Source organism: Edaphobacter paludis, assembly GCF_039993895.1.
Lineage (GTDB): Bacteria > Acidobacteriota > Terriglobia > Terriglobales > Acidobacteriaceae > Edaphobacter > Edaphobacter paludis.
On record NZ_CP121194.1, the window covers coordinates 2,644,892 to 2,702,562 of the forward strand.

The 57,671-nt window shown below is 56.3% G+C and carries 45 protein-coding genes (1 of these 45 cut by a window edge); 27 read left to right on the plus strand and 18 right to left on the minus strand.

Going from position 1 to position 57,671, the window contains the following annotated elements:
• Positions 1-168: 168 nt before the first annotated feature.
• On the minus strand, positions 169-405 hold the full coding sequence (locus P4G45_RS17055) for a helix-turn-helix domain-containing protein (protein ID WP_373695285.1): 237 nt from the start codon (positions 403-405) through the stop codon (positions 169-171).
• 380 nt (positions 406-785) lie between these two features.
• Between P4G45_RS17055 and P4G45_RS10990 the strand changes: the two genes are divergently transcribed.
• Positions 786-4,226 (plus strand): DNA methyltransferase, encoded by a 3,441-nt coding sequence (locus tag P4G45_RS10990; RefSeq protein WP_348266523.1) that lies wholly within the window; start codon positions 786-788, stop codon positions 4,224-4,226.
• Positions 4,227-4,568: 342 nt separating this feature from the next.
• Here P4G45_RS10990 and P4G45_RS10995 read toward each other — a convergent pair whose 3' ends face one another.
• The 3 genes from P4G45_RS10995 to P4G45_RS11005 all read right to left on the minus strand — a co-directional run bounded on the left by P4G45_RS10995 (position 4,569) and on the right by P4G45_RS11005 (position 7,816).
• Positions 4,569-4,763: a hypothetical protein gene (locus tag P4G45_RS10995; protein WP_348266524.1), complete on the minus strand. Its 195-nt coding sequence runs from the start codon at positions 4,761-4,763 to the stop codon at positions 4,569-4,571.
• Between the two features lie 191 nt (positions 4,764-4,954).
• Positions 4,955-6,481 (minus strand): GMC oxidoreductase, encoded by a 1,527-nt coding sequence (locus tag P4G45_RS11000; protein WP_373694105.1) that lies wholly within the window; start codon positions 6,479-6,481, stop codon positions 4,955-4,957.
• 213 nt (positions 6,482-6,694) lie between these two features.
• A complete protein-coding gene (locus P4G45_RS11005) occupies positions 6,695-7,816 on the minus strand; it encodes a sigma-54 dependent transcriptional regulator (RefSeq protein WP_348266526.1) in 1,122 nt (373 codons plus the stop codon).
• A gap of 819 nt (positions 7,817-8,635) precedes the next feature.
• On the opposite strand from P4G45_RS11005, the gene lhgO reads away from it, so the two are divergent.
• Together lhgO and P4G45_RS11015 are read left to right on the plus strand one after the other, a co-directional pair.
• Entirely contained in the window at positions 8,636-9,844 is a 1,209-nt protein-coding gene (gene lhgO / locus P4G45_RS11010) for an L-2-hydroxyglutarate oxidase (protein WP_348266527.1), read from the plus strand.
• Between the two features lie 249 nt (positions 9,845-10,093).
• Positions 10,094-11,191, plus strand: a complete 1,098-nt coding sequence (locus P4G45_RS11015; RefSeq protein WP_348266528.1) for a choice-of-anchor D domain-containing protein — start codon at positions 10,094-10,096, stop codon at positions 11,189-11,191.
• 73 nt (positions 11,192-11,264) lie between these two features.
• Here P4G45_RS11015 and P4G45_RS11020 read toward each other — a convergent pair whose 3' ends face one another.
• The 7 genes from P4G45_RS11020 to P4G45_RS11050 all read right to left on the minus strand — a co-directional run bounded on the left by P4G45_RS11020 (position 11,265) and on the right by P4G45_RS11050 (position 17,353).
• Entirely contained in the window at positions 11,265-12,425 is a 1,161-nt protein-coding gene (locus P4G45_RS11020) for a DegT/DnrJ/EryC1/StrS family aminotransferase (protein ID WP_348266529.1), read from the minus strand.
• The gene (locus tag P4G45_RS11025; protein ID WP_348266530.1) at positions 12,422-13,411 is read right to left on the minus strand and encodes an NAD-dependent epimerase/dehydratase family protein; all 990 of its coding nucleotides are present in this window, start codon (positions 13,409-13,411) and stop codon (positions 12,422-12,424) included. The genes P4G45_RS11020 and P4G45_RS11025 overlap by 4 nt, the downstream gene beginning before the upstream one ends.
• Complete coding sequence (locus P4G45_RS11030; RefSeq protein ID WP_348266531.1) at positions 13,408-14,199, minus strand: acyltransferase; 792 nt, start codon at positions 14,197-14,199, stop codon at positions 13,408-13,410. Before P4G45_RS11030 ends, P4G45_RS11025 begins: the two co-directional genes overlap by 4 nt.
• Entirely contained in the window at positions 14,189-15,295 is a 1,107-nt protein-coding gene (locus P4G45_RS11035) for a DegT/DnrJ/EryC1/StrS family aminotransferase (RefSeq protein ID WP_348266532.1), read from the minus strand. Before P4G45_RS11035 ends, P4G45_RS11030 begins: the two co-directional genes overlap by 11 nt.
• Positions 15,292-15,855, minus strand: coding sequence for an acyltransferase (locus P4G45_RS11040; RefSeq protein ID WP_348266533.1), 564 nt, complete (start codon positions 15,853-15,855; stop codon positions 15,292-15,294). Before P4G45_RS11040 ends, P4G45_RS11035 begins: the two co-directional genes overlap by 4 nt.
• The gene (locus P4G45_RS11045) at positions 15,852-16,895 is read right to left on the minus strand and encodes a Gfo/Idh/MocA family oxidoreductase (protein WP_348266534.1); all 1,044 of its coding nucleotides are present in this window, start codon (positions 16,893-16,895) and stop codon (positions 15,852-15,854) included. The genes P4G45_RS11040 and P4G45_RS11045 overlap by 4 nt, the downstream gene beginning before the upstream one ends.
• Before the next feature lie 290 nt (positions 16,896-17,185).
• A complete protein-coding gene (locus P4G45_RS11050) occupies positions 17,186-17,353 on the minus strand; it encodes a hypothetical protein (protein WP_348266535.1) in 168 nt (55 codons plus the stop codon).
• A 37-nt stretch (positions 17,354-17,390) separates the two neighbouring features.
• On the opposite strand from P4G45_RS11050, the gene P4G45_RS11055 reads away from it, so the two are divergent.
• The 21 genes from P4G45_RS11055 to P4G45_RS11155 all read left to right on the plus strand — a co-directional run bounded on the left by P4G45_RS11055 (position 17,391) and on the right by P4G45_RS11155 (position 43,767).
• The gene (locus P4G45_RS11055) at positions 17,391-18,044 is read left to right on the plus strand and encodes a polysaccharide biosynthesis/export family protein (protein WP_348266536.1); all 654 of its coding nucleotides are present in this window, start codon (positions 17,391-17,393) and stop codon (positions 18,042-18,044) included.
• A gap of 7 nt (positions 18,045-18,051) precedes the next feature.
• Positions 18,052-19,374 (plus strand): hypothetical protein, encoded by a 1,323-nt coding sequence (locus tag P4G45_RS11060; RefSeq protein ID WP_348266537.1) that lies wholly within the window; start codon positions 18,052-18,054, stop codon positions 19,372-19,374.
• A 47-nt stretch (positions 19,375-19,421) separates the two neighbouring features.
• Positions 19,422-20,957, plus strand: a complete 1,536-nt coding sequence (locus tag P4G45_RS11065) for a GNVR domain-containing protein (protein ID WP_348266538.1) — start codon at positions 19,422-19,424, stop codon at positions 20,955-20,957.
• Positions 20,954-21,718 (plus strand): CpsD/CapB family tyrosine-protein kinase, encoded by a 765-nt coding sequence (locus P4G45_RS11070; protein ID WP_348266539.1) that lies wholly within the window; start codon positions 20,954-20,956, stop codon positions 21,716-21,718. Before P4G45_RS11065 ends, P4G45_RS11070 begins: the two co-directional genes overlap by 4 nt.
• 574 nt (positions 21,719-22,292) lie before the next feature.
• On the plus strand, positions 22,293-22,871 hold the full coding sequence (locus tag P4G45_RS11075; RefSeq protein WP_348266540.1) for a UpxY family transcription antiterminator: 579 nt from the start codon (positions 22,293-22,295) through the stop codon (positions 22,869-22,871).
• 123 nt (positions 22,872-22,994) lie between these two features.
• The gene (locus P4G45_RS11080; RefSeq protein ID WP_348266541.1) at positions 22,995-24,146 is read left to right on the plus strand and encodes a sugar transferase; all 1,152 of its coding nucleotides are present in this window, start codon (positions 22,995-22,997) and stop codon (positions 24,144-24,146) included.
• Positions 24,147-24,256: 110 nt separating this feature from the next.
• Positions 24,257-25,846 (plus strand): O-antigen translocase, encoded by a 1,590-nt coding sequence (locus P4G45_RS11085; protein WP_348266542.1) that lies wholly within the window; start codon positions 24,257-24,259, stop codon positions 25,844-25,846.
• Positions 25,843-26,877: a glycosyltransferase family 2 protein gene (locus P4G45_RS11090; RefSeq protein WP_348266543.1), complete on the plus strand. Its 1,035-nt coding sequence runs from the start codon at positions 25,843-25,845 to the stop codon at positions 26,875-26,877. Before P4G45_RS11085 ends, P4G45_RS11090 begins: the two co-directional genes overlap by 4 nt.
• A gap of 66 nt (positions 26,878-26,943) precedes the next feature.
• The gene (locus P4G45_RS11095; protein WP_348266544.1) at positions 26,944-28,368 is read left to right on the plus strand and encodes an O-antigen ligase family protein; all 1,425 of its coding nucleotides are present in this window, start codon (positions 26,944-26,946) and stop codon (positions 28,366-28,368) included.
• Positions 28,349-29,620 carry a glycosyltransferase family 4 protein gene (locus tag P4G45_RS11100; RefSeq protein WP_348266545.1) on the plus strand — a complete coding sequence of 424 codons (1,272 nt, stop codon included), beginning with the start codon at positions 28,349-28,351 and terminating at the stop codon, positions 29,618-29,620. Before P4G45_RS11095 ends, P4G45_RS11100 begins: the two co-directional genes overlap by 20 nt.
• A gap of 12 nt (positions 29,621-29,632) precedes the next feature.
• Positions 29,633-30,496 (plus strand): glycosyltransferase family 2 protein, encoded by an 864-nt coding sequence (locus tag P4G45_RS11105; protein ID WP_348266546.1) that lies wholly within the window; start codon positions 29,633-29,635, stop codon positions 30,494-30,496.
• 43 nt (positions 30,497-30,539) lie between these two features.
• Positions 30,540-31,583 carry a GNAT family N-acetyltransferase gene (locus P4G45_RS11110; RefSeq protein ID WP_348266547.1) on the plus strand — a complete coding sequence of 348 codons (1,044 nt, stop codon included), beginning with the start codon at positions 30,540-30,542 and terminating at the stop codon, positions 31,581-31,583.
• Positions 31,584-31,620: 37 nt separating this feature from the next.
• Positions 31,621-32,955, plus strand: coding sequence for a hypothetical protein (locus tag P4G45_RS11115; RefSeq protein ID WP_348266548.1), 1,335 nt, complete (start codon positions 31,621-31,623; stop codon positions 32,953-32,955).
• Between the two features lie 49 nt (positions 32,956-33,004).
• Positions 33,005-34,993, plus strand: a complete 1,989-nt coding sequence (locus P4G45_RS11120; protein ID WP_348266549.1) for a hypothetical protein — start codon at positions 33,005-33,007, stop codon at positions 34,991-34,993.
• 113 nt (positions 34,994-35,106) lie between these two features.
• Positions 35,107-36,498, plus strand: coding sequence for a hypothetical protein (locus tag P4G45_RS11125; protein ID WP_348266550.1), 1,392 nt, complete (start codon positions 35,107-35,109; stop codon positions 36,496-36,498).
• Between the two features lie 181 nt (positions 36,499-36,679).
• Complete coding sequence (locus tag P4G45_RS11130; protein WP_348266551.1) at positions 36,680-37,489, plus strand: polysaccharide deacetylase family protein; 810 nt, start codon at positions 36,680-36,682, stop codon at positions 37,487-37,489.
• A gap of 55 nt (positions 37,490-37,544) precedes the next feature.
• Positions 37,545-38,663, plus strand: coding sequence for a glycosyltransferase family A protein (locus P4G45_RS11135; protein WP_348266552.1), 1,119 nt, complete (start codon positions 37,545-37,547; stop codon positions 38,661-38,663).
• Positions 38,664-38,691: 28 nt separating this feature from the next.
• On the plus strand, positions 38,692-39,753 hold the full coding sequence (locus P4G45_RS11140) for a glycosyltransferase (protein ID WP_348266553.1): 1,062 nt from the start codon (positions 38,692-38,694) through the stop codon (positions 39,751-39,753).
• Positions 39,754-39,827: 74 nt separating this feature from the next.
• Positions 39,828-41,099, plus strand: coding sequence for a glycosyltransferase family 1 protein (locus P4G45_RS11145; protein WP_348266554.1), 1,272 nt, complete (start codon positions 39,828-39,830; stop codon positions 41,097-41,099).
• Positions 41,100-41,254: 155 nt separating this feature from the next.
• Entirely contained in the window at positions 41,255-42,508 is a 1,254-nt protein-coding gene (locus tag P4G45_RS11150; RefSeq protein WP_348266555.1) for an ABC transporter permease, read from the plus strand.
• A complete protein-coding gene (locus tag P4G45_RS11155) occupies positions 42,490-43,767 on the plus strand; it encodes an ABC transporter permease (RefSeq protein WP_348266556.1) in 1,278 nt (425 codons plus the stop codon). The genes P4G45_RS11150 and P4G45_RS11155 overlap by 19 nt, the downstream gene beginning before the upstream one ends.
• Positions 43,768-43,770: 3 nt before the next feature.
• On the opposite strand, the gene P4G45_RS11160 is transcribed toward P4G45_RS11155, so the two are convergent.
• The 3 genes from P4G45_RS11160 to P4G45_RS11170 all read right to left on the minus strand — a co-directional run bounded on the left by P4G45_RS11160 (position 43,771) and on the right by P4G45_RS11170 (position 48,224).
• Positions 43,771-44,034 carry a hypothetical protein gene (locus tag P4G45_RS11160; RefSeq protein ID WP_348266557.1) on the minus strand — a complete coding sequence of 88 codons (264 nt, stop codon included), beginning with the start codon at positions 44,032-44,034 and terminating at the stop codon, positions 43,771-43,773.
• 579 nt (positions 44,035-44,613) lie between these two features.
• Entirely contained in the window at positions 44,614-46,344 is a 1,731-nt protein-coding gene (locus tag P4G45_RS11165; protein ID WP_348266558.1) for a carboxypeptidase-like regulatory domain-containing protein, read from the minus strand.
• Positions 46,345-46,490: 146 nt separating this feature from the next.
• Entirely contained in the window at positions 46,491-48,224 is a 1,734-nt protein-coding gene (locus tag P4G45_RS11170) for a GWxTD domain-containing protein (RefSeq protein WP_348266559.1), read from the minus strand.
• Between the two features lie 292 nt (positions 48,225-48,516).
• On the opposite strand from P4G45_RS11170, the gene P4G45_RS11175 reads away from it, so the two are divergent.
• The 3 genes from P4G45_RS11175 to P4G45_RS11185 all read left to right on the plus strand — a co-directional run bounded on the left by P4G45_RS11175 (position 48,517) and on the right by P4G45_RS11185 (position 53,627).
• The gene (locus tag P4G45_RS11175) at positions 48,517-49,914 is read left to right on the plus strand and encodes an efflux RND transporter periplasmic adaptor subunit (RefSeq protein WP_348266560.1); all 1,398 of its coding nucleotides are present in this window, start codon (positions 48,517-48,519) and stop codon (positions 49,912-49,914) included.
• A gap of 106 nt (positions 49,915-50,020) precedes the next feature.
• Positions 50,021-50,779 (plus strand): ABC transporter ATP-binding protein, encoded by a 759-nt coding sequence (locus P4G45_RS11180; RefSeq protein ID WP_348266561.1) that lies wholly within the window; start codon positions 50,021-50,023, stop codon positions 50,777-50,779.
• Between the two features lie 73 nt (positions 50,780-50,852).
• Entirely contained in the window at positions 50,853-53,627 is a 2,775-nt protein-coding gene (locus P4G45_RS11185; protein ID WP_348266562.1) for a hypothetical protein, read from the plus strand.
• Between the two features lie 53 nt (positions 53,628-53,680).
• On the opposite strand, the gene P4G45_RS11190 is transcribed toward P4G45_RS11185, so the two are convergent.
• The 4 genes from P4G45_RS11190 to accC form a co-directional block, all read right to left on the minus strand.
• Complete coding sequence (locus P4G45_RS11190) at positions 53,681-55,291, minus strand: amino acid permease (protein ID WP_348266563.1); 1,611 nt, start codon at positions 55,289-55,291, stop codon at positions 53,681-53,683.
• Between the two features lie 18 nt (positions 55,292-55,309).
• A complete protein-coding gene (locus P4G45_RS11195; protein WP_348269251.1) occupies positions 55,310-56,815 on the minus strand; it encodes an amino acid permease in 1,506 nt (501 codons plus the stop codon).
• A gap of 72 nt (positions 56,816-56,887) precedes the next feature.
• Positions 56,888-57,514 (minus strand): thiamine phosphate synthase, encoded by a 627-nt coding sequence (thiE, locus tag P4G45_RS11200; RefSeq protein WP_348266564.1) that lies wholly within the window; start codon positions 57,512-57,514, stop codon positions 56,888-56,890.
• Positions 57,515-57,516: 2 nt separating this feature from the next.
• Positions 57,517-57,671, minus strand: the 3' end of a protein-coding gene (gene accC / locus P4G45_RS11205) for an acetyl-CoA carboxylase biotin carboxylase subunit (protein WP_348266565.1). It continues 1,210 nt past the right edge of the window; only the last 155 of its 1,365 coding nucleotides appear in the window; the start codon falls outside the window, past its right edge; it ends in the stop codon at positions 57,517-57,519.

Here is a 57,671-nt window from a genome sequence, read left to right on the forward strand (position 1 = left end):
CGCATTCGAGGTGGATGATGGGGCGGCGGTAGGGACTGAGTGAGACTCGCGAGGCGGCCCGCATATCTCCGCACTGCACGCATAAGAGGCGGTCCCCCCGTCTAACCGAAGTCTGCGGATTTCTATAGACGGGTTTTCTCTTGGCGGATAGCGAGGACCTGCGAGCAGTCATTGAACCCTCGATTCAACGATGAAGGTTTCCAGCGCCTCTTTAGGGATGCGAAGCACGCGGTATCGCCGTTTGAAACGAGATTCACCGCTCCCTAGGTCCACGACCCCGGGGCGTTTCTCGAACCACCTGATGATTGAATCTGGACTAACTTTTAGGATTGATGCGACCTCTTGCGAGGTCAGGTATTCAGTTGAAATTGGCTGCAATGCAGTTCTTTCACTTCGCCCGCGCAATGTTGACTTCGGGCTTCGGCAGACGGCTACAACACGTCTGATTTCGTAGCGACCGAATTGCGTCGCGTACGCTCACTTTCCAAGCTCAATGCGGAAGCACACTATCTTACCGCCGTCATCTGCTTGGAGCAGGGGTCAGGCAAAACCCGACTTCATAAGCCTACCACGAGTGCGTCTGAAAATCAAGTGTAAGCCGCTACATCCCAAGGACATGCACTTGTAACAGAAGCTCTTGGGAATTTCGATTTTCAGCCTCAAACCTCGTTCCCATCCTCGGCTTGCGTCAAGTTGTGCCCTCATTCGGACCGAATGCGAATTTCGGTTTTAGGGAACCATTTCACACATCGTTGGCCGACCTCGAACGTCGTACCATATTCTGAATGCCCAAAGAGAAGCAGGACTTTATATCTCGCTGGCAGCAGTCAGAGGCAGCCGAGCGTTCCAATTACGCACTCTTCCTTTCAGAACTCTGCGACTTTCTCGATGTACCTCGGCCTGAGCCATCCCAAGGCATCGAGGACTTCAACACGTATGTCATCGATAAGACCGTCGAAGTGCAGAATCTCGATGGCACGGTGTCCCGTGGCTTCATCGACCTCTACAAAAAGAATCACTTCGTTCTTGAAGCTAAGCAGGGCAGCAACCCGCTGAAACTTCAAGTAGATGACGAAAACAACCTGATTCTTTCCTCGCCCTCACCTCGCCCCCAGCGCCGCAGAGGCACAGCACTACGCGGCACACACGGCTGGGACGAAGCCATGCGCCGTGCCTACTATCAGGCGGAGGACTACGCCAAAGCATTGCCTGAGTGGCCTCCATTTCTTGTCACAGTTGACGTAGGACACTCGATAGAGCTTTATGCCGACTTTTCCCTAACGGGCAAAGCCTATCTTCCCTTTCCCGATCCGCGTACCTATCGCATCCTTCTCAACGATCTGACCGTGCCTGAAGTTCGCGAACGTCTCCGGGCTCTCTGGCTCGATCCACACTCGCTCGACCCATCCCGCCGCACCGCTGAGGTCACGCGAGGCATCGCAGCAAAGCTAGCCAACCTCGCTCGCAATTTGGAGCAGAAGTACCCCGCAAAGGATGTTGCCGAGTTCCTTACCCGCTGCATCTTTACCTCATTTGCTGAGAATGTCGAACTCATTCCTAAAGACTGTTGGCTAAATCTCCTCAGGGACATCCGTGACCGCGAGAATGTAAAGTTCTTTCCGCAGATGGCATCATCGCTTTGGGAGACCATGAACACGGGCGGATTCTCACCGATCCTTCAAAGCGAACTCAAACAGTTCAATGGCGGTCTCTTTCAATGCACCAACGCCCTTCCGCTCACCCGAGATCAACTGGGGTTGCTCATTGAAGCCGCCGATTCAGATTGGCGCAATGTAGAGCCTGCTATTTTTGGAACGCTGCTCGAACGCGCTCTCGATAAGAAAGAGCGTTCATCTCTTGGCGCACACTACACGCCACGCGCGTACGTCGAACGCCTCGTCATTCCAACGATTGTCGAACCGCTCCGTGAGGATTGGAATAATACCGTAGCGGCTATCGCTGATCTCGTCCACACTGACGATGTTGCCGAGGCTGTGCAGGTCGCTCGGGAGTTTCATCGGAAACTGTGCGACACCTATGTCCTCGATCCTGCCTGCGGTTCAGGTAACTTTCTGTACGTCGCCCTCGAACATATGAAGCGCCTTGAAGGTGAGGTGCTGGAAACGCTCGCTTCGCTCGGCCAGCCGCAGGAACTCTACACCGTCAATCCACACCAACTGCTCGGTATCGAACTCAACCCACGCGCCGCCGTCGTCGCAGATCTCGTCCTTTGGATCGGCTATCTACAGTGGCACCTGCGCACTCGCAGTTCCGAGCAGATACCCATTCCGGTCATCAGCAACTTCCACAACATCACGCACCAAGACGCATTAATAATTTACGGCCAGAAAGTTCCGGCAGTTGATTTAGAAGGTAACGAGGTGAAGGAATGGGACGGCGTAACTACAACCATGCATCCCGTCACCGGCTGGGAAGTTCCTGACGAAACCGCCCGCCGAACGATCTATCACTACCATGGCGCGAAGCAGTCGCTTTGGCCCTCTGCGGACTTCGTAATCGGTAATCCTCCATTCATCGGCGGCAAGGACATGCGTCAAGAACTCCCCGGCGGCTATACTGACACCCTTCGGCAGGTCTACCAAGACGTTCCTGATTCGGCTGACTTCGTCATGTTCTGGTGGCAACATGCCGCCGAACTCGCACGCTCGGGTAAAGTTCGTCGCTTCGGCTTCATCACCACGAATTCCTTAACACAAGTCTTCAATCGCAGGGTCGTTGCACAGAACCTAAGTGCTGCCAAAAACCCGCTCTCGCTGATTTTCGCCATCCCCGATCATCCGTGGCTGAAGGCCCTGACGTCAGACGAAGAAACAATCAGTAAGGCCGCAGCCGTGCGTATCGCGATGACTGTCGCCGAACGCGGCGAGCACGAAGGACACCTCTATCATGTCATCAGCGAGGGCGATACAGGGACCGAAGGAACTGCCGTTGAACTCTCTGACAGTGTCGGCAAGATCTTGGCCGATCTGCGCATCGGTGCTGACGTTTCCGGAGCTGCCGCGCTGCAATCGAATGAAGGGCTTAGTTGCCCGGGGGTCAAACTTCACGGAGCGGGTTTCATCGTTTCTCCTGAAGAGGCGGAGACGCTCGGCCTTCGCCGGATTCCAGGCTTAGAACAGCACATCCGTCCTTACCTCAATGGTCGAGACCTCACAGGAACTTCACGAAACAAACTTGTGATCGACCTTTTCGGCCTCTCCGCAGCAGAGGTCCAAGAACGCTTTCCGGAGGTCTACCAATGGGTATACGACCGCGTGAAGCCAGAACGGGATGAGAATCGGCGCGCCACTTATAGCGAGAACTGGTGGACGTTTGGCGAACCTCGTGCCAACTTCCGGCCAGCCCTCAAGGGCTTGTCTCGCTACATCGCTACCGTCGAAACTGCCAAGCACCGGGTATTTGTCTTCGTCGATGCATCCGTTCTTCCAGACAATCGCCTCGTGAATTTTGCCTTTAGCGACGGATTTGACCTCGGAGTATTGTCAAGCTCGATCCACGTCGCATGGACGCTAGCAGCGGGTGGCACTTTAGAAGATCGTCCCATTTATACAAAGAGCCGCTGTTTTGATCCATTCCCATTCCCCGATTGTAAAGACGTTCAAAAGCGTGTCATCCGTGACCTCGCGGACCGCCTTGACGCCCACCGCAAGCGGCAGCAGGAACTGCATCCTTCGCTGACTCTTACAGAGATATACAACGTGCTTCAAAAGCTGCGCAGTAACGAAGACTTGACCGAGCAGGATCATCACATTTACGACGCCGGTCTGGTTGGCACGCTCCGCGAACTCCATGAGAATCTCGACCTGGCCGTCTTCGACGCGTACGGCTGGTCCTACAACCTCACCACCGAGCGAATCCTCGAACACGTCGTTGCCCTTAACGCCGCACGTCACGCGGAGGAAGCCTCCGGGCTGATCCGCTGGCTACGTCCCGAGTATCAAGCTCCCAGCTACATCCCCAAAACCGCTACCCTCGAAGGTTTTATCGAGGAAGTCCCGACTACCCGCCGCAAACAGCCATGGCCGTCCGCCATCCCTGACCAATTCCGCATAGTCAAGGACGCCATGCGTTCGGAAAGCCCTCAAACGCCACAACAGATTGCAGCTAATTTCCGTCCTGCACCCCGCACGCGAGTCGCCGAAATTCTCGCCACCTTGACGGCACTCGGGCAAGCGCGGGAATCGTCAGGCCGGTATTCAGTGTGAGCGTCACAATTTGCCTTACTTTTGCCTTATAAACCTGCCCACGGAGCGTTTCGTTCGTTTTTATTGCATTTGAAATGAGATATTTATCGTATTATCAATTGCTAACTTCGGTTCGATCCCGACCCGCGCCTCCAAAATTCAGCAATTTAGAAGCCCTCCAGACCGGAGGGCTTTTTGCTCTGTAGCGAGAATTTGAGCGCATGCGCAATCGTGGGGAGGCCCGCCGAAGTGTTTACCAACGGGCAGTGGTGTTCAGTGCTCCCAGGTAAGACGGAAGAGGGCCGCGAGTTGTCGCGGCCCTCTTCATACGTTGATGGGGACAGAAGCTATCGAAACGGTGCGTTAGTGGAGCACCTGAGCTGCAGGAGTGGGCGTGCGGGGGCACCCAAGCCAGTCTTCTTCTATATCAAGAAGCATCATGGCATAGGCAATGACAGCGGCGGGATCCTGTTGGTGGCCGAGATCGATCTGGCGCTGGATGCGTTGCGTGGTGGAGATATCAAGATTGAGATTGCTGGGAAGGGTATCGTTTCTCACTAGGCTGTCCTCTGAAGTTTTGGTTAGTGCCATCGAGCCGGTTGGCACGTCTCGCATGTCTTGATACGATGCCAGTTGCGTGAATGGGGGTGCCTGGGATAACGAAATAAATTTCTCGATACCGGGTAGTAAGTTCCCAGAGGCGGGGCATTTCTTCCTAAATATCCACTTATTTATTTTATTTGAAGTTTTCAGGCTTCCGGATTCACCGAGATGACACTATTCCCGCTGACCTGAAGCCTATCCGCCAACCGCAAAGCGAGCGCCATCATGGTGAATGTAGGATTGGAGCTCCCGCCGGTCGGAAAGACGCTACAGCTTACGACGTAGAGATTCTCGAGGCCATGGACCCTCAGTGAGCTGTCAACGACGCTGGTCGCCGGATCCGCTCCCATCCTGGTGCCTCCCATCATGTGGAAGGTGTCTAAGCGATTGCCGGTATTCCAGAAGTCACTGCCCGCTGTAATCTGCGGTTTCCAGCTTATGGTTGCGAGATTATTTTCGCGGAAGAGCAATTCCAGTTCTTGGGCATAGGCACGAATGCTTTGAAGCTCATCTCCTGAGATTCGCCAATCCAGAATCGCTTTGCGGATCCCGAGTGCGTCCGTTTCCTCAGCCAGGCGTATACGGCTCTCGCAGTCGGGCCTCTGCTCGACATCGATGTCGAGTACGAGACGCGCCAGTCCCGAGACGTATCTTCGGTTATGAGCTTTCGCCGCGATGGTAAACTTCAGGACCTCCGCAGATGCGGCAGGCATAGCAAGCATGTCACGCTGAAGCTCCCGGTTGAGCCTCCCATGTTGGAGTCCGTGCAGCACCCTTCGGATCAGATCTGGCCCGGAGCCCGGTGGCTCTTCTATCGAGAATTGCCCTGCTACAGAGAGGAGACCCCTCTCAGCCCGCAGCTCAGCGGTCGCCTCGAGCTTGGCCCTGTACGAAGTGCCGCCTCTCACAAATGGAGCAAAAGCCCGGAGGACGCGTCCTCGGTCCTCGGGAGCGATATCAGCGGCCTGGACTCCAACATGATCGTGGAAGTAGCGTCCCACCTGTCCGCGACAGTTTCCCACACCCATGGGACAGATGCCGGTAGAAGCCAGCAGCAGACGCGATGCCTCGATCGTGCCGGTGCAAATAACGAACTGGCTGGCAATGAACTTATAGGTCATTCCGGTGTAGTTGGTGGCGGTCACGGAGAGAGCGGCATCTCCGTTGACGGTCAAGTCAATGGAGAGGACGTTAGCGTGGGTAAAGACGGTGACCTTCGTGGAAGCGAGGCACTCCTTTCCCAGGGTCTTCGAAAGATTTCTCTTCGCAAAGGGAGCGCATGTCGAAAAGCGAAGCCTCACCCGGGATGACTTAAAGGGAGCTTCACGATTGAATTCCTTCAGCAATCCGTCTGAGAATGGCGAAATCAGAACTCCCATCGCCTTCTGCACCTCGTCGTAATACGGCTGAAGCTCTGCCAGTTCGAGCGGCCAGCTTGGAAGGCCGAGTCGACTGTCAGGATGAAGGACATCATCCGTATAGGGCAGCAACTGACCTCCCCAGCGAGTCGAGGACCCTCCAAAAGTGCGGAAGCGACCGTCCGTGGCACCGGTGTGACGACAGCCCACCATCTCAGCGCAGTAGAGTTTTTGGCTTCGCTCTTCGAGCTCGAGGCCGCCCGCCTCCAGCAGATGAACGTGCCTGCCATTCTGACGCAAGCGGGCCGCGAGCATAATGCCTGCGACACCGCCGCCTATTACACAGATATCCGATCGGAATGTGGACTGCAGATCTGGTGTCTCTAAGTCGATATGCACGGAGAACACTCAAACACATTACAAGGACGACTGCAATAAGTAGTTAATTGCATACAAAGAGTTACAGATTTTCACGTTGCAACAAGCTTGCATACCGCATAGATCGACAGGTTCTAGCCTTCCGCTAACTTATGCGCTCAGCCCATGTTGTTTAATTTTGTACAGGAGTGTGCGATAGCTGATATTTAGGTTGGTTGCCGCCCTCCTACGATTCCATCCTGAAGCGGAGAGTGCATTCTGGAGCATCCTCACCTCTATCTCATTCTTTACCACGCTTACCGCATCCTTCATGCCCAACGCGGCAGCGGTCTTCTTTATCTCCGGTTCAAGAATGATCTCCTCCTTGGAGTGGGTAGCGCTATCTAACCGGGTTTTCGTCCGCAAGTAACTGTATGCCGTCTTCTCATCTCTCAAGATAAGCGTGCGAGTGACGAAGTTCCGCAGTTCACGAAGATTTCCGGGCCAGTCATAGTCCTGGGCGGCTTCTACAATCCGGTCAGCGAAGATTACCGGCTGACCTAGCTCCATCGCTCCTCTGCGAAACAACTCTTGCATTAACGGCGATATCTCCTCGCGGCGATCTCGGAGTGGAGGAACTGTAATCGTAAGGGTATTAAGTCGATAGTAGAGATCTTCGCGGAAGCGCTTACAAGCAATTGCTTCCTCCATATTGATGTTCGTGGCAGCAAGTACCCGCACATCGACGTGGGAGGCAGACCGTGCGCCGAGACGACAGAAGGAACCGTCCTGAAGAACGTGAAGGAGCTTGGCCTGCATCTGCGGGCTCATCTCGCCGATCTCATCCAGTAGCAAAGTTCCTTTATCTGCTAGCTCGAACATGCCTGGTTTTGACTTCGTTGCCCCGGTAAAGGCCCCAGCTTCGTAGCCGAAAAGTTCACTCTCCAGAAGTTCGTTCGGAAGGGCAGCACAGTTGATATTGAGCAGGCTTTTGTCAGTGCGAGCATGATATTTGTGCAGTAGCATCGCTACGTTTTCTTTGCCAACACCGCTTTCTCCCAAAATAAGAACCGGAATGTTCACTGGGGCAAGAATTCGAATATCACGGTAGAGCTGCATCATGACCGGGGAGGCAGCAAGGAAAAAGCGGTTGTTGTCCAGTTCTTCGAGATGGTATTCCGGGGAGCGCACCTGCTCGGCCGCGGATGCAGGCGAAGAAGTCAAAGCGTCGATCCGAGACTTCTTCTTCAACCTGTCGATATCGAAAGGTCCAAAAGGCATCGCAAATATCATGGAGACATTCCATCGGAGCGCATAGTCATTCCATGACAGATCTCCTGCATCCACGACAAGACCGATGTTCTCGCTCTTGACCTTCTGCAGAATCGACTGCGGCATGAAGCTATCTTCCGGCTTCTTCCGCGAAGGATCGACAAGCAGAAAGTCCGCTTCCAGTCCCCCCTCAAAGAGCTGCAGCGCTTTCTGCGGGGATGGCACACAAATGGCTTTGTACCCGTCGGCACTAAACGCATTGAAGATGGAATTACAAATATGGGCATCTTCGCTGATGCCTAAAACCAGGACTCTGTCAGTCATTGACGTACCTCAGCAGAGAGAAGCGTTCGGACGAAGCTCTGGCGGAGGCGTGAGCGCAAGCCCGGGGTGCTCAAGACGAGCTACCCGTCGGTTCGCTTATACCTACGACTTAGCCAAGCTGATTTACAGGAGCCCACAATATTTTTTCTACGATGCCAAAAGACCAGCAGCTAATTGGATAATTCCGGCAATTGGAGCGGAAATCTTGTTTCAATTATGAAACTTAAATGAGCCTCGGAGTGGATTGAATGTATCTTCCTCCCCAATCTCAAGTCAAATACAAAATTAGGAAGTTATATTCCCACTTACTTGCACAATTTAGTCACATCAGGGCAATCAGGAATACCTCGTGTTCGACTCATTGACAGCATCTCTATTGAGCAAAACATCTATATTGCTTCGCGATTCTTTTGCATGTAATGTTGTCGCGCTGGTTGAACAACCGCTGGTTCTCCATGTACCTTGAAACACCACGAAAACAAATTTGGATGAAGGGGAGTTGCCATCCGAACTCAAGTGGAAGTAGCAATTATCGGTGCCGGAATCGTAGGCCTGGCGACAGGTCTGCAATTGGTGAAGCGCTTTCCTGGCATTTCACTCGCCGTCCTGGATAAGGAGGCGAAGGTAGCCGGACACCAGTCGGGTCACAATAGCGGAGTAATTCACTCCGGGATCTATTACAAGCCAGGCAGCCTCAAGGCCAGACTCTGTCTTGAAGGTGCCGAAACAATGATCCGATTTTGCAAGGAGCACGGAGTGCCGTACGAGCTTTGCGGCAAGCTTATTGTGGCAACCCGCGAAGATGAACTACAGCGACTGCAGGAGTTATACAGGCGCGGAGAACAGAATGGGTTGAAAGGTCTTGAGATATTGAGCGCGGAGCAGATTACCGAGTATGAGCCTACTGCCGCGGGGATCCGTGCAATTCGCGTGGCCGGCACCGGCATAGTGGACTTTGCAAAGGTCACTCAAAAGTATGCAGAACTGATTACCGCAAGCGGAGAAGCTATCTACCTTTCGCACGAAGTTACCGGCTTAAAGCGAGCGCATGGAACTACTGTCGTTGAGACAAGCCAAGGCAGCTTCGAAGCGAAGCTGGTGATCAACTGCGCGGGTCTCCAAAGTGACCGGGTAAGCCGCATGGCGAATGCCAGTCTCGACCTGACGATCGTTCCCTTTCGAGGAGAGTACTACGACCTGGTGCCAGGCAAAGAGAATTGCCTTAGAGGACTGCTTTACCCGGTTCCCGATCCGCAGTTTCCCTTTCTCGGAGTGCACTTCACAAGACGCATAGGCGGAGGCATCGAGGCTGGACCGAATGCCGTGCTGGCGCTCGAGCGTGAAGGTTATACGAAGACCTCATTTCGATTTGGTGACGTGTTGGAGTACGCTAGGTTTCCCGGTTTTTGGATCATGGCTCGAAGGCATTGGAGAATGTCCATGCACGAGTATCACCGCTCCTGGAGCAAGGCCAGTTTTGTTCAAGAACTGCAGCGACTGATGCCAAATCTAACGCCGGCGGACCTGATTCCCGGGGGCGCGGGCGTTCGCGCACAGGCACTCGACCGCCAGGGAAGGCTGATTGATGACTTCCGATTTGTTCATACCGACGGCATGGTCCACGTATGCAATGCGCCGTCTCCGGCCGCCACGGCGTCGCTCGTCATTGGCAGGTACATCGTCGATACAGTTGTAAAGCACCACGCAGCCGCTTGGGCTAGTTGAACCACGAGCTTGTCATACGGCAGGAGTGCTAGTTCGTGTAGGTGTGACCTTTTTGTGTTATTGCCGACCCACTTTGCAGGAATCACTCTGGATAGAGGAGCGGCAGCCAACTTTCAAAGCTCTGATGGAACCAGATCTGCCTTTCGGCCAGCAAACTTCAGCTTTTCCGGGTCCCACATCAAATCTTGCGCTTGTCCCCATACGGCCTCTGGACCCTGTGCTTTTTCAACTACTCGCGAGGTGCGCTTCGTGCCAGACACTCAGATCTCTCTTCCCGCGAGCAACCGGGCGATCCGGGCTGATCGTTTCGAGGCAGGTCTCTTCGCCCGTAAGACAGGCCGTTCGGTGTGGTCACGTCTCCCTCTCCTTACCTTTGCCTTTGTTCTGGTTCTGACGATGTGCGGTTGCAGCGCTGGGATCGGTGAGCCTTCGGGCGCGCCGTCGCTGAGTCCCGGCGCCCTCCAGGTCGGAGAGGTTTCGGTTAGTGCGGAAAGTCTTAGCTTCGGCGACGTAACAGTAAACGGGGCGGCACGAGAAATCCTGACGCTGAACTCGATCGGGACCCTGCCCGTAACAGTCAACTCGGCTGCGACCTCAACTGCGGCATTCAGTATCGAGGGCGCCTCGTTTCCCGTCACTCTAGACCCAGGTCGCTCAATGAATCTGACAGTGCAGTTTCAGCCTGCAGTTGTGGGTGCATCAAGTGGTCAACTTTCCATCAGCAGCAACTCGTCAGCGGGAACTACTACTGTCGTGGCGTTGTCCGGTACGGGTACAGCAGCGGATCCAGAGCTGACGGCGAGTGCAGCCAGCTTGAGCTTTGGCAGTGTAGCGGTAAACGTGGCCACCACATCGAACCTGACTCTGACCTCAACAGGAACGACACCAGTGATTGTGAGCTCTGCTCAGATCCAAGGGGCGGAATTCACCATCGTGGGTGGGAGTTTCCCGGCGACCCTGAACCCTGGCCAAGCGCTTTCCCTGCTGATCAGGTATCAGCCAACGGCAGCCGGAGCTGTCACCGGACAACTTACCATCGCTAGCAATTCGCTCAACGGAGGTTTCCTGACCGTGCCACTCACCGGTGTGGCCACGGCTATCGCGCATGAGGTCGACCTGAGCTGGCTTCCTCCAAGCAGTTCGCCTGACCCCGTGGTCGGGTACAACATCTATCGGTCGGTGGGAGGAGGAGGATTTACGCAACTCAATTCAGTGATTTCCCTCGCGGCAGCCTATGTCGACAACACCGTAGCCAGCGCCGTCACCTATGGCTATGTGGTGAAAAGCGTGGACGCAAGCGGCGTGGAAAGCACCGCCTCCAACGAATTTCAGATCACGATTCCATAGGCTACCGGAGAGCAGCGCGATCCTGCTGATTGTGCCGACATCCGGGGTGTTCCCTGCTTGAGACAAAGGCTAGTCAGGAATATGCAAGCTGAAGCGATTCGATAATGTAGTCTTGCTCAGAGTCCGTCAACTGGTGAAACAGTGGAAGGATGAGCCCGGAATCTGTCGCCAACTCAGTCTGGGGCAAGCAGCTTTTCCAGCGTTCGGATCTATAGGGCAGTTCCCTGTGGATCGCCATGATCGCTCGCCGTGTAGAGATATTCTTCTGCAGAAGATTCTGCATGATCGTGTCACGCTTACCCTCAAAGCCAGCGACCAGTCTGACCATATAGGACTGGTAGTTGTGACGGCGACCGGAAGGAACGGTGGGGGTTATGAGCCACGGAAGATGCAGAAGCGAACTTGTATAACGCTCCGCGAGAGAACGCCGCTTAGCGAGAAAGCCCGGCAGACGTTCCAGTTGCGTGATGCCTATCGCCGCTTGCATATCCGTCATCCGGAAGTTGAAGCCTATCTCGTCATACGTCTCGGTAGTTATCTGCGTCGCACTATGCCGCGCCACGTCCGAGAGGCTCATTGCATGCTGCCGTAGACGGCGAAGCCTCTCCGCGACCTTTGCATCCCTCGTCGTGATCATGCCGCCCTCGCCCGTCGTGAGGACTTTTCTCGGATGAAAGCTGAAGCAGGCCAGGGCTCCCAACGGCGCGCCGATCAGGCTCCCTTCATACTCCGATCCGATAGCGCATGCGGCGTCCTCGATTACAGCCAGACCATGCCGGGCGGCGATAGCGAGAATTTCATGCATGGCCGCGGGCAGACCAATCTGGTGAACCACCAGGATCGCCTTTGTTCGTGGAGAGATGGCCTCTTCGAGGCGTGCAGGATCAAGATTGTAAGTTGCCAAATCTATATCGCAAAAGACCGGAGTAGCCCCCACGTAAACAATGGCATTCGCTGTCGCTATAAACGAGAGACTCGGGCAAATCACCTCATCACCCGGACCTACACCCAGCGCCAGCAATCCAAGATGGAGTGCCGTGGTGCATGAAGATACGGCTACAGCATGATCGCAGCCAATGTACCGAGCAAACTTGGCTTCGAACTCGGCAACCCGCGGCCCTTGCGTGACCCAACCTGAACGAAGTACATCGATCACCGCCTGCTCTTCCTCCGCGCCAATGTAGGGACGAGCAACTGGAATCGCAGATGAAACAGCGGGAGATAAGAGGCTCATGCTGCACCCCCCAATACGGCAGTCGATTCCGTTCGCGCCAGGTCGCGCCACTGAAGAAGAGATCTTAGTCCTGATTCCAGATCCACCTTCGCCGTGAAGCCAAGCATCCTCTCAGCCTTTTCCGTGCTCGCGCGGCGCGCTTGCACGTTGTTGATCTTCCGCGCGGACACATACTCCGGTCTGAGATTGGAGCCAGTAACTTTGAGCAGCATGTCGCAGAGTTCTCGCAACGTAGTCTGCACGCCAGTCCCTACATTGAATACCTCGTCGGTGACATCGGAAACCAGTCCTGCAAGATTGGCCCGGGCTACATCTTCCACAAATACAAAGTCCATCGATTGCGAGCCGTCGCCAAAGATCTTCGGCGCCTGCCCAGCCTCAATGGCGTCAATCCAGCGGATCAGGACCTCGGTGTAAACGCCATCGATATCCATGCGCGGTCCATAGATATTAAAGTAGCGAAAGGCAACATAGGGCAGCTTGAACATCTCGTACCAGGCACGGAGCATTTGCTCGTTTGCGATCTTACCCGCTCCGTAAAGGGTGCGGTTATTGAACGGATGCAACTCGTCCATGGGAAGGTAGGACGGGTCGCCGTAGACGGACGCGGAGGAGGCTGCCACCACCTTCTTCACCTTGTGCCGCACAGCGCTCTCAAGAACATTTGAGGCCCCTACCATCAGAACCTGGACCGCTTCGCCCGGTGCTTCGGCGCAACGGGTGATTCTAAGTGCCGCCTCGTGGAAGATATAGTCCACGCCCGCAACCGCGTCGTCTACCGTATCCGCATCACGGATGTCACCCTCGATCACAACCAGGCCACCCATCTTCTTTGCGCACTCCAGGTTTCGGAGATTGCCGCGAACCAGGTTGTCCAGCACCCGGACTTCCGCTGCACCGGCCTCAAGCAGCAGGTCTGCCGTGGCACTTCCTACAAATCCCGCCCCTCCTGTTATGAGTATTTTTTTGCCTTGGATAGGATTCATTCCGTCCCCTTGTAGCTGCTCCGTGTTGTGGCCAATTGGCCGTCATCTGCCAGGCGCTCTTGCGAAGTTGTGTCAACTTCCAATTCCGAAGAGCAGATATCTTTACGTCTGCGAATGAGCCGCGCAGGTACTCCCGCTACAACCGCGTACTCAGGCACATCTTCGGTGACAACTGCGCCGGCGCCGATGATGGAATGCGCCCCAACGTGGACTCCCGGCAGAATCGTCGCGTTAGTGCCGATATCGGCGCCATACCCTATCACCACGGGTTCAATCCTAAGTTCCGTCGAAATGATCGGCACGTCGACAGGGAGCGCCGTGTGCGACGAGCCAAGAACCTTCGCTCCCGGCCCCCACCCGACATAATCTTCGAGAACGAGGTTCCGTGCGTCAAAGTACGCTTGCGGTCCGATCCAAACATGATTACCGATCCGGCACGTGCCGTCGTAACGCCCCTGAATCATCGCTTGAGCACCGATGAACACTCCATCGCCGAACACCATGCTTTCGGGGTGCTTTACGACAACCCCCGGCCCGATCTGCAGGGCGTGCCCGACGCTCTGGCACATGGCGCGAAACAGAATGCGTCGAAGCTGTGACTCTAACGGCCCCTCGTCATTTCGATACCTGGAAAACATGGCGAGCAGTTCGAGGACGGTGTGGGATCTCTTCAAATGAGCCGCAAACTCCCACTCCCAGTCCGGATCATCCACTAGCCGCGCGCTGCCGAACACCGCAGGAACGGATCGCCCTCGCGTAAGATTCTCGTGCTCTCGTTCAGCCAACATAGCAGCTCTCCCGAACCTGTGCTGCGACTCTCTCGATCGCCTCCGACTCGATGCCCGGATACATCGGCAGCGACAGAATCCGTGTTGTTAGCGTCTCCGTTACAGGAAAATCGCCTCTCTCGTAGCCGAGGGAGCGGTAGGCCTCCTGAAGATGCAGCGGATTTGGATAGTGCAAACCTGATTCAATGCCCGCGCGTGACAGACTCTCACGAAGCGCGTCACGGTTATCAGATTGCACAACATAAAGATGATAGACATGGCGGCCATAATCCATCTCAGCGGGAGTCTCAAGATCGGTGTCTCTGAGAGCCGCATCGTACTTCGCTGCCGCCTCGCGTCTCTGGTTATTCCAGCGGTCAAGGTACTTCAGCTTCACGGACAGAATTCCGCCCTGAATACCTTCCATGCGCATGTTGAGTCCGGGAAAAATATGCTCGTACCTTTTCGATGATCCATGATCGCGCCACAACCGAACCCGATTTGCGAGTTCAGCGTCATCCGTAGTTACTGCTCCGCCCTCGCCACAGGCGCCGAGATTTTTGCCGGGATAAAAACTGAAGCATCCCGCCGCGCCAAATGAACCTGCTTTGCGCCCCCTGTATTCTGCACCGTGCGCCTGGCATGCATCCTCAATCACTGGAATACTGTGACGCGATGCGATGTTGAGTATCGGATCCATATCCGCCGTTTGCCCATAGATATCTACGGGGATGATGGCGCGCGTTCGAGGCGTGATCGCGGCTTCCAAAAGAGCAGCGTCCATCGTGAATGACACCGGATCGATATCAACAAACACCGGTCGCCCGCGCACCGCAGTGATGGCTTCCGCAGTTGCGATAAACGTATGCGGAACCGTGATGACCTCATCTCCCGGACCGATACCGAGCGAAGCCAGAGCCAACTGAAGTGCAGCGGTGCCGTTGCTGAGCGCGACACAGTGTTTCGTGCCCACGTAGGCTGCGAACTCCTGCTCGAATCTCTGGACCTCCGGCCCCAGCACGAAGGTTGATTCGCGGAGCACACGATCGAAGACCTCGCGAAGCTCTTCCGTTATCTCGCTATGCAGTGATTTCAGGTCGACAAAGGGAATTGTCACTTTTCCTCCAGCCTTCTCAGAATTCGAGCCGGGTTTCCTGCAACGATTGTCTTTGACGGGACATCCCGCGTTACAACACTTCCGGCACCAACCGTGGCAAACTCCCCGATCGTGATGCCACAAAGAATCGTGCAGCCAGTCCCGATAGAAGCGCCCCGACTTACAAGCGTCCTTGTGACCTGCCAGTCGGTATCCGATTGCAATTCCCCGTTTGCGTTCGTCGCCCGCGGAAATTTGTCGTTGATAAAAGAGACGTTATGACCAATGAATACCTCGTCTTCAATCCTGACGCCTTCACAGATGAAGGTGTGGCTCGAAATCTTCACATTGGCCCCTATCTCGGCGTTCTTCTGTATCTCGACGAAGGCCCCTATCCTGCTGTCGTGACCGATGGAACATCCGTAGAGGTTCACGAATCCATGAAGGGCTACGTTCGCTCCCAGCTTCACGTCGGCGGCTATTCTGCTGAAGTCAGGCGTAGAGCGACCTTGAGAGAGCTCCGGCGCGCCGGTGCCGTTCTCAGATAACTTGCCGGTTGCGGTCTCGACTGCAAGCATCATGCGGCTCCTCGTGCATACGCTGGCACTTCCGTCCCAAGATGTACAAGCTTCCCTCGCTGCTTCATGGAGAGGGAGGCACTTTCGAGAATGCGAACGACTCGCAGGCCAGCCTGACCTCCTGTAGTGGGCTCCGCGCCGCTTCCGATGCAATCCGCAAAGTGCTGAATCTCCACCTTAAGCGCCTCGGAGACGTCGAGTTGAGGCGCGAACATATCGCCGGAACGGTAGCCAACCAGGGCCTTGTACAGCGAGTCTGACGCGCCGTTCAGCGTGATGCCCTTGTCGTATACCTTCACCTTTTCGCTCGGCTCCATGTCGTCGTAAACGATCATCTGTTTGCTGCCGCCAAGCAACGTCCTCCGAACCTTCACCGGTGAAAGCCAGTTCACATTCACATGCCCGATCAGATTGCCTTCGAAGAACATAGTGATGTACGCCAGATTCTCTGTACCGCCAAACACGTGATTGATTCCCGTCGCCGCCACCGCACACGGCGAGGCTGGAAGGATGTAATCCATGATGGCAAGATCGTGAACTGCGAGGTCCCATATAACATCGACATCCCGCTGGAATAGTCCGAGATTGATGCGCGTCGAGTCGTAGTAGAGGATGTCTCCTATATTTCCGGAGTCCACGATAGCCTTAATCTTCCGGACAGCACCCGTATAGACGAACGTATGGTCCACCAGAAGAGTGAGCTTGCGGCTATCTGCCTCATCAATAAGCTGCAGAGCCTCTTCGGAAGTTGACGTCATCGGCTTTTCAACCATTACATGCTTGCCGCACCGAAGCGCCTTCAATGCAAGCTCGTAGTGTGTGTGCACCGGAGTCGCAATCGCTACCGCATCGATCTTCGGATTGTTGAGCAAGTCATTGAAGTCGGTGGTAACCTCCACTGACGGGTACCGTAGTTTGACCTGTTGCAGCCGCTCCTGCCGCATATCGCTGACCGCAATGACTTGCGTGTCCGGTACTTCGAACATATTCCGGACCAGGTTCGGGCCCCAGTATCCATAACCTATGACTCCAATGTTGATCACGCTTCCTCCTTGTCATACGGGAACTCACGACTGCACGCATCGCACCTGTTCAGGTGTGTGGCTTCATCCGCAGTGATGTGTTCTCAGCGAAACTGCTGATAGCACGTTGATGACCAAATTTTCCGGGGAGCCTTCCTGCATGGGAAGGACGTTCTCTCGTGCCCCCCGGCCAAATCGAAAATATCAGCGCTCCGTACAGGCGCGCGCATGCCACTGAGGAAAAACGTGAAGGCGCGCGTCTGCACGTGAACTTCGAGTTACAGCAACTGTCTGTTTGCAAGCCGCTGCAACTATTCCCGAACTCTTGCATACATTGCACGCTTATGGCTGTGCTGTCGGCTGGCCGCGGCGCTGACAGCCGGCCCGAGTGCACTGACGGCATAGCAAACAATCGCCTTGCCCGATGACTCTCGCGAAAGGTACTTGCCGTCAAGCATATTGATCGTATGTTTGGCCATGAACTTGCTTCTTTAGTGAAGTTCAGGCCGGTGCTCTATGTTTTCTAAATCGTCAATTCGTCCCTTCACCATTCTTGCCGGGTTCGTACTCTGCGTGCCGGGAAGTAGCGCTCAAATTGTCGCCCGCGCCCAGCCTGTCTCCTCACGAGCCGAAGTGAGCGTTCCCTCGGGACCCGTCGGGGTAACGCCTCTTCCCATCACAGCAGGCTCCTCTCAATACGCACTCGGCGCAGCAGACATAATTCACGTCAGCGTGTGGAAGAGTCCCGATCTCTCGCAGACCGTCACCGTAGGCCCCGATGGATTTGTGTCGCTGCCTCTCCTTGGCGACGTACATGTCGCCGGCCTGACCACTAATCAGCTCGCGCAGAATCTCAGCTCAAAGTTGAGCGCCTACGTCGTGAGCGCTCAAGTCACTGTCAGCGTCGTAGAGATCCGTAGTCGGCTGGTCTTCGTGACGGGACAGGTAGGCAAACCTGGAGCATACTCCCTGATCGCCCCGATCACGGTCCTGCAGTTGATCGCGCAAGCGGGAGGACTGACCACGTTCGCGAATCGTAAGAGCATCCTGATCCTTAGAACAGTAAACTCGAAAATTCAAAGGCTCCGGTTCAACTACACCAGCGCTCTCAGTGGGGACATGAAGCAAAACATTAACCTTCAACCTGGCGATACCGTCGTCATCCCGTAGGAAGGCCATGAACAAGCTGCGATGCCTTCGTCTCGTTGCGGTGCTGTCCACCAGCATCCTGGCCGTGTCTTTGCCGGCTCAGACGACGAGCGACAATTCATGGGATATTGGAGCACAGCAGTCGTCCGGCTCGTCCGCCGCTGCTGACGATACGAGTTCGAGCGTGGTTGAGAACCAACAGACCCGTCTTGCAGCCGCGCTGGATGGAACAGGTCTAATATCGCTCGGCAGCAACGTTCCCAGCCACCTGCTATTTGGAGCGACTGTCTCTGGTGGATGGGACAGCAATCCCAATATTCTACGAAATGGGGTCGCCTCGCAGTTCTATACAGTCAGTCCCTATTTCGCCATCCAGGCAACTAGACCGAGGAGCCAATACCTTCTTCAATACCAGTTCACGGCTACGGGACATAACTCGAACTACGCCGAGCAGACCCTGAATGTAGCCTCAGTTCACATTATTGAGAATCCGACTGAGCGCTGGAATCTGGATTTTGAATCCATGGGCAGCTTTGGGCAGGACTCGATTCGATTTATGGGCGCCCAGCAGACTGTCCCTGTAGGACAAGTTCCGGGGACAGGTCCCGACTCGGCTTCCTATCTCACAAATGGCGGCAATGTGACCTATGTTAGCGCGAGCTTCGGCTCAACCTTCAGGATGTCCGCCCGGAACAGCTTGCAGCTTAGCGTTGCAAACGACGTGAGCCGCTATACCGGCTATCTAGGAAGCAATAGTATCGCTACTGCCCATTTCAGCTTCGATCGGGATCTCTCCCTTACCCGGAAAGCCTCCGTCTATGTGCAGGACTCGCACTACTACGGATCGCTTCATTGCGAGAGCTATGGCGGTGGCCTCGAATTCCGATGGACGCCCCGAGAAAACACCTTGATCACGCTGGGCGGTGGGCCTCAGCTCGACACGCCGGAGTGCGGCATCCAGCAGGGTTTTTCTTACAGCTTGTCCATGAGTACAAGCCTATCTGGAAAGTCTCAGATGTACCTGCTGTCGGGGCGGCAACCAGCTACGTCTTTTCTCGGACCTGGACTGTGGCAGGAGAGCGTATCCGCCGGCTATCAACGCCAAGTCACGCATGCGGGCGCAATAAGCTTCGACGTGGGATATGTTCGCAGCGATGCCGCGAAGACGGTCAACTCCTACAAGGCAAGCTATTACGATTGCGTCTACACCTACGCAATGAGCAACAGATTGCGCAGCTCATATACGTATCGAGGGTACATCGGCGGTTCGGGAGGATCATATATCGACCGCAACCTCTTTATGTTCTCACTGGATTGGACGCCCAGTCGCGCCCTCTCCTTCGTTAGGTAACGACACGCGAATACCGGAGATCAGGACAACATGACTGGAGCGCACGGATGAACAAAGCACAGACTCATCAAAAGAACTCGTCCGTATCGATAAGCTATCTGACCGTGGTACTGAAGCAACACGCCCATTCAGTCTTCTTGTCCTCGCTCCTGCTTTCCATTTGCGGCATCGTGGGAGTATCTTTGCTGCCGAACGTTTATCGTGCGACCACAACCATCCTCGTCGACCCGCAGAAAATCCCTGAGAAATACGTCACATCCACCGTAACGACAGATCCGAATGAACGGATGAATACACTCACCCAACAGGTGCTAAGCGCCTCGCATCTACAGGAGATCATCGACAAGGACAATCTCTACCCTGAACTGCGAAGGACGAAATCCCAAGAAGAAATACTGGACTACATGCGGGACAAGACCAAAATTGAAATAAAGCAAAGTCCCGAACCTGAGCAGGGTCTCGGCAGTTTCAGTATTGCCTACGAAGACCAGGATCGCACGATGGTTGCACTGGTCACCAATCAGCTCGCCTCCAGCTTCATTGACTGGAGTCTAAAGGCGCGGCAGCAACAGGCACTTGGAACCACGCAGTTTCTCTCGAGTGAATTGCAAAAAGCTAAGGAAGGTCTTGAAGCCCAAGAGAGCCAACTTGAATCCTTCAGGATGAAGCACTCCGGAGCAACACCCGACGAGCTCAACGGCAACCTTCAGGCGCTCTCACGGCTGCAGGCTAGCACCCAATCGAACATGGATGCAATCAGCCGTCTCGATCAGGAAAGAATCCTGCTCACCCATGCGGGTTCCGCAGATCCGCAGGCGATTCCCTCTTCGGATCGTCAGCGCGCTCTCCAGGAAAAGCTCCGCCTTGAAAATGAGCGATGGACTCTCAAAAGGCAGTTCACTGATACGTATCCTGACGTTATCGCCGTCAATCAGGAACTGAAGGCCATCAATGCAAAACTTGCAACGATGCCTGGCCCCTCGCAAGGCTCCGCCGACAACTACGATGAGAATACGCAGGTGCGGCTCTCTTTGATTGATAAGGATATGCAGAGGCACAAGCAGCAACTCGCCGACCTTGAGCGACAGATTCAGGTATATCAATCCAAGGTCGACTCCGTCCCAGTTCTTGAGACCCAGCTGGCCGAACTGACCCGCAACTATGAGGCTTCGCGGCAGAACTACCAGTCCCTTCTCGATAAGACCTTTTCCGCAGGAATGTCAGAGGAGTTGGAACGAAAGCAGCAGGCTGAGCGATTCACAGTTCTGGACCCGGCAAAGACGCCGGAAAAGCCTGTCCGCCCGAAACGTCTGCCCATCATGGCCGGGGTCCTTTTGGTCTGCTTTATTCTTCCCACAGGTTTGGCCTTCTCGTTCCAAATTCTTCGAGGTTCCATCAACTCGGAGCCGGAGATGCGTGGGATGTTGCCACCGGGAGTGGCTGTCCTCGGGACCCTCCCTCCAATAAAGAGCAAGGCCGATCTAATTCGCGGCAAACTGCTCATGACCCAAACCCTTATAGTCTCATTCGTCGCATGCTCGGCCCTCGTTGTCTTTCTGTTCAAGATCAGGCCTATCCTATGAGTTCCACACTACTTCCCTATGCGAAAGAGCCGGTCGCGGCACCAGCAAGCACCCCTGTTGCAGCCCCATTGGAGAGCCGTGTACTGACACTTGAGCCCGACCAGAGATCTCGCCTGGTCTTTCTGACCGATCCCCTCGGGCTTGCCGCGGAGCAGTACAAAATACTGCGCCAGCGACTCATCAATCTTCGTCCGCAGGGCGGGGTGCTCCTCATCACCAGCCCCGGGCCAGGAGAGGGAAAGACGCTGACCTCAGTCAATCTTTCCTGGGCTCTCGCGGATGCTGGCCAGCGTACCTGCCTGGTCGATCTGGACTTCAGGGCTCCCGGCGTGTCTCAAGCCCTGGGCTGCCCGATCGACGGAGATGGTGTCGAAGATGTACTCAATGGACGCCGGAAGCTGCACGAGGCGGTGTACCAGATCGCCGATACGCGGATGCATGTCCTCCCAGTCCGCAACCGCCAGGACTCAGCGGGAAAGCTCTTATCTCCCTCTGTAATCGTCCCTGCTCTCGCCGAACTTCGTTCCACATATTACTGGGTCATCCTCGATTTTGCACCTGTCATTCCTATGGCGGACGTTGGCGAAGTGTTGGCTCACGTCGACGGCGCGATTCTTGTGATTCGCGCCGGAAAGACAGCCCGGAAGATGCTCCCGCGCTCCCTTGAGATACTCGGATCCAAACTCTGCGGTGTCATCCTGAACGACTCTCCGATTCCTGGAAGCGCCTATTACGGAGGCTACGGAAATCGTCGTGACTAACGCTTCTTATCCTCCTGCTCAATGTCGATGCGCTAAGCACCGCGTCCTTCAATCTGTGCTCTGTATCGAACCCAACTCCAAAGCGACGCTTACTTTTAGTGAAATCTCATCTCGTGTGTGAAGGCTGTTGGCGAGAGTTGTGCAGCCCGCTGCATATGTTGAACCCTCCGACAGTTGCTTATAGCTCTTTCTTAAGCCATCCGACTTGGGAGAGCGAATCTCCAAAACATATTTTCCGATGCCATCAATCGAATAAAACCCAATTCATCCTCCTGAAGAAGTCAGGATTTCCAAATTTCTTCTTGAACAACACGAATTTTCAAGAATTTTCTGAGTGACAGCTCACGTCTAGGAACGGGCTCTCCTCTTACAGAAAATTAAACTCTTTGACTAACTGGAAGCACGGAATAGGTCGTAGTCTTGGCAGACTAATTGCTTATATGTTTGAGTCACACTCAATACCTGTCTCACCACTTAGATTTTTCCACAGTGACTTACTGTAAGTCACCAGAGCGAAGCTTTGCGTTCTCGCACAAGAGAATCAGGAGTTGTCATGGGCTGTGCTAATAGCTTAATGCCCCATGCTACGGACGACCAGAAGCTGGGTTCGCAAGATCATCTACAGTGGTACGCCGTCTATACCTACCCGCGCCACGAAAAGGCAGTTACCGAGCATCTCCAGTCTCAATCCCTCGTCGCTTACCTTCCTACACTTCTGACTGAAAGCGACTGGAAGGACCGCCGGGTCCGCCTCCGTACTCCGGCATTCCCAAGCTATACATTTGCGCAGATCAGTCTCGCCCAGCGAAGCAGGGTATTGAGCACGTCCGGAGTAGTTCGAATCCTGTCCTTCAATGGCAGGCCTGTGCCGATTGCAGAATCCGAAATCGAAGCACTCAAGCTTTGTCTTGATAAGGGTGTCGGAATCCAGCGCTGCCCCACGCTGGAGGTAGGCGATAGGGTTCGCGTCAGGTCAGGGATTCTCGAAGGCCTGATAGGCCAGATCTCACGCTGCAAGAAAGATCGCAGGCTCATCGTTCCCATTACCCTGATCCATCAGTCCGTCGCAATCGAGATCGACATGCAGTTACTGGAGCCGCTGGACGAGTTCACGCAACCTTCGAACCCGTCGCACCAAAGATTCCTTCCCTGAAGCATTGGCACGTTCGCGGCTGAACGCGCCACATTTCACCACTACCGGCCAACATCCTGCTTCCTCCCGCCCTCGAGTAGTCTCCGTTCCTTCCCATTCCTCCGATACGCCAAGGATGTCTCAATGAGTTCTCAACGACCAGTTATCCTGCCATGGATACGCCAGTTTGGCACTCCCAAAAACCAAACGGCAACGATCAAGATCCCATCACGCCGCGAAGTTATCCAGGAGGCTACCTTTGTCCAGATGCTTCGCTTCGAGCGTCGCCGGACCGAACGCTCCGGCAAGCAACTGATGTTGGTGCTCATCAGTAGCGAGCATTTTCGCGGTAAGGCTGGCTGCGCTCTCGTCAACGGTGTCGTCGCTACCCTGGCCACCCGAATCAGAGAGACGGATGTCCTCGGATGGTACGAACGAGACAAGACAATAGGCATCCTCATGACTGAGATAGGTAACGGTGACGCCGTGACAGTCGAGATCATCATGAGCAAGATAGCCCATGCACTCGAGAGCAACATCAAGAGTGATAACCCTCGACTTCTCACTATGACCTATCGCCTGTTTCCACACAGCGAAGACATCGTATCGGGAAAGCGGGCCGGGAACAGCTTCTACCCGGATCTATCCACACGCCGCCCTCGTAATATGCAAACTGAGGCCGCGAAACGGCTCATGGACATCGTCGGTAGCCTAACTGCCCTCATAGCATTTCTGCCGGTCATCCTCGTGATTACCTTGCTCGTGAAAATCACCTCTGAAGGTTCCATCCTGTTTTGCCAGGAACGCGTAGGACAGCACGGCAAACTCTTCCGCTTTTTCAAGTTCCGGACCATGCACGTCAACAATGATTCACAGATCCATCGAGAGTACGTGACGAGACTCATTGCCGGCAAAGAAGACCTGAAGGCCAATGGAGGTCTCTATAAACTGACGAATGATCCACGTATAACGCCATTGGGGCGTTTCCTGCGCAAGTCGAGTCTCGACGAGTTACCACAACTTATTAACGTCTTGATGGGAGATATGTCCCTTGTAGGCCCGCGCCCTCCACTTCCGTATGAGTACGAGCGATACCAGATCTGGCACAAGCGTCGGGTGATGGAGTTGAAGCCCGGACTGACCGGCCTCTGGCAGATAAAAGGAAGATCCCGTACCACCTTCGACGAGATGGTTCGGATGGATCTCCGCTATGCCAACACAAAATCACTCTGGACCGACTGCACGATCCTGCTCCAGACTCCGGCCGCGATTCTCTCCGGTCGCGGGGCCTGCTAACTCGAGACAAAGCGCCATCTTCCGTTGTCCAGGGATTCTTTCAGCCGCACCCATACATCACCTTTACCATTCCCTGTTTTAGCCATACACGAACCGCCCCTGTGCGAATTATGCCCCCGATCTCAGCAGAAGAAGAGCTTTCGGATACTCCCGGTCTGGTTTCGACGCCAGTATCCAGCCCGCCGTCTCCAACAAAGGGAACGTATGGCCAGATATTGAAGTCATCGGCCATCATTGGAGGCTCTTCTGTACTGAATATCGCAGTGGGAATTGTTCGAACCAAGATCATGGCACTGTTGCTCGGACCTGCCGGCTTTGGGATGCTGAGTCTATACGGGTCCATCGCAACGCTGACGCAGACGCTGGCTGGAATGGGCATCAATAGTAGCGGGGTCCGGCAGATCGCTGAGGCAGCTGGCCTGGACGACGAGGATCATATGCGCCAGACCACCCTCGTCCTGCGCCGCATCTCCATTCTGTTAGGTCTGCTTGGCGCTTCGTGCCTCATCGTCTTCTCTCGTCCAATTTCGAGACTGACCTTCGGAACAAATCAGCATGCCGCTCAGGTCTCCGCACTTTCGCTGGCAGTATTCTTCGCCCTCGTTTCGGCAGGTCAGGGAGCGTTGATTCAGGGCATGAGGCGGATCGCTGACCTTGCAAAGATGGGGGTCTTGGGGGCGCTCTTCGGAACCATCATCAGCATCCCTCTGGTCTATTTCTTTCGCGATCGTGGTGTCGTGCCCTCGCTCATCGCCGTGGCCGCGGTTACTTGCCTTGTATCCTGGCGCTACAGTCGTAAGGTCCATGTCCCGAATATCTTCATTCGGCCTTCCGTTGTTATGAGAGAGGCGACCTCTCTCCTCAAACTGGGCTTCGCCTTCATGGCAAGCGGACTGATGACCGTAGGTGTAGCCTACGTCATTCGTATCACCGTATCTCGCAGACTCGGGTTGGAAGCGACGGGCCTATATCAGGCAGCCTGGACTCTGGGTGGGCTCTATGTCGGCTTCATCCTTCAAGCCATGGGAGCCGACTTCTATCCACGATTGACCGCTTACGCGAGGGATCATCCTGTCTGCAATCGCCTTGTCAACGAACAGGCCCATGTTGGTCTGCTGCTCGGAGGTCCAGGCGTCCTCGCGACTCTCACTTTCGCGCCGCTGGTCATTGCGCTCTTCTATAGCGCCAGGTTCGGAGCCGCGGTCGGAGTTCTCCGTTGGATATGTCTTGGCACCATCGTTCAGGTCGTCACCTGGCCCATGGGTTTCATCATCATCGCGAAGGCGAAGCAGACCCTTTTCATCGCCTGCGAACTGGCCTGGACCATCGTCAGCCTTGCACTGGTGTGGATATGTATCAGCCGCTTCGGCCTGAATGGCGTTGGAATCGCCTTCTTCGGCTCCTACATCTTCCACGGATTTCTCATCTACGGTGTGGTGCGAAAAATGAGCGGATTCCTCTGGTCGGCCGAAAACAAGCACACCGGCGCACTCTTTCTTATAGTCATAGCGGCCGTGTTCTCGGGGTTCTACATCTTGCCGTTCGCTCTCGCCGAAGGCCTTGGCGCGATCGTGACGCTCCTCAGTGCGATCTATTCAACGCGACTTCTGGCAAAGCTCGTATCTTCGGATTCCATACCCAAACAACTAAGGCGCCTCATCATCAGCCGGGGTACTCCGCTCAGGAAAACCTTCCCATGAACTCTCCGGATCTCTCCATCATCATCATCAACTGGAAATCGCGCGACTTTGTCGGGCAGTGTCTCGCGACTCTTTTTGGCAACAACACCACCCTGATCTACGAAGTCATCGTCGTCGACAATGCCTCGTTCGACGGAATCGCTGGCATGCTCGCATCTGAGTTTCCCCAGGTGACCTTCATCCAGTGCGAGCACAACCTGGGCTTCGCCGGAGCAAATAATCTGGCCTTCGCCCGCAGTCGCGGCCGGAACGTCCTCTTCCTGAACCCCGACACCGAGATCGTCGGCGACGCTATTCAGGTGCTGGTCTCCACACTGGAACGCCTGCCGGACGCGGGAATGGTCGGTGCACGCCTCCTGAACTCTGACCTATCGCTGCAAACCACTTGCGTCACTTCTGTTCCGGGACTACTGAACCAGACTCTGAACTCTCATCACCTTAGAACGGCCTTTCCCAGATGGAAGCTATGGGGGATGAGGGCACTCTTTGAGAGCAGCAAGCAGCCGGTGCAGGTGCAAGCCATCTCGGGAGCCTGCATGCTGGCGCGCCGCGGCGTGCTCAACCGCGTAGGCGCATTCAGCACGCAGTACTTCATGTACGCAGAGGACATGGATCTTTGCGTAAAGATCACGCAGGCCGGTTCGGCCATCTACTATGTCCCCGAAGCGTCCATCATCCACCACGGGGGAGGAAGCAGCGCCAGGCGTCAGGAGAGCGACTTCAGCAGCCTCATGATTCGCGAGTCTCTGATGCGCTTCTTTGCGCTGCATCGCGGGAGGGCTTATGCGGCCTCGTATCGAGCAAGTCTCGTCGTGGCATCAGCACTCCGGATCCTCTTCCTTCTCATCGTCTTCCCTATCCTATTCAATCGGCGCGGTTTCTCCGGTGCAGTTCAGCCGCTGAGAAAGTGGTTCAATATTTTCCTCTGGTCTGTCGGCCTGAGACCCACGGCTCTGTCGCGCTCCCTGGACGAACCTGCGGCCTCCGCGGTCCGATGCGATATAACCGACGCGCCAGTGATTCCTCAGTAGTGAAGCTTCCCTCCTGGTCTCCGCTCCTGCTATCCGGCACGCGGGTCCTGCAAGACTCGAATCCTCATGACCCTAATCGTCTGCATGCAGCTAACGATCGTCCTAAGCATTGTCTATGCCAGCCGTCATAGGCTCGAGGATGCGCTTCCGGTCTTCTGCTTCTTCCTCGTACTCATGCCGCTCGAAGCCCGGCTCGTCATCCCTGGCCTGTTCGATCTCACGACCATGAGGATCTCGCTCCTGACTCTCCTCATGCTTTACCTCATTCGAGGCGAGCCCGCCAGCAGCGAACCTCTTCCCTTGAAGTACCTGATGATTATGCACGTCTCCTGGGCCGCGCTCTCTACGATCTATTCTCTTTCCTTTACCACCAGCGCCAAGCAGTTGCTCTCACAGGTCATGGAGTTTTACCTTCTATATTTCCTCTTGGTAAGGATCATTACCTCGGTAAAAACCATTCACAACATCCTCTTTGCTGCCTGCATGGCAATGGGCGTGTGCTGCATCCTGGCGATCTCGGAATCGTCCGCACACTGGAGTATCCTTCGGATCTTCCCTTCCAACCTCTGGATCACCTACAACGGAGGAGTGGACCCAATTTATATTGAATGGGGTCGCGGACTGCGGGTTCGCTCCACCTTTCCCCACCCAATCCTCTTCGGCGATGCGCTCGCCATGAGTATCCCCCTTACCCTCTATCTCCTAAGTATCTGGGAGGAGCAGCGCAAACGACTCCTGCTGTGGACAGGTCTCATACTCATGTTCTGGGCCATCTATAGGACCTCCAGCCGCGGACCCTGGATCGCGACTGGCTTTTGCTCGGTACTGCTTTTTCTTCTTATCCGTAACCGTATCCGCAAATACATTCTCGCCATTGGTTTTGCCACCTTAATCGTCCTGCTGGCAAGGCCTGGTATCTGGGCCACCATCGATGGGCTCTATTCTGCCTCCACCGACACCAATACCCCGGTCGGAACATCCTATCTCTACCGCGATGCGCTCAACCACGCCGTCCGCGATGCAGTCGCAAAGAATCCAACACGCGCTCTGCTGGGTTACGGTCTCGGGACATTTCGGGAGCTTGGCCTTGAAATCAGATTCCTGGGCCGCGCCAAACGCTGGTTTACATGCGACAACAACTGGGCATCTTTCCTCTATGAAACCGGCTACGGGGGACTCTTTCTCATAGGCGCTCTTCTCTTCAAAGCCCTTTGGATTGCGTTCCAAAACTATCTCCATCTGCCAGAGCCGGAAAATCTCCTCGATGGCGTCCTGTTCATCTGTCTCGCAGGCTTCTACTTCCTCCTGCTCAGCGTTGCCGGCTACAGCTGGGGACAACAAGGCTATTTGGCATGGATCCTCATCTCTCTCGTCGTCAGCCACCCACGGGTAGCCCTCGAGAACGAGTCCGAGGATAGCGAATCCGGCGACCTGCTGGAAGAGCAGCAGAATCCGATCTCGGAGGAAGAGTATGACTTCTCAGCCGCTTGATGTCTTGACCAAAGAACCGATCCTCCAGCCTGCGGCTCCCATACCGCCGCGCAACCCGCTCACGGTCTGCATGCTCGCCTACGCCTTCTACGAGAGCGATACCCGCATAATGCAATATGCCGAAGCCCTCGCCCGTCGCGGCGACACCGTGGAGGTCATCGCACTCCGGCGGGGCCCCACCTTTCCCGAGGTGGAAATCATCCGCGGAGTGAAGGTCTTCCGTATCCAGGAGCGCACCGTTAACGAAACCGGGCTCCTGACATACATCACCCGTATCCTGCGGTTTTTCCTGCGCTCCGCGCTCTTCCTCTACCGCAGGCAGCGCGTCCGCACCTGTGATCTTGTACATGTTCACAACGTGCCGGACTTCCTGGTCTTCTCCGCGCTCGCAGCAAAGCTACAGCGCGTTCCTATTCTCCTCGATATCCACGATCTGCTTCCCGAGTTCTACGCGAGCAAGTTCAAAATTGCTCACGATACCGCCCTCTTTCGCGTTCTCACGTTCATCGAGAGGTGTTCGGCAGGCTTTGCCACACACGTCATCGTCGCCAACCATCTCTGGTGCGACCGCCTGGCTGGGCGGTCCTCGCAGCCTCGCAAATGCAGTGTCATTCGCAACCGCCCGGACCTGAGCATCTTCTCAGGTAAGCGCAGCAGCCCCCCCACCACACACTCGGGACGATTCCTGTTCACCTATCCCGGCTCGCTCAACTGGCACCAGGGCGTCGATGTCGCGATTCGCGCCTTTGCGAGTATCGCCGACCGCATACCCGATGCCGACTTTCACATCTATGGTGAAGGCGCCGCCAAACCCTCGCTCATCTGCCTGACGCATCAACTCGGAATGGAGGAACGCATCCTCTTCCATGACTTCCTGCCTAGTCGCGAGATAGCCCAGGTCATGGCGGCCACCGATCTGGCCATCGAGCCCAAGCGGTCCACCTCCGCCTTCGGCAATGAAGCTCTCAGTACAAAGATCCTCGAGTTCATGTCACTCGGAGTTCCCGTCATAGCCAGCCGCACAAAGATTCATGCTTTCTACTACGACCAGTCCATCATTCAGTACTACGACCATGATGACGAGTTTGCGCTGGCCGGGCAGATGCTTCGATTGAAAAATGACTCCGCCCTGCGCGCACGCCTCGCCGAAAATGCCAGCGAGTACGCAAAAGAAAATACCTGGGACGCGTGCAAACAGGAATACCTCGACCTCGTTGATGTCCTCGCGGGCGCACGGGTCCTACACGCTTAGCCTGGGAGATTTATGACAAAGTACATCATCATCACACCTGCTCGCGATGAAGCAGACTACATTGAACAAACCCTTGCTTCGGTTCCGCGTCAGAGCATCCTGCCGATGCAATGGATTCTCGTGAACGATGGTTCTCGCGATAACACCGGGGAGATCATGGATCGCTCCGCGAAGCAGTATCCCTGGATCACCGTCTGTCATCGAAACGATCGTGGTTACCGCAACTCCGCAGGCGGAGAGGTCGATGCGTTCTATGACGGATTTTCTCAGATCGCCAGTGACGACTGGGACTTCATCGTAAAACTCGATGGAGACCTCAGCTTCTCGCCGGATTATTTCGCGCAATGCTTTGCTGAATTCGATAAAGACCCTCGGCTCGGCATTGCGGGAGGCGGCATCTACCACAATTTGAATGGAGTGATCACGCTCGAAAAAAGTCCCATCTTCCACGTTCGCGGGGCCACAAAGATCTACCGGCGCGAATGCTGGAATGACCTGGGAGGCATCATGCGCGCGCCCGGCTGGGATACAGTGGACGATCTCAAGGCCAACATGCTCGGTTGGACTACGCGCAGCTTTCCCGCCCTGCGCGTCCTGCATTACCGCTTCACCGGCGCAGCCGATGGCGCCTGGAGAAATTGCGTCAAGGACGGGCGCGCGAATTACATCGCCGGCTACCATCCTCTTTTCATGTTCTTTAAATGCGCTGTGCGTTTCGTAAAGCGACCTCGAGTGGTTGGCTCCCTGGGCCTGATGTTCGGCTTTCTCGGTTGCTACTGGAGACGCACCCCTCGGGTACAGGACCGCAGCCTGATCAGCTACACACGCAATCAACAACTGCGCCGCCTCCTGCTGCTCGACAGTATGTGGAAATAGTTATCGAGAAAGCCTGCGACACACACCATATCGAGACCTCTGCATGACCGTATATAAGCTGGATCCGCTCACCGACCCGCGATGGCCCGCGTTTCTCTCCGCACATCCCGAGTCTTCGATCTTCCATACCGCCGGCTGGCTTCGTGCTCTCCATCTCTCCTATCGATATAGCCCCATTGCATTCACTACCGCACAAGGAGATTCCCTTTCAAACGCTCTCGTCTTCTGCGAGGTACGCAGCTGGCTCACCGGCCGCCGCCTGATCTCGCTTCCCTTCTCCGATCATTGCCAGCCGCTCGCCGTAGGCCGTGATCTCTCGGAGATTCTGGAGTACTTACAGCAGAGCCGGATCACGCACGGTTGGAAATACATCGAACTCAGGCCCGCGAAGAACAATCCCCTTTCCCCCGCGCAACACTGCTACGCCGACAGCGAACGCTTCAGCTTTCAGACAATCGATCTTCGTCCCAATCTCGCGGCCATCTATCAACGTTTCCATTCCAGCTGCATTCGTCGAAAGATCAAGCGAGCGGAGCGCGAAGGTCTCGTCTACGAAGCCGGCACCTCGGACGATCTGCTGCGCAAATTCGGGTACCTGCTTCTGCTTACGCGACGACGCCACAAGCTGCCACCCCAACCGGCTTCCTGGTTTAACAACATTGTCAGATCGCTCGGTCCGGCAGTCACTGTTCATCTCCTGTCCAAGGATTCCGTCCCCATCGCCAGCATGTTGACCCTCACGCACAAAGCTACTCTGGTCTACAAATACGGCTGCTCTGACGGGCACTTCAACCCTCTCGGAGGCGTCCCGCTCCTCTTCTGGAAGGTGATTCAGCAAGCCCATGAAGCTGGTATAGAGACATTCGACCTGGGGCGCTCAGGCAACGAAGATCCAGGACTGATTGCCTTCAAGGAACATCTGGGCGCGGAGACATCCTCGCTTACTTACTACCGCAGTCCCGCCCCTCACACCCAGGAGATCAAATCCCCCAATATGGTCTCAGCACTGGCACGGCACGCTGTCTCTCATCTTCCCGACCCACTGTTCGCAGGAGTCGGCCAGCTACTCTATCGGCACATGGCCTAAAGCTCCGTTCCGTCTACGCCAAACTCAACGTGAATTTATGAATCAGGTTTTCCTCGAATACTTCCGTTGTCCCGATTCCTTCGCGAACTTCGCACTCGCTGGCGACGAGTTCAACGGCGAGCTCCCGGGCTATTTCACCTTCGGCTCAGGTCTCACATGCTACGGCAGGTCTGTTCTCCCTCGATGTGAGACACCGACCGGCGATCTGCCTGACGCAGCCGCCCACGTCCGAATAGAAGGCGATACCTGCGTTCTTCCCTTTGACCCAACAGAAGTGGCCACCAATCTCCGTTGCGAGCTTTATACGAGCGCCACACGACCACCATCCTGGAAGCGCTTAACGCGAAAGATTTATTACGCGCTGAGGCCGCTCCTCCCTACTTATCTTCGCTGCCACTTGCAGCGAGCATCTTTGAAAGGTTGGGACCAGAAGCCATTTCCGCAATGGCCCGTCGATCGATCTGTTGATCGGATGTTCGACGAACTCATGGTACTTGCGCTCAAGGCCGCGCCGGACCAACGGATCCCGTTCATTTGGTTCTGGCCGGAAGACCATTCCAGCTGTGCCATCATGACGCACGATGTCGAAACCTCGGACGGGTTGGCATTCACTCCACAGCTAATGGCCATAAATGCTTCCTTTGGGATTCCAGCTTCGTTTCAGCTCATCCCCGCTGCCCGGTACACCGTCACGCCGGAGACCCTGTCTGCTATCAAAGCGGAAGGCTTCGAAGTTAACGTCCACGATCTCAAACACGATGGTCGCCTCTTCGAGGATCATGCGAACTTTCAACAAGCTGCTCAGCGGATCAATGACTTCGCAGTCGGCTTCGGAGCACAGGGCTTTCGTTCAGCCATCCTGTACCGCAATCAGGCGTGGTTCAAAGATCTTCGCGTCTCGTACGACATGTCCGTCCCGAATGTTGCACACCTCGATCCCCAGGCCGGAGGATGCTGCACGGTTATGCCCTACTTCATCGGCAAAATCCTCGAGCTTCCAGTCACAGCAACGCAGGATTACTCTCTCTTCCATATCCTCCAGAATTACTCGCAGGATTTGTGGCTTCAACAGATCGCCCTTGTCCTCCAGCAGCATGGACTGCTCAACTTCATTGTTCACCCGGACTATCTCAACACCCCTCGCGCCCGGACCTGCTACACCACACTCCTGGCGGAGCTCACGCGTTTGCGCGCGGAGTCCGGACTCTGGATCGCACTGCCCCGTGACGTGAATACCTGGTGGAGACAGAGGAACGCGATGACCCTGATACCCCGCGGACAGGGTTGGAAGATCGAAGGAGAAGGCTCCGAGCGGGCCCGCATCGCGTATGCCACTCTCCGCAACGATGAACTTACTTATGTCTTCGCGTGACATCACGAGGATCTCAGTCGCCAAACGTGGAGTCAGGTTCACGCGTGGATTGGCATGCGTTGCCCTATGCCTGATTCTCTTCTCACTGCATGCCTCCGCCGCGCACATCCTCTACATCGGGCAGTCCGGAGGGCATAACGACACTCGCGGGCAGGTCTCCGTTGCGGCCGCATTCTACGGCCTCCAGGTGGATGACGTTAAATGGCAACATGGACGCACTGCCTCACTCGCAGCGCGTTATTTGAACGAACCCAGCCTCGTCGCGGTGGTCATCGAAGCCGAGGTGCTCCCTGCTCTCAGCTCTTATCAATCCATTGCTCTGCTGCGCCGCCGCCCTGGCCTGCCCCTGCTCATAGCAGGGATCAACGACGGCACCGCCCCCGCGCTTCTGAAGTATTGGTCCTCCGGATCCATCTCAGCCTGTCTCAGGTCACCTCTAGCGCATGCCCCGGGCCATTACAAAATTGCAGTTGGCAATGTCACCCAACAGCTAAGCGGCGCACTTCTTCCCTTGGAACGGCAGCAGGTTTTCTACCTCGATCTCTCCGGTAACGCTCAAACTATTATTCAGGCGAGCTTTGCAGACTCTGGGCTACCCGTCCTCGCTAGAGCCGCCTCTCATAACGTATTCTTCGCAACCGAACAACCCAACATCGACATCCCCGTTACACCCGATCCTTACCGCCAGCAGAAAGTCTTCGCGGCCTTGGCCTCTCCGTTGATCTTTCTTCACTACGCCGCCGGCGAACGCGCATGGCATAGTCCCGGGGCCTATGCCAACTTCACCTTTGACGACGCCTGGCTGCGCGAACCCTACGGCTATGTAAGCTTCCCCGCACTCCTCGAGCAGGCACAGCAGCACGGCTTCCATGTCACGATCGCATTTATCCCCTGGAACTTCGACCGTAGCCAGCCTGACGTCGCAGCCCTTTTTCGGAAACATCCCGACCGGCTCTCCATCTGCATCCACGGCAACAACCACGTCCACCAGGAGTTCGGCCCCTTCAGCACCCATCCTTTCGAGAAGCAGATTCGGGATATCGACCAAGCCCTCGCCCGCATGGAGAAATTCAAGCAGCTCACAAAAGTTTCCTATGATCCCGTGATGATCTTCCCGCACTCAGTCTCTCCTGCCGCAACCTTTTCCGTCCTCCAACGCGACAACTATCTCGCCACCGTCAACTCCCTTAATGTCCCATCCGACGCCTCCACGCCTCCAGGTCTCGACTTTGCACTCCGCACCGCTACTCTCCAGTTCTCATCTTTTCCCAGCCTTCGCCGGTATTCCGCTGAGACCGACATATCTCCATCCCAGCTCGCCATCGATGCCTTTCTCGGTAATCCCATGCTGTTCTATGCCCACGAGAGCTTCTTCGCCTCCGGCATTGGAGCCTTCAATCGCACCGCCGACTTCGTTAACCAGCTTCAACCGTCCACCCAATGGCGCAGCCTCGGTGACATCGTCCAGCATCTCTACCTCGAAAGACTCCGCGACGACGGCAACATTGACATCCGCGCCCTCTCCGGTTCCATTCGCCTCCGAAACGATCAGACCCGCAATGCCACGTTCTTCATCGAGAAGCGGGAAGACTCCTCCGGCCCTCTCACCGTCACGGTGGACGGCAAACCCTTTCCCTTCCTCAAAACGGGAACGCAACTGACTCTACAGTTGCCGATCGCCGCAGGGGCGGCCCGGCTCGTCGAGATCAGATATCAGAACTCCAACAACATCGCTGCCATCGACATCTCCCGAAGTTCCCTGGAGACGAATGCCATTCGCCTGCTCTCTGATTTTCGCGATAACGTGGTCTCCAATACAGGATCTGGCCGATGGTTCATCCGTTCCTACAGCGAACACGGCAGCGACTGGAACGTCGCGTTCGCACTTTTGCTCTTTATCGCCATCCTTCTCCTCGGAGCATATATATACCTCGTGCGCAGGAAGTCACACGCAGGATCAACGCTTCCGTGCCGATGCCATGACGCCTCCGGCCATCAATTCGCTTTACAGTTGCCTCCAAAACGTTTACACCGATAGAGAACGTCAGTCATACTGTACGTACAGTTGAGAATCTGGCATTTCTCCTGGATAAGCTCTACCGCTTTGGGAACTCGACCTAAGGAAGTACCTCTTCCTTCAAGGAATCAGCCATGCGAAAGCTCCTGTCCGTTTTCCTCATCCTGTTCCTCTCGTCCATCGCAACCCAGACTCTGGCGTCCGACTTCTACGTGCGAAAGGGGGCGACCGGAACCAATCTTGGAACTGACTGGGTGAACGCCTGGAATGAACTCAGCCAGATCAACTTCTCCTCGTTGTCCTGCGGAGACACAGTGTGGATCGCTGGTGGCACATACACCTCCGCCCTCAAAGGAAACAAGTCCTGTACGGCAGGGCAGATCCTCACCATCGCCCGAGTCCAAGCCACGGATATCAACCCCGCCGCCGCTCCCGGCTGGGATCCTTCCTTCGACAGTCAGGTCGTCGTCCCCTACATCGACATCCCCGGCCCCTCCGCTTACATCACCATCAACGGACGCGTCCCCAATGGAATTCAAGTCCTCATCCCCGGGTCCAGTGGCGACGGCATCGACGGAGGCAACGGCGCAGGCGACGGCGTCAATCAGCCCATCGACAACATTACCTTCACCTACATCGAGGTCTATGGCCCTCCTTGTGTCACGGATGGCAATTGCACAAACGGAGGCGTGATGGGTGTCAACATCATGCCGTATTGCAATGGAGCCAATCGAACTCATCTTCTCTTCGACCACATGAGCGTCCATCGCACTGGCGAAGCCTTCCGCGGCTGTGGCTGGGACAACAGCATCGTTCAATACAGCCTCATCTATGACACCCACAACGACGGCCAGCAGCACGAAGACATCCTTTACTCCAATCCGCCCTACCAGAACGTGACCTGGCGCTATAACAAAATTTTCCAGTCTCCCAACGATGGCATCTTCTTCGAGTACGGCCCCGGAGCCGTCAACTTCGCCTTTTACGGCAACGTGGTCTACCACTCCGGCGGCTGGCTCATGTGTTTCAAAACGGGATCGGGAGATACTTACGGGCCGGTCTTTATCTACAACAATATCTTCGAGAATGACAACACCTTTGGTGACTACCAGCCAGGCTTTCTTGGCTTCTCCAACATGGCCAGCGGGAGCGAAGTAGCCAACAACGTCTTTGAGAACGTTTCTCCTAACGCTGAAGATCCTCCTCCCAACGCCAGCCACAACGCCTATACCCTCAGTGACGCAAGCGATGGTGGTTCCGGTTCCTTTTATTACTCCCCCGGAAGCCTCGGGGCCAGCACACTGTTCGTCAATGAATCTCCCGGAAACCCAGCAGCAGCCGACTTCCACCTGACCGCCCAAGGAGCTGCAACGCTTGCCTCCGGCGAGACTCTTCCCGCTCCTTACGATATCGATCCCGATGGAAATGTTCGCGGCGCCGGCGGCGGTTCATGGAGCATAGGAGTCTTCCAAGCCCTCTCTCAGGCTCCGGCACCTCCAATCAACGTGTACGGTGTCTATCGCTAAACAGAGTACCCGTTGGTATCGGAAAGTGTTGTTATTTTGGCAAAAGCCAGGATGCAGTGTCTCTCTTTCAATCAGTTCAACTCCTAAGGAAAATTTCACTACCCAACTTCTGCCGGCCCTATCTCCTCTCCTCATCTCGAATCGAAAATAGCTACAGCATCTCTCCTTAGGACAACCCCGCATGTCCCTGAGCTTCCATCTTGGTGCTCTGCGATCACACGTCCTGTGCTCGGTGTTCTGCCGTCCCGTTTCACTGTGCAATCAGAGACCTCTGGTTTCGTTCTGCTTCGACGACTTCCCCAGGACGGCATACACCGTCGGGGGCACCATCTTGAAGAGCTTCGGGGTGCACGGTACCTTCTACGCCGCTCCCCGTCTGATCGATACAACGAACGGCCTCGGCGACCAACTCACGCGAGACGACATCGACTCTCTTCTCACCGATGGCCATGAGCTTGGCTGTCAGACTTTTAGCCATCTCTCCTACCGGGCCCTCCCTCTGTCCACCTTCGAACTCGAAGTTCTAAAAGGCCGTAAATTCCTTCGAGAGCTGACCGGTTACGATCCCTGCAACTTTGCCTATCCTCAAGGCCACGTCTCGCTCCGGTGCAAAAGAAGACTCGGACCGCAGATGTCCAGCTCTCGCGGGACATGCAGTGGAATCAATATTCAAATCGCAGACCTCAACCTGCTTCGTGCCAATAGCCTCTATGGCGATCTCGATCAGATGGATCGCATCGAATCTCTCCTGTCCCACAACGTCAGTGGCCATGGATGGCTTATCTTCTACACCCACGATGTTCGCCGCAACCACTCACCCTTCGGCTGCACTCCCGCACTCCTGGACGGCACCTTGCTGCTCGCCATGAAGAAGGGTTGCCGCATCGCCTCCATCAAAGAAGCGATATCCACGCATGAAATACCGGAGACTCCTCAGCGGCGAGCGGCAAATGTTTACGACAGAGCGATCTCCGGCCCTGGTTCGGCATAAGGTTTTACCCGCATCACAATCCGTCGTTAAGCATTTTGAAATGAGACAAAACCATATGAACTTTCCAAAAGTCAGCTTCGTCGTCCCCTGTTACAAGCTAGGCCACCTGATCTCCGAGTGTCTGTCCTCCATCCTTTCGCAGACCTACACGAACTTTGAAATCCTCGTGATGGATGACCAATCTCCCGATGACACGGCACAAGTGGTCTCCACCTTCTCCGACAAGCGCATCAAGTACATACGGAACCAGGAGAACCTCGGCAATCTTCGGAACTACAACAAGGGCATCGAACTCTGCCGTAGCGAATATATCTGGCTGATCTCCGCGGACGACTATCTGCGGCGTCCTTACATCCTCGAGCGATACATCAAGGTTATGGAAGCCAATCACAAGATCGGCTATGCCTTTTGCCCAGGTGTCAGCGTCATCGACGGACGGGAAGCGGGTGTCCTCCCATATTCCAAATACGATGAAGCGGATCGAATCATCGATGGTCGACGCTTCTTGAATCGGCTGTTGAAAAGCAACTTCATCGTCGCGGCGTCCGCACTCGTTCGCCGAGAATGTTATGACAACATTGGGCGATTTCCATTGACTCTCGGAATGGAGTGGAGCGGCGACTGGTACCTGTGGTGTGCCTTTGCGCTGACCTATGACGTCGCCTATTTCGCGGAAGCCATGGTCTGCTATCGTGCACACGCTCTCAGTATGACCACAACGCTTGCCCAGCAGGAGAATCTACATAGGTGTTCTGGAGGCGATCTGGCGGTGCCGCTGAAGATTCGCAGCCACGCCCGCGAACTAGGCCTCAAGCAAGTGGAGGACGCCTGCCTTCAGGCCATTGCAAACGAGTACGTCCAGCAGTGTAAGTCGAAGAAATACCAGTCGTCGGCCTGGTCATTGAGCCTCCCGGCATTTGAAGCCTCCTTGCATGAGAATATCCACTCCGAAAAAGAACGGGCCTATATCCGGGCGCGAGTCTTTGATGGAATAGGGGATAGTCTCTGGGCCGGAGGGGAACGTTCGCGAGCTCAAGCCTCGTATCTCGCGAGTGCAAAGATAGAGCCCCCCGCGGTCAAAGCCTATATCAAGTACCTGCTCGTTTCTTTGGGAGTACCAGGAAATCACGCAAGAACATTTGGACGCTACCTTCGTGGAAGCATCAATGGCTGATCCATTCTGCGCACGCGAGCGAAAGCCTATGAATAGCCCGACGGTATCGGTTGTCATGAGTGTCTTCAACGGGGGCAGCTTCTTGTCCCAGGCCGTGGAGAGCATTCTGCATCAGAGCTTCGAAGACTTCGAATTCATCATCGTGGACGACGGATCAACCGACGCCTCTGCCTCGACGCTCGATGGATTTCAAAGCCGTGACGCTCGCATCCACGTTGTCCATCAGAAGAACACGGGGTTAGTCCACGCACTGAACCGCGGCTGTGCCCTGGCACGCGGCAAATACATTGCGCGGATGGATGCCGATGACATCGCGCTCCCCGACCGTCTCGCATCCCAGGTCGAATTCCTCGAAAGCCATCCCACGGTAGTCCTCCTAGGGGGTGCGGTTGACTTTATCGATGCGCGAGGCAATAAGCTCCACACTGCCAGATATCCCGCTGCCGATACGGCGATCAAGCGAGCACTCCTGGACAGCAGCGTGTTCTGGCATCCCACCGTTCTCATGTCGAGGAGAGCCTTCGTCTGCCTGGGAGGCTACAGAAACGTCCCTGACGCCGAAGATTACGACCTTTGGCTAAGAATGGCGGAGATTGGTGAACTGGCCAATCTGTCACAGGTGCTGCTTCGTTATAGAGTTCATGCTCAGCAGGTCTCCGTTCTCCGCTGCCGCACCCAGGCCCTCGGCTCACTTGCTGCGAGAGCCTCTGCAGTTGCACGGCGAAGGGGCGACTGCGATCCTCTCCACAGGATGTCAGAGATCACGGCATCTCTTCTATCGGCCAACGGTGTAAGCGACAGGAGCCTGCAAACGACGATTGCAAGAAGCTACCTCTCATCCATACGCAACATGTTCCTTCTGAGAGATCATGCTTCTGCTCTCAACATGCTCGGAGTCTTGCACTCTTCAGGGTTTGAGCACGCCGAACGCTGGGTGATCTCAGACTCCCATCTCTGCGCCGCGAAAGTATATTGGTCGCAAGCGAAGTACATCCGATGTCTTTTTAGCTGCGTTGTTGCCGTAATCAAGCGCCCCATCGTTTTGGGTCGTCCCTTCAAATCCGCCCTACGCGCAATCTTCGCAACATAAAAGCGTGACTCGCAGCGGCCAATCAGTCTTCACTAGATCCTGTCATGCACACAAGTATGAATGGAAGGAAAGCAATGGCCCAGGCAAGAGAACAGTCCGTCTTCCAATCGATGAGTCGAGCCAGAACTCAGCTCGCCCGGCGCTTCCGCCAGATCCCCCAACTCCTGCGAACCGAAGGACTCACCGCCGTCTCCGACCGCATCCGAAGAGTCGCCGCCCAACGCCTCACGCCCGCCCGTGTGATCTCGCCCGTCCGCCGCGCCGACATCATGGCCGTCGACCTCTCCCACCCCTTCGAATATTCCATCCCAACGTTTAACCCCGGGCAGCCGCTTACCGCCAACTGGGTCATCACTCCGCCAGCTCTAGGCTCTGGAGGCCATACCACCCTCTTCCGCATGGTGCGCTATCTGGAAGCACATGGCTATCGCAACCGCATCTACTTCTACGACCCATATGGCGGCGACCACCTCTATTACGAGTCCATCGTCCGCAACTACTATCACTTCCACGGCCCCGTCGCCAGCGTCGACCGGGGTATGGAAGATGCTCACATTGTCTTCGCCACAAGCTGGCCGACGGCCTATCCGGTCTTCAACTCACGTTGCGGAGGAAAACGCTTCTACTTCGTCCAGGACTTCGAACCCTTCTTCTATCCTGTCGGAAGCACCAGCTCTTTAGCCGAGAACACCTACCGCATGGGATTTCACGGCATCGGCATCGGCAGCTGCTTCGCCGAGAAACTCACCAGCGAATTCGGCATGACCATCGACACCTTCAACTATGGCTGCGACATCTCGCAATACCACCGCTCCCCGAATAGTCCACGCTCGGGAATCGTCTTCTATGCCCGCCGTGACAACGCGCGCCGCGGTCTGGAACTTGGCCTCATGGCACTCGAAGTCTTCGCCAGCCGCAATCCAGAAGTAGAAATTCACATCTATGGCGATACGATCGGAAAGCAGCCCTTCTCCTTCACCGATCACGGCCGCCTCAGCCCCGCCGAGCTCAACCTCCTCTACAACCGCTGCTACGCCGGGCTCAGCCTCTCCTTCACGAACGTCTCCCTGGTCGCACTGGAGATGCTCGCCGCCGGCTGCATTCCCGTCGTCAACGATACCCCGCAGGTTCGCACCGACCTCGATAATCCCTTCGTCGCCTACGCTCTTCCTTACCCGCAGGCGCTCTCAGCACAGCTCGAAGCTGTTCTCGCCAACCAGGACTTCGAGTTCCTCTCCTCTGCCGCAGCCTCCTCCGTCCACGCCACAAGCTGGGAGGAAGCTGGGGCCGAGATCGATCGAATCCTGCGCCGGGCCATGCGCATCGATGCCAAATGCATCCGCTAACCCGTTTGACGCCGAAAGAGATGGCCTTGCATCGGTGGATCTAAAGGGATTCTCATCCTCACGCATAGAGCTCACGGAGGGGGACTTAGGAACTTTCCAGCCTGAAGCGCGTATATAGAATCAGTCCGCCTCTTTTCAACGGATAATGATTGCCTATGCCTATACGCGAGATATTCAAGCAGACTATATCTGCACTTTGGGAGAGCAAGCTTCGCAGCTTTCTCACCATGTTCGGAATCGTTTGGGGCATTACATCGGTGATTCTGCTGGTTGGGTTAGGGATCGGCTTCAACGTTGACCAGAAAGAACACCTGCGAAGCATCGGCACAGATATTGCAATTATCTTCGGCGGCAAAACAGGAATGCAGGCTGGCGGTTATGCAGCCGGTCGTGACATCCGACTCACCGTAGACGATGCCATTGCCATTCGGGATCAGGCACCGTTGGTCAAAACCGTTAGCCCTGAGATTCGGCGGACCGCATCTGAAGTCAGCCAGTGGAATGCTGCCTCGCGTCCCGTTCGCGGCGTCTGGCCGGAGTATCAACGCTTTCGTTCTCTCACTGTCGATCAGGGACGGCTGATGACCGATGAAGACGAAGCGAATGGGCGACGCGTCATTCTGCTGGGAGCCGACGCAAACCGCCAGCTTTTTCCAGGCAAAGCTGTCATCGGACAGAAGATGATGGTGGCTGGGTACGAGTACACAGTCATCGGTGTGCTCGCCAAGAAGAAACAGAACGGCAGCTACGGAAGTGGACCGGATAACACCCAACTGTTCGCACCGTACTCTGCCATGGCACGCGACTTTCCGCCGACGGACCCTGGCATCGAGCGCGGATATGTCAATAACATCGTCATTGAGCCTGTCTCGCCCGATCTGCATGAGAAGGCTCTCGACGAGGTGAAGCGAATTATCGCTATACGCCATCACTACGACCCTGAAGATAAGGAAGCTCTATGGATCTGGGACACGCTCGAGGGGTCCAAGTTTACTGAGCGCATCTTCTCGGTAATGACCTTCTTCTTCGGTGCAGTTGCCTTGTTGACGCTGGCGCTAGGCGGCATTGGCGTGATGAACATCATGCTGGTCGCTGTCACCGAACGAACGCGAGAGATCGGCGTTCGCAAGGCGCTAGGTGCTACTGCGGTAGACATTCGGCGGCAGTTTCTAGCCGAGTCGGCGATCATAACCATCGTCAGCGGCCTTACCGGCCTGACGGTTGGCGTCGGAGTGTGCCTGCTGATGCGGCTGGTACCACTTCCTGATTTTGTGCCTCATCCGGTGATCTCTCCCATCGCGATCGGGGCTTCCCTTGCGACTCTTACGGTCATTACGCTCTTCGCGGGCACGTATCCCGCGTTGCGTGCGGCCAATCTCAGCCCGATGGAATGCCTGCGAACGGAGTAGCGATGAACATCGGTGAGATTATCCGTCAAAGTATCGACTCCCTTCTGCGCAATCGCCTGCGCTCTGGATTGACCATGCTTGGTATCGTGTGGGGGCTGGTAACAGTTGTCCTTCTGCTGAGCTATGGAAGGAGCCTTGGACAGGAGGTGATGAACGGGTTTCTTGGACTGGGCGATAACGTCATTATGGTCTGGGGCGGCCAGACGAGCATGCAGGCCGGTGGCGAACGAGCAGGCCAGAAGGTCAAGTTCCGCGATGGAGATACCGAGGCCGTTCGCGATACAGTCCCGTTTCTCAGGGCGGTGAGCTCCGAGACGGACGATGCGTTCAGCTTCAAGTACGGAGCCAAGGTCGTAAATATTCAGAGCAAAGCCATTGAATATCCCTACGGAGGGATGCGCCGGCTCAAGGTTGAGGAAGGCCGGTACTTCGAGCCGGCGGACTTCAGCGACCATCGGCAGGTGGTTATCTTCGGTGCTCATGCAGCACAGAAGCTCTTCAACGGATTTCCTCCCGTCGGTGAATCGGTAAATATTGAGGGCCACGTCTTTCAGGTCATCGGCGTCTTGCAGAACAAGATTCAGGACTCTTCTAACAATGGTCCCGATAACGAAAATGCCTTCATTCCCTTCGGCATGATGCGGCTGCTGAGAAATCAGCGGGACCCGGACAGCATCGTGTTCCAGCCCGTCTCAGGCGACATGCATCTCAAGGCGATTCAGGCTGTTCGGGCGGTGTTGGCACAGCGCCATCACTTTGATCCCAAAGACGACAAGGCGATCGGCGATTGGGACACCGTGGCCGACTCGGCGGAGATCATGCAGTTCAGCACGGCGCTCGAACTTCTGCTCGGCATCATTGGAGCGATGACGCTGGGCGTAGGCGGCGTGGGCGTGATGAATATCATGCTCGTCTCTGTTACCGAGCGCACTCGGGAGATTGGCCTGCTCAAGGCGCTTGGCGCGCGACGGCGTGACATTCTCTCTCAATTTTTGTTGGAGAGCCTTACGCTGACGTTTATTGCCGGGGCAGCCGGGATGATGATTGCGGTTGCTGTGGCTTACATGATTCCAGCCATGCCGCTCTATTCCGATATCTATAAGACGGCGAACCACGAAGGCGACATCATTCTGCGCGCTTCGCCGGAGGTGATGCTGATCTCGTTCGGCATTCTGGCCGTCGTCGGCATCGTGTCCGGGCTGCTGCCCGCCATTCGCGCAGCGCATATGGATCCGGTCGTAGCGCTACGGCATGAGTAGCTCTCAGTTGGCAGGACGATAGCGAATCTGCCCGTCATCCAGAAAATACTCTGCGGAACATCTTTCCGAGCCGCAGATCATGGACGCATTTCCCATGCACTGCTGCCGGGTGATGAGTCCGAGAGAGCCACAGGTGGGACAGGCGAGGACGGCGCAGTAAGGGTTCTCCGCCTTGCCCAGTTCGCCAGTTTGTTCCAGCATGAATAACGTACCCGGCTGCATCTGCTCGGGAATCCAAACATCCAGTAGGTTCAGCTCCGCTGTCATAGCTTGCCTCTCTACGGTTGTTATTCTGCACCACTTCTGGTGCACAGAATATCTGATTCCGTGCGCATGTCAACATGCATTTGTGAACTGGATTACGTCGTGAGGAAATCGCTCCTAGAAGTATCCCCCCCCCACCTGATTCGATAAAGCATCTCGATTCAACGGTTTAGCGCTGAAGTCTAAAGGCAAAGTCTTCATTCCAGAGGATTTACAGGCAAAGTATTCTTTATAAAGGAGTTAACCTGAGCAATCTTTGCCGAGCCTATCTTGTACTCTCTACTTCTTCTATTTTACGGGAATGGTGAAAACTGTTTTGCAATCTATATCTTTATTGTTTTGTTTGATTTAGATAGATTTGGGGCTTGACAGGTAATTTGCTGGGTTTTTTTGACGATTGAGTCGGAGTCGCGGGAAGAGGAACGAGGGAAACCTTTGACTCCTTTATGCCACATGTAGGAGGACATACCCAAGGGCTGAAGCCTTGGGGTACCCAGCAGCAAAATATGATTCGTAAGCCACTCACCAGAGGTAACCCCAACAGCAGGTTCCTCCGCTTCGCTGCGGAATGACGAACAAAAACTAAAAGGTGAAGGCGAGGCCGGCCTGGAGAGCGCGCGGAGATTGGGCGAGGAAGAGGGTCTTGCCGTCGGCAGAGAGGAAGGGTCGGTAGCCCTGGGAGAGCAGGTTGGTCACATCTACCGTTGCTTCGAGCCCCGGAGGCAGGAGGTTGCCAAACTTGATCGCCTGGCGCAGATAGCAACTGAGATAGGCTTGATCGCTGAACGCTCCGTAGGGGTTGACTGCTGTCACCATGCGCATCGGTTGCCAGCGGTAGGCCGCGCGAACTCTGGTCCCGCTCCGAAGTATCCTTCCCTTCACCGCGAGCGTAGCCGTCTGGGACATCAGCGGCTTGAGTTCGGTGGGCATGTCCTGCAACGTGAGCACCTCATCGTCGTCCTTCGCCGTGAGTGCAGCGCCTGTGCTGTATTCCAGGGCTACCCACATGTTCGTGGTGATCGGCTCGGACAACATGAGATTCATTCCCTGAGTCTTGTATCCCGAGTTGAGAAGACGGAAGCTGCCGGTGGTCTGGTCTGCCAAAACGCCCCCAGCAGGCGACTCGTCAGCCTGGGCGATATCGGACGCGCTGAGAGAGCCGCCGCCTTCGACCATCACCTGATTGAGCGAATCGAGATAGTACGCAAGCTGAATGAGACCGGGGCCAAGCTTACGACCGATGGCAAATTCCTGATGCAGGCCGCTTTCGGTACGCATACGGTTCTGCGAGGTTACCGCAACCGGCGTCTCCTGCTGCACGGTGTTGAGTCCCGCGTAAGATTGCAGATCGCGGGAGGTCGCCATGCGATAGCCGATCGTCCAGTCCTCCGAGGGGTGAGTGGTCACCTTGAGGAAGGGACGCGAGGCTAGGGCGTAGCCTGCGGTGTGGACGACATAGAGGATGCCCCCTACCTCGACGTCTGCGGCATCGCCAATCTGCATCTTCTCCGCGCTGGCTAGCTGGAAGGTCTGCAGGCCGGACGCGTTCTCCGCGCCGAGCATCTCCGGGTGGGACTGATAGCTTGCGACCAAACGGCTGGAGCCGGCGAAACCTCGTCGCCGCTCGAAGCCTGAAGCGATGTTCATGGAAGGTGAACCCATCCACGGTCCAAGCCCCGTCCCAATGTCAGCGCGGACGACCATGCCTGAGCCATCGTCGAGCACGCGGTCCAGGGTAACGATGTTGTGAACACCACCGTTGGCAAAGCCGCCGTCGCCACTGCTGACAGCTGCTCGAATGCGAGAAGACGGGGTGGAGGATTCGGTCGAACTGGAGGAGATCGACATCACATTGCCGTCGTCGGCAGCCATTCGAAGGATGGGGCGGTTGACGGCGGAACGCAGCGTCCACTTCCAGTCGTCGCCGGGCTCGTCTGCCTTGCGACGCTCGGCGGGCAGCCATGTCGTCGCATCGAAGATGGTATTCAGGGTGAGATTGACGATCGCCTGGGCACCGGGACGAAGGTGAAGATCGCCACGCGTGGTCGGCACAAAGAGGACGGCGGTAGCTCGAACCTGATATTTGCCAGGAACCAAACGGGTGATGAGGTAGCGGCCGTGAAGATCGGTAAATGCAGTGCCCACAAGAGCGGAGTTACCCGCCAACACCTGAACCAGAGCACCCATCTGGGCGACGCCGTCGGCATCGCGAACGACGCCGGAGACCGTAGCACCAGGACCCACAGCTAGGCACACCGATGCGGTGGATAGCATCAGAGCCAGAAGCGCGATCTTCACCTGGAATCGTTGCACAGCGTTTGCTTTCTGCGCGTCGACGGCAAACTCCATAACGTAATTGCACCCGGTACAAGGAGGGTGCTGTTTTACAGGCTGCCCTGCCACCGCTTATCGCCCTGTTGCATCCACGTAAGCATGTGGCTCTTTCCGTGCAGACTGCGCTATTCCACTACAAACGGTGCAGATTCTGCGATCTGCTGCTTGGTGATTCCATCATCGACCTTGATGGTCACCTTATACTTGCCGGGCGCGAGGCTGGCAAGCGGCATACTCTTTTCCAGCGTCACCTGATCAGCGTTCGGGTTGGTCTTGGCGGTAAGTTCCTGCGTCTGCAGAACCGTCTGGTTCGTGCCCGTATTCACAATCTGGTAGTCGATGGTGGCATCGTTTTTCTTGCTCTTCTCGTCGATACCGAGGTTATAGACCTGCATCCAGAAATTCAAGTTCTGCGCCCGGTGGAATGTGACCGGAACGGCCAACTCAGTCGGCACGCGGGGGCGAATGCGAGTGTCGCCGATGACAAAGTTGCCAGCGCCGATATCCCGGGAAGGCACATGCTCCATCTCGTCGGCCAGAATCAGCGAAGATGAGGCAAGGTGATCGTCGTCATACTTGGGCACGTTGATGCTGCGCTTCCATCGACCGATGTGGTCTGGGCTGTTGACGTCCTTGATTGCGATGTCGACTTTATACAAGCCGGGCCGCAATGGCAGCGCCTTCCAATAGACGGAGACGTTGTTCTGGGTACGGGCTAGCAGCTCGCTTGGAACCTGAACATTGACGGTGTCCTCAAAGGTCTGGATTGGCCGGTCATTGAGGTTGGAGACACGTCCGAGGATATTGACCGTGCCAGTGGCGACGCCGTCCTTGTTGCTGAAGGTGATGTCGCCGTTGCGAATTTGCAGGGTCAACGGAACAAGCACGGTATCGTTGGTGATCTTGACGTAGTCGGTACGAACGCTGAAGAGGAAGGGTGGGCCGGTGAGAATCTTGGAAGTCGCCATGAACGACTCAAGATCCTTGAACTTGATAACAGGGGGGGCCATCAGCTTGGCGTATTGATCGAGCCGGTCGAACTGCTTGCTCTGGTTCTGCGACGACATGGGGCCGGTGCCAAGCTGCTCGAGGCCTCCACCTGAGAAGCGGTCTGCCTTCTTGGCCTGCCCCTCTTGTTCATACATGGTGAGGCCGGCTCCGGGAACGTGCTTGAGCGCGTCCTTCTCGGAACGGTCGAGGGTCATGTGGTAGGCGCCGCACATGCAGGTATCCACAAACTCGATGTCGATGTTGTCGCCGATACCGGCCAGATAGCGATAGTGCCAGACTTCAAACGGGAAGGTCGAGGTCTCGCCGCCGCCCTCATCCATGGGCCGCTCGTAGTTGCCGCCGCTGGGATGGGAGTCAATGCTGTCGGGCTTGCCGTACGCGATATAGATGTGGCCGCGGTCTGTCTTCCAACCGGGCATGCCCGCTGCGAAGTGTTCATTCGCATAGGCAATGCGGGCATAGTGCTCTTCTTTGTACTCATTCTCCGGGGAATCCGGATTCGGGTTGCGGCGGAGCCAGAAGTTCTCGATGAAGGAGTCGCGCTCCTCATCATTGCTCAGGTTTTTGAAGGCCCTCATCTCCTGGTCGGTGATGATCCATCGGACGTCTTCGTCAAGCCACTTCTTATAGACGCCGTGCAGTTCGCCGCGCAGTTCCTTCTGCTGGGCGCGCTTTTCCTTATCGGTCAACTGACGCTTGAGCGGGTCGGGCTTTTCCACATTGGAAGGCTGGGCCTTTCCGTCGATATCGGGAAGAGCGCTATTCGTGTTTTGAGCCGGCAAAGCACTTGCCCCCATCGTCAAGAACAGAAAAGCTGTGATCGAAACGAGGCGGCGTGACGTATTCATAAATAGGGCAGTGCTCCTGTTAACCAATCTGTATTGTAGAGCGGTTACTTAGCCGATACAAGAGGGTGGAATCTGACTTCTACCCTGCTATTATCCTCGGTGATCGTCGGAGGACGTTTACTATTCATTGCCGCGGAGATAGCTGCTATTCTTCTCCCTATCCTTATTAAGCCGCGTTGGCTGTGTAAGAAGTCCAATGGAACTGTATATGCATCCTTTTCGTATGATTCTCTGACAGGCCACTCCCAATGCGCGCAGACAGGGTGATTCCGGTCCGCGAAAGAAAGCAGCAATGAGCGCGAAAAAGATTGTTTTGATCGTCGTCGGCGTCCTGGTACTGGCAGGCATCGTCGTAGGGACCATTCTCCATGGACAGGCCAATGTGACGAAGGTGGCGACGGGCAAGGCGGTACGTCAGGACCTCGTCTCGATTGTCAATGGTACCGGGCAGATCAAGCCGAAGACGTATGTCAATATCGGCGCAACGTCCTTTGGGCGCATCACCCACTTGAATGTGAAGGAAGGCGACCACGTCAAGAAGGGTGCCGTTCTGGCCACAATCGAGAACGTTCAGCCGGAGGCGACCGTCGCGGCGCAGCAGGCGACCATCGCGTCGAACCGTACCGATGTCAACAGCTACCTTGCCGCAGAAAAGACCGCCACCGCGAATATTGCGGAGTCCGAGGCTGATCTTGAGCAGAAGGGGCTGGACTACAAACGCGCCCAGGCGCTTTATCAGGACAAGCTGATTGCCAAGCAGGACTACGACAGCAAAAAGGCTGCCTATGATATGGCCGTCGCGACCCTGGCCCAGCGGAAGGCGGCGTATGCGCAGTCTTTGGCACAGACAGAGTCGCAACGCGCGCATGTGACTCAGGCGGTCGCCAGCCAGCGCTCTAATTATGACGCTCTGGACAAGACGATCAGCCGCGCTCCATTCGACGGCCTCGTGACCAACGTGCCGGTGCGCGAGGGAGAGACAGTCGTCGTGGGTATTCAGAATGCCGAAGGATCGACCATGATGACTTTGGCCGACATGTCGGTCATTACGGCGGAAGTCAAAGTCGACGAGACGGACATCGTCAATGTTGCGATGGGGCAGCCAGTCGATGTCACGGTCGACGCGCTGCCGGGGCGGATCTTCAAGGGGCACGTGACTCAGGTCGGCGACCAGGCCCTGCTGCGCACCACCGGTATCGCCACCAGCCAAAGCACAACCGGGACGGAAGAGGCTAAGGACTTCAAGGTCGTGGTCACGCTCGACCAGCCTTCGGATGATCTGCGACCGGGTCTTTCAGCTACGGCGAAGATAACGACGGCGAACAAGCCGAATGCGCTGACGATTCCAATTCAGGCTCTGGTGGAGCGTAATACCGCCGCAGAGAAGGCGCTGGCGGCCAATGCGGGCAAGCCTCCCGCGAAGGGCGCTGTTGCGGCTGCCACTCCCACGGATACCAAGCTTGTGCAGGGCGTCTATGTGTTGCAGCAGGAGCACAAGAAGCTGCGCGCCGTCTTCGTCCCTGTAAAGACGGGGATCACCGGAACGACCGATATCGAGGTGCTCGACGGCCTGAAGGCGGGAGACGAGATTGTGACCGGCCGATATAAGGTCTTGCGGACGCTCAAGAGCGGTACTGTCGTCAAACGGGACAACACGCCTGAGACCGTGACACCAACGGACCAGTCGTAACCGATCGTTGACGTATATGGGCTGACGCCGGAATTCCACTGCGCAAAAGGAACCGCCGCGTCAGCGTAAACGTACTATCCTGAACATGCAGCAACCGGAGAACCGGATGGCCATCGAAACCGCAGTTGATCCAATGCTCAGCAATGCCTCCGGACCTCGCGCCGGCGACGTGATCGTCACGGACAATCTCTGGAAGACCTATGAGATGGGCGACCAGCAGGTGAATGCCCTGCGCGGTGTGAACCTGCGCATCCGGCACAATGAGTACGTCGCCATCATGGGCCCGTCAGGGTCGGGTAAATCTACGCTGATGAACCTGATCGGCTGTCTCGATTCGCCATCGCAGGGCAAATATTGGCTCAACGGCCACGATGTCTCCGAGCTCAATGACGACGAACTCGCCCGCATCCGCAATAAGGAGATCGGCTTCGTCTTCCAGACGTTCAACCTGCTGGCTCGCGCCACCTCGCTGCACAATGTCGAGCTGCCGCTCATCTACAACGGCACTCCGGCGGCCGCACGCATTGAACGCGCCAAGTCGGTACTGGAATCGGTCGGCCTCGCCGAACGCATGATGCACAAGCCGAACGAGCTCTCCGGCGGCCAGCGGCAGCGTGTCGCCATCGCCCGTGCGTTGGTCAACAAACCCTCCATCATCCTCGCCGACGAGCCGACAGGAAACCTCGACTCCAAGACGGGAGACGAGATCATGGCGCTCTTCGACGATCTCCACGCCCAGGGAAATACCATTGTTCTTGTCACCCACGAGCCGGACATCGCTGAGTTCGCCCATCGGGTAGTCACGATTCGCGACGGCGTCATCGCCAGCGACCATATCTCCTCACGTATCAGCAATAAAGGGTAGCTAGTCCGGCAATATGCCGGACGATTGCCCCCACATTGCATCCATTACGTCTGCCTTCGCAGTCTAAGATGGAATGATGGCAAAGTTTCGGCCCCTTAGCATCAGTGCAGCTTTTGCAGCGCTTCTTCTTGTCTGCCCCATGCTCTTCGGAGAGGCGGCACGTTTCGACCTGACCGGCCCTAAACTCGAGGTCCATGTCACTCGGGATGGCAAGACGCTGCCGATTGCGTCGGTCCCAAACCTGCAGGCGGGCGATAAGATCTGGCTTCATCCCGACCTGCCGACCACGCAGTCCGTCCACTACCTGCTGGTGGTCTGCTTCCTTCGCGGCACCACCAACCCACCGCCCGAAGACTGGTTCATCAAGATCCAGACGTGGAACCAGAAGGTCCGCGAAGAGGGCGTGAACGTCTACGTTCCGGACGAGGCGCAGCAGGTTGTGCTCTTCTTGGCCCCGGAGACAGGCGGAGACTTCAGCACCCTTCGCTCTGCAGTGCGCGGCCGGCCCGGCATCTTTGTGCGCGCGTCGCAGGATCTTGCCGAGGCTGGATTCGAGCAGGCACGTATTGAAAAGTATCTTGCCGATATGCGTCTGGTCCCTCCCTCCGATCCCAAGGCGCTGCTCGAACACTCGAACCTCATCGCCCGCACTCTGAACCTAAAGCCTAATGAAGACTGCTTCAACCGCCCGGTCGACCAGCAGTACACCTGCCTGACCCAAAGCGGGAACCAGACGCTACTTAACGATGGTCATGGCGAGACGGTCGTCTCCAGCTTGACGAATGGCGATGCTTCCCAGTTAATCAGTGCGGCCAGCTACACCTCCCTGGGCGGAGGCGGTTTGTACAGCGCCTACGTGGGGGCGGTGGTTGACCTTGTCCACCTGATGGGTAATCTCCACACCGCGCAATACCAGTACATTCCCGCGATCGCATTTCCCGAGGGTGAGGACCTCAACCTCCGGCTCAATACGCCACCTTCGTTCCATAATCCAAAGTCGGTGATCGTCATCGGTCTGCCTGCAATCCAACCCTCCGTCCTCCCCCCGCTGCGCCCCGCGGACCCGAAGCACGTCACCTGCCTGCTGCAACCGTCGGTCGCCCTTCCAGTCGAAGGCGCTCCTCTCGTCTTCTCTACCTCGTTTGCACACGACCTCGTCCTGCACATCAATGGTTCAGGGCCCGAGAAGGACATTCCCCTTGTGCCGGACGCGTATCGCGGCGGCCTCACCCTTTCTCCGGCAACCAGCGAACGGAGAGTTCTTCCTACTGCGACGACGGATGCAGCACAACCTCAAGCCGCGCCCCAAGTCCCAGTGAAAACGACAGCCAAAGCCGACGCCTCTGGCAAGGTGACGGGGACCATTACCGGTTTCTGGGGATTCGATCCGTTCACTGGCCCGACCATGCAGTTGCAGAGCGTTCCGGGCAAGGACTGGAAGCTGGCAGTCGACGATGTGCTGATCGCAGGGCGGGAGAATAATCTCTCGCTCTCGTCCACCGGAACAGCCTGCGTCCAATCGATCACGCTCGACACGACGGCAGGAAAGCAGGAAAAAACTGACTGGAAAGAGGCCGACAAGCCGGACCTGATCAACGTCAAGGTCTCCCTGAAATCCGTCGACCCTGGTGCACTGCATCTGACAATTCGTCAATATGGAGAGGCCAAACCGGATACGGTCGCTGCTGAGACTTTTTCCGAGCCCGCGACCCTCGCTTCGCTGAAGTTCTATGCGGGCGATACTTCTGCGGTGCTGAACGGCACCAATCTCAATCAGGTCAAGCAGCTCGAACTGAAAGACCTGACGTTTACTCCGTCCCCATTGCCGGCTGCGTCCAATACGGACAGCTTCTCCGAGCCGGGCTCCTCGGGCACGACTTCACTGCGGCTCGCGCTTCCGGCCAATGCGGGCGCTCCCAAGTTGAAGACGGGCGAAAAGCTCACGGCGCACGTCACGCTGAAAGATGGCCGCACCCTTACTCTGCCGGTTCAAGTGGAAGCGCCGCGGCCCTCTGTCACACTCATCAACAAACGCATCACGCAGACCGCTGACGAGCCCATTCACCTGGCGGATCCTGACGACTTGCCTGTGAACGATCAGCTTACTTTTTCACTCAAGTCTGAGGCATCCTTCCCGCGCACGGGCCAGATTGAGATCGCGAATGCCGACAACTCGCTGCACACTACACTCGACGTCACATCCGGTACGCTCATTCTGCAGAATCACCACACTCTGGTTGGCACGCTGAATCCGCTCAAGGCGTTTGGGACCTCTGCATTCGGGCCACTCCGTCTGCGCGCCGTCGATCCCGATGGCACTGCGGGAGACTGGATCCCGCTAATTACGCTGGTTCGTCTGCCTACGCTGAACGACGTCCATTGCCCCTGGGAGGCATCGCAGCCCTGCACCGTAACCGGCTCGGGCCTGTATCTCGTTGATTCCGTAGCCACCGACGCCGCCTTCACGAATCCTACCGACGTACCTGAAGGCTTCATCGGCAACACGCTGTCACTGTCGCGTCCGGCCAAAGCAGGCTTCTATCTCAAGCTCCGCGACGACCCGGCGGCGGCCAATGTGGTTACGATACCGGTATCAATTCAACGGCCGCCGCAAAGTCAGAGAGCGACCCCGAAGGCCGTCCCAGCTGCAGCAAAACCCGAACCTGCCACTGCGACCTCAGCGCCGGATGCAACTCCAGCAGAGGTTCCTCCCGCAACGGGTGCGACGCCTGCTGCGCCTCCTGCACCTATGAATGGCGGACAGTCTTCTCAATGTCCCCAAGGAACCTGCCCGGTGCCCGCACCACCGGCAAGCGCAGCTCCAACCGCACCTGTGGCTAAACCGTAACTTCGAAGGATGAGTCGAGGCGAGTTGAGACCAGCGAAACGTAACCGCAGCGGCTACGTTTTGCTGGTTTCAAGAAGGCCCTTCGCCCGTAACCTGACCCTGCTGTGCTTCACGCTGTAGGTGAAGTAGACCACCAGACCGATGACGAGCCAGATGATGAGCCGCGCCCAGTTCAGCCAGCCCAGCTTGATCATCATGTATCCGTTGAACAAGATGCCCAGAAGCGGCACCAGCGGAACCCACGGGGTACGGAAGGGCCGCGGCCGGTCAGGGTCGGTTCTGCGGAGGATCATGATCGCAATGCAGACGATCACAAACGCCAGCAGCGTCCCGATATTCACCATCTTGCCGATGTCGTCGATCGGCGTCAGGGCACCGACGATCCCCGCCAGCGTACCCACGAGGAACGTATTTTTGAAGGGCGTGCGGAAGCGTGGATGCACTTCGGCAAAGAACTTCTTCGGCAGCAGGCCGTCCGTCGCCATTGCATAGAGAACGCGTGTCTGGCCCAGCAACATCACCAGCATCACCGACGTCAGCCCGGCCAAAGCACCCAGCGTAATAATGTCGCTGGCCCAGCCTAGGTTACGGTCCGCAAAGGCACGCGCTATTGGCGCCTCGATGTTCACCGCCTGCCACGGCACCATTCCTGTCAACACTGCCGCAACTGCAATGTAGAGCAGCGTGCAAACGGACAGCGAAGCGATGATTCCGATAGGCAGGTCGCGCTGGGGGTTCTTGGCTTCCTGTGCCGTCGTCGATACCGCGTCGAAGCCGATGTACGCGAAGAAGACATAGGCAGCTGCTGCACCGATTCCGCCAAAGCCAAACGGCGCGAACGAGTGCCAGTCCTGCCCCCAGTTACCGGGATGGACGTACTTCGCGCCCAAAAAAATGACGAACAAAACAATCGCTACCTTGAGGGCCACAATGCCGGTGTTGAACTTAGCCGACTCCTTGATGCCGATCGCCAAAACAGTGGTCACAATCAGCGCGATGAGGAATGCAGGCAGATTAAATCCAATCTCATGCCCGAACAGAACCGGTGCCGCCAGTACCTGATGCGCTTGGACCATCATGTCGGCAGTGGGATGCATCTTCAAAACTTCAAGCTGCGCGAGATAGAGCTGGGACCCAGGCAAGAGTGCTGGATAATTTACCGTCATCACTTGACGACTGACCGTCTCGACCGCCTTTCCCAGTGCCGTCCAGTGGTCATAGGCGAGCCACAACGGAAACTTCAAATGAACGATGTCCAACACCTGGACGAAATAATTAGACCAGCCCGAACTGACCGTACTGGCGCCCATCGCGTACTCGAGCGTCAGGTCCCAGCCGATGATCCACGCGATCAGCTCACCCAGCGTCGCGTAGGCATAGGTATAGGCCGACCCGGCCAAAGGGATCAATGCGGCAAACTCCGCATAACAGAGCCCCGCAAACGCACATCCCAGCCCGCTCAACACAAACGAGAGCATCAGGCCAGGCCCGGCATAGTGCGCTCCGAGCCCCGCCATCACAAAGATGCCTGCGCCTATTACCGCGCCCACGCCAAGCGCGGTCAATTGAAATGGCCCGAGGCAGCGCTCCAGCGTATGTTCGCCTTCTGCGCGACTCTCTTCCAGCAGCACATCCATCGATTTCTTCGCAAACAACATCGACATCTTGGGTCAACTCTCCTTTTACGTCACGGCTTTGTCGCTTGCGACCGCCGCTCCCTGCCTCTTCCAGACCAGATACACCGGCACTCCCAACAGCACAATCACCAACCCCGGCCACGTGTATTGCGGCTTGTAACGGAGCAGTACAACGCAGATCCAGGTCGCCATCACGATATATAGCGCCGGCAACACAGGATACCCGAAAGCCTTGTAGGGGCGTGCGGCATCGGGCTTTGTCCGGCGCAGGACGAACAGACCTGCAATCGTCAGAATATAGAAGATGAGTACGGCAAAGATTACGTAATCCAGCAATTGCCCGTAGCTGCCCGACAGGCACAGCAAACACGTCCACGCCCACTGCACCCATAACGAGTTCACCGGCGTCTTCGAGCGCTCACTCAGCTTACCCACCGACTTGAAGAACAGTCCGTCGCGGCTCATCGCGTAGTACACCCGCGCTCCCGCCAGCAGCATTCCGTTCACGCAGCCGAAGGTCGATATCAGAATCGCCGCCGCCATCAGCTTCGCGCCATACCCCGCAAAGGCGCTCTGCATCACCGCGGTGGCGACACGATCTTCCGAGGCAAACTGAATTCCCCGCCCTACAATCGTTCCCGCTGCCGGGTCGCCCATCATCGGCAGCACGCTCAGGTAGACGAAGTTGCAGAGCACGTACAGTAGCAGGACAACGCCCGTCCCAATCGCCAGCGACAGCGGCAAGTTGCGCTTAGGGTTCCTGATCTCCCCCGCTGTAAAGGTCACGTTGTTCCACGCATCCGCGCTGAACAGCGATCCCACCTGAACTACCGCGACAATCGTTAGCAATCCAACATAAGCCGTCGGTCCCCCCACACCGACTTGCACTGCATGGGTCGTATGCCAGCCCGCACCCGCCCAGAAATGGTGCCATCCGGCGCCGAAGTTCGCCGCCAGCGCAATCGCATCCTTCGCAAACAAGCCGACCAGAACAACCGCAGCCAGCGCCAGCACCTTCGCGGAGGTAAAGACATTCTGCACGGCCGCGCCCATCTTCACGCCCAGCGTATTGAGCAGGGTCAGCAGCGTAATCACCACAATCGCCGATAGGTTGGCGGTGTTCAACCCAATCTCCATATTGCCGAGTACCATCGGCCCCACATGCCAGGCCGGAACATGCCCGATATGCCATAGCCACTTCTCCGCACTGACCGACGGAAAGAAGACGCCCAGAAATTTTCCAAAGGCCACGCCCACGGCAGCAATCGTCCCTGTCTGAATTACAAGGAACAGCGTCCACCCGTAAAGAAATCCCCACAGAGGTCCCAGCGCCTCACGCAGATAAACGTACTGGCCGCCAGCCTTGGGCATCATGGCTGCCAGTTCGCCGTAGCTCAACGCGCCTATGACCGTCATCACCGCAGTCACAAGCCATGCCGCAATCAGCAGCGCGGGCGAACCCAGCGCGCGCGACATATCCGCCGAGACGATAAAGATGCCCGAGCCGATCATCGAGCCCATCACAATCGCCGTTGCTGAAAACAACCCCATCCCCTGCACGAACTGCGGAGAGGAGACGGTCTCGTTTTGAATTTTTACCGAACTATTCACGTTGCGTCAGTTCTACCCCAAAATCTCCAGAAAGTCCCGCACCACTTTCTCAACTGACTCACCTTCAACAAATAACGCGCTAATCACCGCTACGGAATCGGCCCCGGCCTCAATCACGCTACGAGCATTTGCCCGTGTAATTCCGCCTATCGCCACAATCGGCTTCGTCGTCAGCACCCGCGCCCGCCGCAACCCGTCAAGTCCAATCACCGGCTCTGCATCGAGTTTGGTTCCGGTAGCAAAGACCGGCCCTACGGCTACATAATCCGCGCTGCTCGCGTCGGCCCGCTGTACTTGTTCATCATTGTGCGTAGAAACCCCCACCCATCGCTGCGCACCCACCACACGCCGCGCATCTTCGGGCAGTAAGTCTCCCTGCCCCACATGCACGCCATCCCAACTGGCAAGTACGGCAAGGTCAGCTCGATCATTGAGAATCAGCCTGCATGCGGCCCCTGCGAATGCTTCGCGAATTGCAGCAGCATTCTGCAGGACCGACTGCGGAGACCCAGCTTTATCCCGATATTGAAGCAACTCCACACCGGCTTCCTTCAACTGGTTGGCAGCCCATCGGAGATCATGCCCACGGGCCGCCAACAGCCCCGCATCCAGAATTGGATATAACTTTGGCAGGCCCACCACTACTCCGCCTTGATGTCCTTCTGTCGCTCGAAGAACCGCTCCATAAACTTCGTATCGAACTTGCCCGAACGGAACTCCGCATCGGCAAAGATCTTCTGATGCATCGGAATCGTTGTATGGATTCCCTGCACCACAAACTGCGAGAGAGCGCGCT

Excerpts from the sequence above, each read along its gene's own strand:
- P4G45_RS10990 (WP_348266523.1), top strand. The coding sequence starts at position 786 with ATGCCCAAAGAGAAGCAGGACTTTATATCTCGCTGGCAGCAGTCAGAG.
- P4G45_RS11000 (WP_373694105.1), bottom strand. The coding sequence starts at position 6,481 with ATGCTCGCGGCCCGCTTGCGTCAGAATGGCAGGCACGTTCATCTGCTG.
- P4G45_RS11005 (WP_348266526.1), bottom strand. The coding sequence starts at position 7,816 with ATGATATTTGCGATGCCTTTTGGACCTTTCGATATCGACAGGTTGAAG.
- P4G45_RS11020 (WP_348266529.1), bottom strand. The coding sequence starts at position 12,425 with ATGAGCCTCTTATCTCCCGCTGTTTCATCTGCGATTCCAGTTGCTCGT.
- P4G45_RS11025 (WP_348266530.1), bottom strand. The coding sequence starts at position 13,411 with ATGAATCCTATCCAAGGCAAAAAAATACTCATAACAGGAGGGGCGGGA.
- P4G45_RS11030 (WP_348266531.1), bottom strand. The coding sequence starts at position 14,199 with ATGTTGGCTGAACGAGAGCACGAGAATCTTACGCGAGGGCGATCCGTT.
- P4G45_RS11040 (WP_348266533.1), bottom strand. The coding sequence starts at position 15,855 with ATGATGCTTGCAGTCGAGACCGCAACCGGCAAGTTATCTGAGAACGGC.
- P4G45_RS11050 (WP_348266535.1), bottom strand. The coding sequence starts at position 17,353 with ATGGCCAAACATACGATCAATATGCTTGACGGCAAGTACCTTTCGCGA.
- P4G45_RS11055 (WP_348266536.1), top strand. The coding sequence starts at position 17,391 with ATGTTTTCTAAATCGTCAATTCGTCCCTTCACCATTCTTGCCGGGTTC.
- P4G45_RS11060 (WP_348266537.1), top strand. The coding sequence starts at position 18,052 with ATGAACAAGCTGCGATGCCTTCGTCTCGTTGCGGTGCTGTCCACCAGC.
- P4G45_RS11065 (WP_348266538.1), top strand. The coding sequence starts at position 19,422 with ATGAACAAAGCACAGACTCATCAAAAGAACTCGTCCGTATCGATAAGC.
- P4G45_RS11070 (WP_348266539.1), top strand. The coding sequence starts at position 20,954 with ATGAGTTCCACACTACTTCCCTATGCGAAAGAGCCGGTCGCGGCACCA.
- P4G45_RS11075 (WP_348266540.1), top strand. The coding sequence starts at position 22,293 with ATGCCCCATGCTACGGACGACCAGAAGCTGGGTTCGCAAGATCATCTA.
- P4G45_RS11080 (WP_348266541.1), top strand. The coding sequence starts at position 22,995 with ATGAGTTCTCAACGACCAGTTATCCTGCCATGGATACGCCAGTTTGGC.
- P4G45_RS11085 (WP_348266542.1), top strand. The coding sequence starts at position 24,257 with ATGCCCCCGATCTCAGCAGAAGAAGAGCTTTCGGATACTCCCGGTCTG.
- P4G45_RS11090 (WP_348266543.1), top strand. The coding sequence starts at position 25,843 with ATGAACTCTCCGGATCTCTCCATCATCATCATCAACTGGAAATCGCGC.
- P4G45_RS11095 (WP_348266544.1), top strand. The coding sequence starts at position 26,944 with ATGACCCTAATCGTCTGCATGCAGCTAACGATCGTCCTAAGCATTGTC.
- P4G45_RS11100 (WP_348266545.1), top strand. The coding sequence starts at position 28,349 with ATGACTTCTCAGCCGCTTGATGTCTTGACCAAAGAACCGATCCTCCAG.
- P4G45_RS11105 (WP_348266546.1), top strand. The coding sequence starts at position 29,633 with ATGACAAAGTACATCATCATCACACCTGCTCGCGATGAAGCAGACTAC.
- P4G45_RS11110 (WP_348266547.1), top strand. The coding sequence starts at position 30,540 with ATGACCGTATATAAGCTGGATCCGCTCACCGACCCGCGATGGCCCGCG.
- P4G45_RS11115 (WP_348266548.1), top strand. The coding sequence starts at position 31,621 with ATGAATCAGGTTTTCCTCGAATACTTCCGTTGTCCCGATTCCTTCGCG.
- P4G45_RS11125 (WP_348266550.1), top strand. The coding sequence starts at position 35,107 with ATGCGAAAGCTCCTGTCCGTTTTCCTCATCCTGTTCCTCTCGTCCATC.
- P4G45_RS11130 (WP_348266551.1), top strand. The coding sequence starts at position 36,680 with ATGTCCCTGAGCTTCCATCTTGGTGCTCTGCGATCACACGTCCTGTGC.
- P4G45_RS11135 (WP_348266552.1), top strand. The coding sequence starts at position 37,545 with ATGAACTTTCCAAAAGTCAGCTTCGTCGTCCCCTGTTACAAGCTAGGC.
- P4G45_RS11140 (WP_348266553.1), top strand. The coding sequence starts at position 38,692 with ATGAATAGCCCGACGGTATCGGTTGTCATGAGTGTCTTCAACGGGGGC.
- P4G45_RS11145 (WP_348266554.1), top strand. The coding sequence starts at position 39,828 with ATGGCCCAGGCAAGAGAACAGTCCGTCTTCCAATCGATGAGTCGAGCC.
- P4G45_RS11150 (WP_348266555.1), top strand. The coding sequence starts at position 41,255 with ATGCCTATACGCGAGATATTCAAGCAGACTATATCTGCACTTTGGGAG.
- P4G45_RS11155 (WP_348266556.1), top strand. The coding sequence starts at position 42,490 with ATGCCTGCGAACGGAGTAGCGATGAACATCGGTGAGATTATCCGTCAA.
- P4G45_RS11160 (WP_348266557.1), bottom strand. The coding sequence starts at position 44,034 with ATGACAGCGGAGCTGAACCTACTGGATGTTTGGATTCCCGAGCAGATG.
- P4G45_RS11170 (WP_348266559.1), bottom strand. The coding sequence starts at position 48,224 with ATGAATACGTCACGCCGCCTCGTTTCGATCACAGCTTTTCTGTTCTTG.
- P4G45_RS11175 (WP_348266560.1), top strand. The coding sequence starts at position 48,517 with ATGAGCGCGAAAAAGATTGTTTTGATCGTCGTCGGCGTCCTGGTACTG.
- P4G45_RS11180 (WP_348266561.1), top strand. The coding sequence starts at position 50,021 with ATGGCCATCGAAACCGCAGTTGATCCAATGCTCAGCAATGCCTCCGGA.
- P4G45_RS11185 (WP_348266562.1), top strand. The coding sequence starts at position 50,853 with ATGATGGCAAAGTTTCGGCCCCTTAGCATCAGTGCAGCTTTTGCAGCG.
- P4G45_RS11190 (WP_348266563.1), bottom strand. The coding sequence starts at position 55,291 with ATGTCGATGTTGTTTGCGAAGAAATCGATGGATGTGCTGCTGGAAGAG.
- P4G45_RS11195 (WP_348269251.1), bottom strand. The coding sequence starts at position 56,815 with ATGGGGTTGTTTTCAGCAACGGCGATTGTGATGGGCTCGATGATCGGC.